Annotated in this window: 52 protein-coding genes and 1 pseudogene; 49 read left to right on the top strand and 4 right to left on the bottom strand. The window is 68.8% G+C overall.

The genetic code is table 11. The annotated features are described in order from the left end of the window. Positions 1-102, bottom strand: a pseudogene (locus AB0B85_RS30410) (DNA mismatch repair protein MutT); the annotation flags it as partial. 4 nt (positions 103-106) lie between these two features. Between AB0B85_RS30410 and AB0B85_RS30415 the strand changes: the two are divergent. From AB0B85_RS30415 to truA, 45 genes are all read left to right on the top strand, one after another. Then, positions 107-730, top strand: a complete 624-nt coding sequence (locus AB0B85_RS30415; RefSeq protein WP_357412677.1) for an ATP-binding cassette domain-containing protein — start codon at positions 107-109, stop codon at positions 728-730. Beyond that, positions 727-1416 (top strand): hypothetical protein, encoded by a 690-nt coding sequence (locus AB0B85_RS30420; RefSeq protein ID WP_357412679.1) that lies wholly within the window; start codon positions 727-729, stop codon positions 1414-1416. Before AB0B85_RS30415 ends, AB0B85_RS30420 begins: the two co-directional genes overlap by 4 nt. Positions 1417-1757: 341 nt before the next feature. Further along, positions 1758-2303 (top strand): 50S ribosomal protein L10, encoded by a 546-nt coding sequence (gene rplJ, locus AB0B85_RS30425; protein WP_282264458.1) that lies wholly within the window; start codon positions 1758-1760, stop codon positions 2301-2303. A gap of 54 nt (positions 2304-2357) precedes the next feature. Beyond that, positions 2358-2747 (top strand): 50S ribosomal protein L7/L12, encoded by a 390-nt coding sequence (rplL, locus tag AB0B85_RS30430; protein ID WP_357412681.1) that lies wholly within the window; start codon positions 2358-2360, stop codon positions 2745-2747. A gap of 569 nt (positions 2748-3316) precedes the next feature. After that, a complete protein-coding gene (locus tag AB0B85_RS30435; protein ID WP_357412683.1) occupies positions 3317-6748 on the top strand; it encodes a DNA-directed RNA polymerase subunit beta in 3432 nt (1143 codons plus the stop codon). A gap of 80 nt (positions 6749-6828) precedes the next feature. Next, positions 6829-10716 carry a DNA-directed RNA polymerase subunit beta' gene (locus AB0B85_RS30440; RefSeq protein ID WP_357412685.1) on the top strand — a complete coding sequence of 1296 codons (3888 nt, stop codon included), beginning with the start codon at positions 6829-6831 and terminating at the stop codon, positions 10714-10716. A 92-nt stretch (positions 10717-10808) separates the two neighbouring features. Then, positions 10809-11177 (top strand): hypothetical protein, encoded by a 369-nt coding sequence (locus tag AB0B85_RS30445; protein ID WP_357412687.1) that lies wholly within the window; start codon positions 10809-10811, stop codon positions 11175-11177. A 552-nt stretch (positions 11178-11729) separates the two neighbouring features. Then, positions 11730-12101, top strand: a complete 372-nt coding sequence (locus tag AB0B85_RS30450) for a hypothetical protein (protein WP_357412718.1) — start codon at positions 11730-11732, stop codon at positions 12099-12101. A 510-nt stretch (positions 12102-12611) separates the two neighbouring features. After that, a complete protein-coding gene (rpsL, locus tag AB0B85_RS30455) occupies positions 12612-12986 on the top strand; it encodes a 30S ribosomal protein S12 (protein ID WP_007465318.1) in 375 nt (124 codons plus the stop codon). A 1-nt stretch (position 12987) separates the two neighbouring features. Further along, positions 12988-13458, top strand: coding sequence for a 30S ribosomal protein S7 (gene rpsG, locus AB0B85_RS30460; protein ID WP_007465317.1), 471 nt, complete (start codon positions 12988-12990; stop codon positions 13456-13458). Between the two features lie 74 nt (positions 13459-13532). Beyond that, on the top strand, positions 13533-15629 hold the full coding sequence (gene fusA, locus AB0B85_RS30465; protein WP_357412689.1) for an elongation factor G: 2097 nt from the start codon (positions 13533-13535) through the stop codon (positions 15627-15629). A gap of 212 nt (positions 15630-15841) precedes the next feature. Continuing rightward, a complete protein-coding gene (gene tuf / locus AB0B85_RS30470) occupies positions 15842-17035 on the top strand; it encodes an elongation factor Tu (RefSeq protein WP_357412691.1) in 1194 nt (397 codons plus the stop codon). A gap of 350 nt (positions 17036-17385) precedes the next feature. Next, on the top strand, positions 17386-17694 hold the full coding sequence (gene rpsJ / locus AB0B85_RS30475) for a 30S ribosomal protein S10 (protein ID WP_007073037.1): 309 nt from the start codon (positions 17386-17388) through the stop codon (positions 17692-17694). An 11-nt stretch (positions 17695-17705) separates the two neighbouring features. Continuing rightward, complete coding sequence (gene rplC / locus AB0B85_RS30480) at positions 17706-18371, top strand: 50S ribosomal protein L3 (RefSeq protein WP_357412693.1); 666 nt, start codon at positions 17706-17708, stop codon at positions 18369-18371. Next, on the top strand, positions 18368-19018 hold the full coding sequence (gene rplD, locus AB0B85_RS30485) for a 50S ribosomal protein L4 (RefSeq protein WP_007465305.1): 651 nt from the start codon (positions 18368-18370) through the stop codon (positions 19016-19018). The genes rplC and rplD overlap by 4 nt, the downstream gene beginning before the upstream one ends. Then, positions 19015-19317 carry a 50S ribosomal protein L23 gene (rplW, locus tag AB0B85_RS30490; RefSeq protein ID WP_007465304.1) on the top strand — a complete coding sequence of 101 codons (303 nt, stop codon included), beginning with the start codon at positions 19015-19017 and terminating at the stop codon, positions 19315-19317. Before rplD ends, rplW begins: the two co-directional genes overlap by 4 nt. Positions 19318-19329: 12 nt before the next feature. Further along, entirely contained in the window at positions 19330-20169 is an 840-nt protein-coding gene (rplB, locus tag AB0B85_RS30495; RefSeq protein WP_110563095.1) for a 50S ribosomal protein L2, read from the top strand. Positions 20170-20181: 12 nt separating this feature from the next. Next, the gene (gene rpsS / locus AB0B85_RS30500; RefSeq protein ID WP_007465299.1) at positions 20182-20463 is read left to right on the top strand and encodes a 30S ribosomal protein S19; all 282 of its coding nucleotides are present in this window, start codon (positions 20182-20184) and stop codon (positions 20461-20463) included. Positions 20464-20505: 42 nt separating this feature from the next. Then, the gene (gene rplV / locus AB0B85_RS30505) at positions 20506-20964 is read left to right on the top strand and encodes a 50S ribosomal protein L22 (RefSeq protein WP_007465297.1); all 459 of its coding nucleotides are present in this window, start codon (positions 20506-20508) and stop codon (positions 20962-20964) included. Next, positions 20964-21833 (top strand): 30S ribosomal protein S3, encoded by an 870-nt coding sequence (gene rpsC / locus AB0B85_RS30510; protein ID WP_007465294.1) that lies wholly within the window; start codon positions 20964-20966, stop codon positions 21831-21833. Before rplV ends, rpsC begins: the two co-directional genes overlap by 1 nt. Positions 21834-21836: 3 nt before the next feature. Further along, entirely contained in the window at positions 21837-22262 is a 426-nt protein-coding gene (gene rplP / locus AB0B85_RS30515; protein WP_053653940.1) for a 50S ribosomal protein L16, read from the top strand. Continuing rightward, positions 22262-22498, top strand: coding sequence for a 50S ribosomal protein L29 (gene rpmC / locus AB0B85_RS30520; protein ID WP_007465283.1), 237 nt, complete (start codon positions 22262-22264; stop codon positions 22496-22498). Before rplP ends, rpmC begins: the two co-directional genes overlap by 1 nt. Next, positions 22495-22773 carry a 30S ribosomal protein S17 gene (gene rpsQ / locus AB0B85_RS30525; protein WP_030489590.1) on the top strand — a complete coding sequence of 93 codons (279 nt, stop codon included), beginning with the start codon at positions 22495-22497 and terminating at the stop codon, positions 22771-22773. The genes rpmC and rpsQ overlap by 4 nt, the downstream gene beginning before the upstream one ends. Before the next feature lie 97 nt (positions 22774-22870). Next, positions 22871-23239, top strand: a complete 369-nt coding sequence (gene rplN, locus AB0B85_RS30530; RefSeq protein ID WP_007073026.1) for a 50S ribosomal protein L14 — start codon at positions 22871-22873, stop codon at positions 23237-23239. After that, on the top strand, positions 23236-23556 hold the full coding sequence (gene rplX / locus AB0B85_RS30535; RefSeq protein ID WP_172899047.1) for a 50S ribosomal protein L24: 321 nt from the start codon (positions 23236-23238) through the stop codon (positions 23554-23556). Before rplN ends, rplX begins: the two co-directional genes overlap by 4 nt. Further along, positions 23556-24122, top strand: a complete 567-nt coding sequence (gene rplE / locus AB0B85_RS30540; protein ID WP_110563094.1) for a 50S ribosomal protein L5 — start codon at positions 23556-23558, stop codon at positions 24120-24122. The genes rplX and rplE overlap by 1 nt, the downstream gene beginning before the upstream one ends. 1 nt (position 24123) lies before the next feature. Further along, positions 24124-24309: a type Z 30S ribosomal protein S14 gene (locus AB0B85_RS30545; RefSeq protein ID WP_007465272.1), complete on the top strand. Its 186-nt coding sequence runs from the start codon at positions 24124-24126 to the stop codon at positions 24307-24309. 116 nt (positions 24310-24425) lie between these two features. Beyond that, positions 24426-24833 (top strand): 30S ribosomal protein S8, encoded by a 408-nt coding sequence (rpsH, locus tag AB0B85_RS30550; protein WP_007465270.1) that lies wholly within the window; start codon positions 24426-24428, stop codon positions 24831-24833. A 16-nt stretch (positions 24834-24849) separates the two neighbouring features. Continuing rightward, positions 24850-25392 (top strand): 50S ribosomal protein L6, encoded by a 543-nt coding sequence (gene rplF / locus AB0B85_RS30555; RefSeq protein WP_088950233.1) that lies wholly within the window; start codon positions 24850-24852, stop codon positions 25390-25392. Between the two features lie 8 nt (positions 25393-25400). Then, positions 25401-25778: a 50S ribosomal protein L18 gene (gene rplR / locus AB0B85_RS30560; RefSeq protein WP_357412720.1), complete on the top strand. Its 378-nt coding sequence runs from the start codon at positions 25401-25403 to the stop codon at positions 25776-25778. Between the two features lie 33 nt (positions 25779-25811). Continuing rightward, a complete protein-coding gene (rpsE, locus tag AB0B85_RS30565; protein ID WP_007465263.1) occupies positions 25812-26426 on the top strand; it encodes a 30S ribosomal protein S5 in 615 nt (204 codons plus the stop codon). Then, on the top strand, positions 26426-26608 hold the full coding sequence (rpmD, locus tag AB0B85_RS30570) for a 50S ribosomal protein L30 (protein ID WP_007465262.1): 183 nt from the start codon (positions 26426-26428) through the stop codon (positions 26606-26608). Before rpsE ends, rpmD begins: the two co-directional genes overlap by 1 nt. Continuing rightward, a complete protein-coding gene (gene rplO, locus AB0B85_RS30575) occupies positions 26608-27051 on the top strand; it encodes a 50S ribosomal protein L15 (protein ID WP_355032746.1) in 444 nt (147 codons plus the stop codon). Before rpmD ends, rplO begins: the two co-directional genes overlap by 1 nt. A gap of 235 nt (positions 27052-27286) precedes the next feature. Then, on the top strand, positions 27287-28615 hold the full coding sequence (secY, locus tag AB0B85_RS30580) for a preprotein translocase subunit SecY (RefSeq protein WP_357253566.1): 1329 nt from the start codon (positions 27287-27289) through the stop codon (positions 28613-28615). Further along, a complete protein-coding gene (locus tag AB0B85_RS30585; protein WP_357412696.1) occupies positions 28616-29269 on the top strand; it encodes an adenylate kinase in 654 nt (217 codons plus the stop codon). A gap of 87 nt (positions 29270-29356) precedes the next feature. Then, positions 29357-30208 (top strand): type I methionyl aminopeptidase, encoded by an 852-nt coding sequence (gene map / locus AB0B85_RS30590; protein WP_357412698.1) that lies wholly within the window; start codon positions 29357-29359, stop codon positions 30206-30208. 105 nt (positions 30209-30313) lie between these two features. Then, on the top strand, positions 30314-30850 hold the full coding sequence (locus AB0B85_RS30595; RefSeq protein ID WP_357412723.1) for a DUF1707 domain-containing protein: 537 nt from the start codon (positions 30314-30316) through the stop codon (positions 30848-30850). A gap of 331 nt (positions 30851-31181) precedes the next feature. Then, the gene (gene infA, locus AB0B85_RS30600) at positions 31182-31403 is read left to right on the top strand and encodes a translation initiation factor IF-1 (protein ID WP_007073013.1); all 222 of its coding nucleotides are present in this window, start codon (positions 31182-31184) and stop codon (positions 31401-31403) included. A 91-nt stretch (positions 31404-31494) separates the two neighbouring features. Continuing rightward, positions 31495-31608 carry a 50S ribosomal protein L36 gene (rpmJ, locus tag AB0B85_RS30605; RefSeq protein WP_043965539.1) on the top strand — a complete coding sequence of 38 codons (114 nt, stop codon included), beginning with the start codon at positions 31495-31497 and terminating at the stop codon, positions 31606-31608. A gap of 210 nt (positions 31609-31818) precedes the next feature. Further along, positions 31819-32199, top strand: coding sequence for a 30S ribosomal protein S13 (gene rpsM / locus AB0B85_RS30610; RefSeq protein ID WP_030329917.1), 381 nt, complete (start codon positions 31819-31821; stop codon positions 32197-32199). A gap of 89 nt (positions 32200-32288) precedes the next feature. After that, entirely contained in the window at positions 32289-32696 is a 408-nt protein-coding gene (gene rpsK / locus AB0B85_RS30615; protein ID WP_030329919.1) for a 30S ribosomal protein S11, read from the top strand. A gap of 13 nt (positions 32697-32709) precedes the next feature. Next, complete coding sequence (gene rpsD, locus AB0B85_RS30620) at positions 32710-33336, top strand: 30S ribosomal protein S4 (protein WP_030489600.1); 627 nt, start codon at positions 32710-32712, stop codon at positions 33334-33336. Between the two features lie 98 nt (positions 33337-33434). Beyond that, on the top strand, positions 33435-34457 hold the full coding sequence (locus AB0B85_RS30625) for a DNA-directed RNA polymerase subunit alpha (RefSeq protein WP_007465227.1): 1023 nt from the start codon (positions 33435-33437) through the stop codon (positions 34455-34457). Between the two features lie 34 nt (positions 34458-34491). Beyond that, positions 34492-35049, top strand: a complete 558-nt coding sequence (gene rplQ / locus AB0B85_RS30630; protein ID WP_357412702.1) for a 50S ribosomal protein L17 — start codon at positions 34492-34494, stop codon at positions 35047-35049. A 67-nt stretch (positions 35050-35116) separates the two neighbouring features. Next, entirely contained in the window at positions 35117-35947 is an 831-nt protein-coding gene (gene truA / locus AB0B85_RS30635; RefSeq protein WP_357412703.1) for a tRNA pseudouridine(38-40) synthase TruA, read from the top strand. 22 nt (positions 35948-35969) lie between these two features. On the opposite strand, the gene AB0B85_RS30640 is transcribed toward truA, so the two are convergent. Next, positions 35970-37040 carry a hypothetical protein gene (locus AB0B85_RS30640; RefSeq protein WP_357412705.1) on the bottom strand — a complete coding sequence of 357 codons (1071 nt, stop codon included), beginning with the start codon at positions 37038-37040 and terminating at the stop codon, positions 35970-35972. A gap of 103 nt (positions 37041-37143) precedes the next feature. Here AB0B85_RS30640 and AB0B85_RS30645 point away from each other — a divergent pair, with 103 nt between their 5' ends. From AB0B85_RS30645 to AB0B85_RS30660, 4 genes are read left to right on the top strand one after another with little or no spacing between them, the layout of a single operon-like run. Further along, on the top strand, positions 37144-37749 hold the full coding sequence (locus tag AB0B85_RS30645; protein WP_357412724.1) for a methyltransferase: 606 nt from the start codon (positions 37144-37146) through the stop codon (positions 37747-37749). 40 nt (positions 37750-37789) lie between these two features. Beyond that, positions 37790-39469, top strand: a complete 1680-nt coding sequence (locus AB0B85_RS30650; RefSeq protein ID WP_357412707.1) for an ATP-binding cassette domain-containing protein — start codon at positions 37790-37792, stop codon at positions 39467-39469. Next, a complete protein-coding gene (locus AB0B85_RS30655; protein ID WP_357412709.1) occupies positions 39466-40266 on the top strand; it encodes a nucleotidyltransferase domain-containing protein in 801 nt (266 codons plus the stop codon). Before AB0B85_RS30650 ends, AB0B85_RS30655 begins: the two co-directional genes overlap by 4 nt. Before the next feature lie 37 nt (positions 40267-40303). Beyond that, positions 40304-41266, top strand: a complete 963-nt coding sequence (locus AB0B85_RS30660) for an aldo/keto reductase (RefSeq protein WP_357412711.1) — start codon at positions 40304-40306, stop codon at positions 41264-41266. An 86-nt stretch (positions 41267-41352) separates the two neighbouring features. On the opposite strand, the gene AB0B85_RS30665 is transcribed toward AB0B85_RS30660, so the two are convergent. Both AB0B85_RS30665 and AB0B85_RS30670 read right to left on the bottom strand, forming a co-directional pair. Next, entirely contained in the window at positions 41353-41889 is a 537-nt protein-coding gene (locus tag AB0B85_RS30665; protein WP_357412714.1) for a hypothetical protein, read from the bottom strand. 66 nt (positions 41890-41955) lie between these two features. Then, positions 41956-42949, bottom strand: a 994-nt coding sequence (locus tag AB0B85_RS30670) for an Ig-like domain repeat protein (protein ID WP_357412716.1), incomplete at its 5' end; no start/stop codon positions are given.

A 42949-nucleotide genomic window follows, 5' to 3' on the forward strand; every position in this document is an offset into this window, starting at 1 on the left:
TTCGTCGGCCGTCAACCAGCGCAGCGCGGAGTGTTCCAGCGCCTGCGGTTGGTCGTCGTCGAGCAGGCGGGCCGCGTAGACCTTCAGCACCGACCAGCCGTTCACCGTGGCCCACTACCTGACCGGGATGGCCCGGATGGCGGGGTTGAGGGCGACGGCGGCCGACGACGCGGTCGCCTCCTGGATCGACCGGCTCGGGTTGTCCGCCTTCCACTCCGTGCGGCTGCCGGAGCTGTCCAAGGGCACCGCCCAGAAGGTGGGCCTTGCCCAGGCGATGCTGCGGACACCGGGCCTGCTGGTGCTCGACGAGCCGTGGGAGGGACTGGACGCCGCCACCCGCGAGCTGGTTCCCGAGCTGATCGCCGAGGTGCTCGCCGCCGACGGTGCCGTGCTGGTCAGTGACCACCGCGGGGAGACGGTCCGGCTGCCGACCGCCCGCCGCTGGTCGGTGGCCGACGGCGCGCTGACCGAGGAGACTCCGTCGGCCGAGGAGGCGTTCGCGGTGGTCGAGGTCGCGGTCCCGACCGCGCGGGTCGCCGACACCGTGGCCCGGTTGCGCGCCGAGGGCCACCACATTCTTCGGGTACGCGCCGACGCCCGCCCCACCGCACCGCCGGCCCACCCCGCATCGACCTCCCCGGCCCGGCCGGACGGTGAGCGGGCACCCGGACAGCCCGAGGCCGCCGAGGACGTGCACACCGTCGGCCAGGCAGCGGAGGAGGCCCGGTGAGCGCCCTGGTCCGGATGCGGCTGGCCGGTCTCCTGCGGACCGGTCGGGCACTGGCACCGCTGCTCGCCGGCCTCGTCGTGCTCGGCACGCTCTACGGCGGCGGACGGTCCCAACCGGCCGAGGCGTACGGCGTCTCGGCAGTGGTGCTCTTCCCGGTGCTCGCCTGGCAGACCAAGATCCTGCTCGACGTCGAGCCGGACGTTCAGCGTCGACTGGCCCAGGTGACCGTCGGGGCGGCCCGCGAGCGGCTCGCCGGGCTCCTCGCCGCGATAGTGGCGGCGTTGGCGACGGTGGCCGTCGCGCTGCTCTTTCCGTGGCTGGTCGGCGGGGTCACCGGCCCGGTGGAGCCGGGGGACCGGTCCATCCCGGTCGGGCTCGCACTGGGGTTGTGGGCGCACCTGCTCGCCGTACCCGCCGCGGTTGCCCTCGGCGCGCTGGCCAGCCGGGCGTCGGTGGGCGGTGCCGCGTACGGCGTCGCGGTGCTGGCCCTCGGCGGGGTCGGCGCGGTGGTGCTCGGCCTGAGCGGTTCGGTGGCGCCCTGGCTGGCACCGCCGATCATGGCCGCCGCCCGCACCGTCGGCGGTGACGCGGCGGCGCTCACCCTGCTGGGGCTGTCCGGGTGGGCGCTGGCCTGGAGCGCCGCGGTCGTCGGTGGCTACCTGTGGCGGCGGCGGGCCAACGCCTGAGCGACACCGGCGACTGTGGGGCGGCTCACCGGGGGCGATTTGGCGCTGGTGACGGGGGCGCGTAGTCTTCACACAGTCATCCGTGTTTCCATGGATGAGGAACCACCCAGAGACCGCTGGTCACCGTGCTTCGGCACGGTCGAAGGTCCCGCGACAACGGGCGACCCGCGTAGGGCGGCAAGCGTAACTCGGCAGTGAACATGGTCCGCCGACTGTGTTGATCTGCCGGCCCTCGCCCCGTGCGCCCTGCGCCGGGGCTTTTTCGTTGTCGTGCTGCCTCCGCCCCCGTTCCGGCTTCGGCTGTGACGGGGACCAGCCTCGAGTAACGAGAGAGGAGGGACATGGCGGACAAGCCGATCCGGGCCGACAAGGCCACGGCCGTCGCTGAGCTGACCGAGAGCTTCCGCAGCTCGGGCGCCACCGTGCTGACCGAGTACCGCGGTCTGACGGTTTCCCAGCTCACCCAGCTTCGGCGCTCGCTCGGCGCCGACACCAGCTACATGGTCGCGAAGAACACGCTCGCGAAGCGTGCTGCGACGGACGCGGGCATCACCGGCCTCGACGAGCTGTTCACCGGTCCTACCGCGCTGACTTTCGTTTCGGGCGACGTCGTCGAGGCGGCGAAGGGTCTTCGCGACTTCGCGAAGGCCAACCCGAAGCTCGTCATCAAGGGCGGTGTCTTCGAGGGCAAGGCCATTTCCGCGGCCGAGGTCACGAAGCTCGCCGACCTGGAGTCCCGCGAGGTGCTGCTGGCCAAGCTGGCCGGCGCGATGAAGGGCAACCTGAGCAAGGCCGCGGCCCTGTTCCAGGCCCCGCTGTCGAAGACCGCCCGTCTGGCGGCTGCACTGCAGGACAAGCGCGAGAAGGAGGGCGCCGAGGCGGCCTGAGGCCCCCACGGCGCACCAGTTCTTACTTATCAGCATTAGGAAAGGACGCCAGACATGGCGAAGCTCAGCACCGACGAGCTGCTCGACGCGTTCAAGGAGATGACGCTGATCGAGCTCTCCGAGTTCGTGAAGCAGTTCGAGACGACCTTCGAGGTCACCGCCGCGGCTCCGGTCGCGATCGCCCAGGGTGGCGGCGGCGGCGGCGCCGCTGCGGCCCCGGCCGAGGAGGAGAAGGACGAGTTCGACGTCATCCTCGAGGCTGACGGCGGCAAGAAGATCCAGGTCATCAAGGTCGTGCGTGAGCTGACCGGCCTGGGCCTCAAGGAGGCCAAGGACGCGGTCGAGTCCGCGCCGAAGGCCATCCTGGAGAAGGTCAACAAGGAGACCGCCGAGAAGGCGAAGGCCAAGCTCGAGGGTGAGGGCGCCAAGGTCACCCTCAAGTGACCTGAGCTCCACCAGCGCGTACCCGGCTCGTGAGTCGGGACACGATCGCGTCGCGGCGGGCGGTGATCCGACACGGATCACCGCCCGCCGTGTTCGTGGTTCCGGCGCCGATCTGCCCCTGAGCTGGGCGGGGAAGGTCGCGTCGGCCGATCCGAACGTGTTCGGCGGGTCGCCCTGCGGTGGGAAAGAAGGGCCGACCCGGATACCGGCCCTTGACGCGGCCCCGGACTGCCAGGCACGCTGGCACCAGCAAGACACCGCGCTTGCGACGGCCACGACGTGGGTATGACAGCGGCAGCACCATCAGCCGTGTCGACCTGAGCGGCCCAGTGGGGACGTTGCGTTCTGAGCGGCCCGGCAGACCCGGTTCACGGGGGCCGAGGCGCGTTCCGCAAACGACCTGCGGGGTGGGCTGGACAGCGGTTAGCCTCTCGGCTACACTGCTAGTTTGCGCTGCCTTCCGACTTGACCCCTGCTTGGAAATGTCCGTTTACGGATAGTTCTGGTGGGGTCATTGGAGTGCACGCGTACCAGCCGTTCTGCAGCACCGGTCCTCGGAAGGACGCATCTTGGCAGCTTCCCGCCCTGCGAAGACCAGTCGTACGTCGAGCGCATTCGCTCCCCGCCGAGTTTCATTCGGCAGGATCACCGAACACCTCGAGGTCCCCAACCTCCTTGCCATCCAGAACGAGTCCTTCGACTGGCTCGTGGGCAACGAGGCTTGGCAGGGCCGGTCGGCGGACGACCCGCACGCACGCTCGGGTCTCGCGGAGATCCTTGAAGAGATCAGTCCCATTGAGGACTTCTCCGGCACCATGTCGCTCTCCTTCTCGGCGCCGCGCTTCGACGAGGTCAAGGCCTCGATCGAGGAGTGCAAGGAGAAGGACCTGACCTACTGCGCTCCGCTCTTCGTGACCGCGGAGTTCACCAACAACACCACTGGCGAGATCAAGAGCCAGACGGTGTTCATGGGTGACTTCCCGATGATGACGCCCAAGGGCACCTTCGTCATCAACGGCACCGAGCGCGTCGTGGTCAGCCAGCTCGTCCGGTCCCCGGGCGTGTACTTCGACAAGCAGCCGGACAAGACCTCCGACCGCGACCTCTCCAGCGTCAAGGTCATCCCGAGTCGGGGTGCCTGGCTGGAGTTTGACATCGACAAGCGCGACACGGTCGGCGTACGCATCGACCGCAAGCGTCGGCAGGCCGTCACCGTCCTGCTCAAGGCCATCGGTTGGTCGGCCGAGCGGATCCGTGAGCGGTTCGGCTGGTCCGAGCTGCTGATGACCACGCTCGAGAAGGACCACATCGCCGGCCAGGACGAGGCCCTGCTAGACATCTACCGCAAGCTGCGCCCTGGCGAGCCGCCGACGCGCGAGAACGCCCAGACCCTGCTCGACAACCTCTTCTTCAACCCGAAGAGGTACGACGTCGCCAAGGTCGGGCGCTACAAGTTCAACAAGAAGCTCGAAGTCGACGTGCCGATCACCACCGGCACGCTGACCGAGGACGACATCGTCGCCACCGTGGAATACCTCTGCCGGCTGCACGCCGGTGAGGAGGGCTACGAGGCCGACGACATCGACCACTTCGGCAACCGGCGCCTGCGCACCGTGGGTGAGCTGATCCAGAACCAGGTTCGGGTCGGCCTCTCCCGCATGGAGCGGGTGGTCCGTGAGCGGATGACCACGCAGGACGTCGAGGCGATCACCCCGCAGACCCTGATCAACATCCGCCCGGTGGTGGCGGCGATCAAGGAGTTCTTCGGGACGTCGCAGCTGTCCCAGTTCATGGACCAGACCAACCCGCTGGCGGGCCTGACCCACCGGCGCCGGCTGAGCGCGCTCGGCCCGGGTGGTCTGTCCCGGGAGCGGGCCGGCTTCGAGGTCCGCGACGTGCACCCGTCCCACTACGGCCGGATGTGCCCGATCGAGACGCCGGAAGGCCCGAACATCGGCCTGATCGGCGCGCTGTCCACCTTCGCCCGGGTCAACCCGTTCGGCTTCATCGAGACGCCGTACCGGAAGGTCGTCGAGGGTCGGGTCACCGACCAGATCGACTACCTGACCGCGGACGAGGAGGACCGGTTCGTCAAGGCCCAGGCCAACGCGCGCCTGAAGGCTGACGGCACGTTCGCCGAGGACCGGGTGCTCTGCCGTCGTAAGGGTGGCGAGACCGAGGACGTCGTCCCCGGTGCCGTCGACTACATGGACGTCTCGCCCCGGCAGATGACCTCGGTCGCGACCGCCATGATCCCGTTCCTCGAGCACGACGACGCCAACCGGGCACTGATGGGCGCGAACATGCAGCGCCAGGCGGTGCCGCTGGTCAAGGCCGAGGCGCCGCTCGTGGGCACGGGCATGGAATACCGTGCCGCGGTCGACGCTGGCGACGTGGTGGTCGCCGAGGTCGGCGGTGTGATCGAGGATCTCTGCGCCGACTACGTAACCATCCACCAGGATGACGGCCACCGCCGGACGTACCTGCTGCACAAGTTCCGCCGCTCCAACGCTGGCTCCTGCGTCAACCAGAAGCCGGTGGTCTTCGAGGGCGACCGCGTCGAGGCCGGTCAGGTCATCGCCGACGGGCCGTGCACCGACGAGGGCGAGATGGCACTCGGGCGCAACCTGCTGGTGGCGTTCATGTGCTGGGAGGGCCACAACTACGAGGACGCGATCATCCTGTCGCAGCGCCTCGTGCAGCAGGACGTGCTCACCTCGATCCACATCGAGGAGCACGAGGTCGACGCCCGGGACACCAAGCTCGGTCCGGAGGAGATCACCCGCGACATCCCGAACGTCAGCGAGGAAATGCTCGCCGACCTCGACGAGCGCGGCATCATCCGGATCGGTGCCGAGGTCGTTCCCGGCGACATCCTGGTCGGCAAGGTCACGCCCAAGGGTGAGACCGAGCTGACCCCGGAGGAGCGCCTGCTCCGCGCGATCTTCGGTGAGAAGGCGCGTGAGGTTCGGGACACCTCGCTGAAGGTGCCGCACGGCGAGACCGGCACGGTCATCGGTGTGCGCACGTTCTCCCGCGAGGACGGCGACGAGCTGCCGCCGGGCGTCAACGAGCTGGTTCGGGTCTACGTCGCCCAGAAGCGCAAGATCCAGGACGGCGACAAGCTCGCCGGCCGGCACGGCAACAAGGGCGTCATCTCGAAGATCCTGCCGGTCGAGGACATGCCGTTCCTCGAGGACGGCACCCCGGTCGACATCGTGCTCAACCCGCTCGGCGTGCCGAGCCGGATGAACATCGGCCAGGTGCTGGAGACCCACCTCGGTTGGGTCGCCAAGACCGGTTGGAAGGTCGAGGGCGACGACGCCGAGTGGAAGCGCCAGCTCCGCTCGATCGACGCGCACGAGTCCGAGGGTGACACGAACGTGGCCACCCCGGTCTTCGACGGTGCCCGCGAAGAGGAGATCTCCGGTCTGCTCGAGTCGACCCTGCCCAACCGGGACGGCAAGCAGCTGATCGGGCGTACCGGCAAGGCGCAGCTGTTCGACGGTCGTTCCGGCGAGCCGCTGCCCGACCCGATCGCTGTCGGTTACGTCTACATCCTGAAGCTCAACCACCTGGTCGACGACAAGATCCACGCTCGTTCGACCGGCCCGTACTCGATGATCACGCAGCAGCCGCTTGGTGGTAAGGCGCAGTTCGGTGGTCAGCGTTTCGGTGAGATGGAGTGCTGGGCGATGCAGGCGTACGGCGCCGCGTACGCCCTGCAGGAGCTGCTCACGATCAAGTCCGACGACGTGCTCGGCCGGGTGAAGGTCTACGAGGCCATCGTCAAGGGCGAGAACATCCCGGAGCCGGGCATCCCGGAGTCGTTCAAGGTGCTGCTCAAGGAGCTGCAGTCGCTGTGCCTCAACGTTGAGGTGCTGTCCAGCGACGGTGTGGCCCTGGAAATGCGCGAGACCGACGACGAGGTGTTCCGGGCCGCTGAGGAGCTGGGCATCGACCTGTCCCGGCGCGAGCCGAGCTCGGTCGAAGAGGTCTGAGGTGAGCGGTCGGGGGCCGGTTCGCCGGCCCCCGACCCCGCCCGAGAATTAGCAGTACAGACGACGACATAGGGGACATAGTGCTCGACGTCAACTTCTTCGACGAGCTGCGCATTGGTCTCGCCACCGCCGACGACATCCGTCAGTGGTCGCACGGCGAGGTCAAGAAGCCTGAGACGATCAACTACCGCACCCTGAAGCCGGAAAAGGACGGGCTCTTCTGCGAGAAGATCTTCGGTCCGCAGCGGGACTGGGAGTGCTACTGCGGTAAGTACAAGCGCGTCCGGTTCAAGGGCATCATCTGTGAGCGCTGCGGCGTCGAGGTGACTCGCTCCAAGGTCCGTCGTGAGCGGATGGGGCACATCGAGCTCGCTGCTCCGGTGACCCACATCTGGTACTTCAAGGGCGTGCCGAGCCGGCTGGGCTACCTGCTGGACCTCGCCCCCAAGGACCTCGAGAAGATCATCTACTTCGCCTCGTACGTCGTGACGAGCGTGGACGCGGAGTCGCGTCACCGCGACCTCTCGACGATCGAGAACGAGATCCTGGCCGAGAAGCGGCAGTCCGAGAACAGCCGCGACTCGGAGATCGAGAAGCGGGCCGCCAAGCTCGAGGCCGACCTGGCCGAGCTGGAGGCCGAGGGTGCCAAGGCGGACGTCCGGCGCAAGGTCAAGGAGGGCGGAGAGCGCGAGATGCGCCAGATCCGCGACCGGGCCCAGCGCGAGATCGACCGCCTGGACGAGGTGCTTGACACCTTCCGCAAGCTGGAGCCGAAGCAGCTGGTCACCGACGAGCTGCTCTACCGCGAGCTGCGCGACCGGTTCGGTGAGTACTTCACCGGTTCCATGGGCGCGGAGGCGATCAAGGCGCTGGTCCAGAACATGGACCTCGACGCCGAGGCCGAGAGCCTGCGGGAGACCATCCGGTCCGGCAAGGGCCAGCGGAAGATCCGGGCGCTCAAGCGACTCAAGGTCGTCGCGGCGTTCCTGAACACCCGCAACTCGCCGCTCGGCATGGTGCTGGACTGCGTCCCGGTCATCCCGCCGGACCTGCGCCCGATGGTGCAGCTCGACGGTGGCCGCTTCGCGACCTCGGACCTGAACGACCTGTACCGCCGCGTGATCAACCGGAACAACCGCCTCAAGCGACTGATCGACCTCGGCGCACCCGAGATCATCGTCAACAACGAGAAGCGGATGCTCCAGGAGGCCGTCGACGCGCTGTTCGACAACGGCCGTCGTGGTCGGCCGGTCACCGGCCCGGGTAACCGCCCGCTCAAGTCGCTGTCCGACATGCTCAAGGGCAAGCAGGGCCGGTTCCGGCAGAACCTGCTCGGCAAGCGCGTCGACTACTCCGGCCGTTCGGTCATCGTGGTCGGCCCGAAGCTCAAGCTGCACCAGTGTGGCCTGCCCAAGCAGATGGCGCTGGAGCTGTTCAAGCCGTTCGTGATGAAGCGGCTCGTCGACCTCAACCACGCCCAGAACATCAAGTCCGCCAAGCGGATGGTCGAGCGTCAGCGCCCGGTCGTGTGGGACGTGCTGGAAGAGGTCATCGGCGAGCACCCGGTGCTGCTGAACCGCGCGCCGACCCTGCACCGTCTGGGCATCCAGGCCTTCGAGCCCCAGCTGGTCGAGGGCAAGGCGATCCAGATCCACCCGCTGGTCTGCACCGCGTTCAACGCCGACTTCGACGGTGACCAGATGGCGGTGCACGTGCCGCTGTCCGCCGAGGCGCAGGCCGAGGCGCGGATCCTGATGCTGTCGTCGAACAACATCCTCAAGCCGGCCGACGGTAAGCCGGTCACCATGCCCACCCAGGACATGGTCATCGGTCTGTACCACCTCACCCACCTCACCGCCGGTGAGAAGGGCGAGGGCCGGGCGTTCAGCTCGGACGCCGAGGCGCGGATGGCCTTCGACAACGGCGAGCTGCACCTGCAGGCCCCGGTGAAGATCCGCCTGCGGTCCGTGGTCGGTGTGGACAACGGTGCCGGCGCCGAGCCGTGGACCGCCCCGGAGGGCTGGGTCGAGGGTGACCCGCTGACCGTGGAGACCACCCTGGGTCGGGTGCTGTTCAACGAGACGCTGCCGCAGGGCTACCGCTTCGTGAACTACGAGATCCGCAAGGGTCAGCTCTCCGCGATCGTCAACGACCTCGCCGAGCGCTTCCCCAAGGTGGCCCTCGCGGCCACCCTGGACGGGCTCAAGGAGGCCGGTTTCCACTGGGCCACCTGGTCCGGCGTGACGATCGGCATGGAGGACGTCATCGCTCCGCCGCGCAAGGCGGAGATCCTGGCGAAGTACGAGAAGGAAGCCGACCAGATCGACAAGCAGTACCAGCGTGGTCTGATGACCGCCGAGGAGCGTCGCGGCGAGCTCATCACGATCTGGACCAAGGCGACCAACGAGGTCGCCAAGGAGATGGACACCGCTCTGCCGCAGGAGAACCCACTGTGGAAGATGATCAACTCGGGTGCCCGCGGTAACCTGCTCCAGCTCCGGCAGATCGCCGCGATCCGTGGTCTGGTGGCCAACCCGAAGGGCGAGATCATCCCGCGGCCGATCAAGGCCAGCTACCGGGAGGGTCTGTCCGTGCTGGAGTACTTCATCTCCACGCACGGTGCCCGTAAGGGTCTCGCCGACACCGCGCTGCGGACCGCCGACTCGGGTTACCTGACCCGTCGTCTGGTGGACGTCTCGCAGGACGTCATCATCCGTGAAGAGGACTGCGGCACCGACCGGGCGATCCCGATGCAGATCGGCGAGAAGCTCGACGGCAAGCTCGTCGTCCACACCCACGCCGAGACCAGCGTGCACGCCCGGACCCTGGCCGACGACATCAAGGGGCCGGACGGCACCGTGGTCGCCGAGCGCGGCCAGGACATCAACTCCATCGGGGTCGACAAGATCGTCGCCGCCGGCGTGGAGACGGTCCGGGTGCGCAGCGTGCTCACCTGCGAGTCGAAGCTGGGCGTCTGCGCGGCCTGCTACGGCCGGTCGCTGCCGACCGGCAAGTCTGTCGACATCGGCGAGGCGGTCGGCATCATCGCCGCCCAGTCCATCGGTGAGCCCGGTACGCAGCTGACGATGCGTACCTTCCACACCGGTGGTGTCGCGGGTGAGGACATCACCCAGGGTCTGCCGCGTGTGCAGGAGATCTTCGAGGCCCGGGTCCCGAAGGGTAAGGCGCCCATCGCCGACACCCCGGGTCGGATCCGGATCGAGGACGGCGAGCGCTCGCGGAAGATCATCGTGGTGCCGGACGACGGCAGCGAGGAGATCGTCTACGACAAGATCTCCAAGCGGGTCAAGCTCCGGACCCACGACGGCGGTCACGTCGCGGTCGGCGAGAAGCTGACCGAGGGCACCATCGACCCGCACGAGCTGCTGCGGATCATGGGTCCGCGGGCGGTCCAGGTCCACCTGACCAGTGAGGTCCAGGAGGTCTACCGCTCGCAGGGTGTGCTCATCCACGACAAGCACATCGAGATCATCATTCGCCAGATGCTCAAGCGGGTGACGGTCATCGACTCCGGCTCGACCGAGTTCCTGCCGGGTGTGCTTGTCGACCGGGCGCTGTTCGAGTCGGAGAACCGCCGGCTCGTCTCGGAAGGCGGCGAGCCCGCCGCCGGCCGTCCGGTGCTGATGGGTATCACCAAGGCCTCGCTGGCCACCGACTCCTGGCTCTCGGCGGCCTCCTTCCAGGAGACCACCCGGGTGCTGACCGACGCTGCGATCAACTCGCGCAGCGACTCGCTGGTCGGCCTCAAGGAGAACGTGATCATCGGAAAGCTCATCCCGGCCGGTACGGGCATCAGCAAGTACCGCAACGTCCGGGTCGAGCCGACCGAGGAGGCCAAGGCCAAGGTCTACTCGATGACCGGGTACCCGGAGACCGACTACGGCTTCGGACCGGCCAGCGGGCAGGCTGTGCCGCTTGACGACTTCGACTTCGGGTCGTACCGCTAAGACCAGGCACACGACGAGGCCCCCGGTACCCACCGGGGGCCTCGTCGTATCCGGACCCACCCACCCCGGTCCGAGTTCGGCATGATGGGGGGATGACGACCGCACCCGGGCAGGCGTCCGTCGCGCAGCAGGGGCTGCGCCACCCGTTGGACCCGGATCCGGCCCGAGCCACCAAGGCCCGGGCGGTTTTCGCGCTCGGACTGCTCGGCCTGCTGACCGGGTTGTTCATCGGCGGGGTGGTGCCGGCGACGGTGGCACTGCAACTGGCCCGGCAGGCTCGCCGGGAGGCGTACTCCTCGGGGGGCTTCCTGACCGGCGGCAGGTGGCTGCGGCGCGGAGAGCGGATGGCCTGGGCCGGCCTGGTGCTGGTCGCGGTCAGCGTGGTGACGGCGGTGGTGATCGGCGTGGTGCGGTTGGCCGGTACGCCGTTGGGCCACGACTATCCGGCGAACATGGACTGAGCCGCCGCGCCCGCCGACGGTGCCGGCACCCCCGGCGGTAGCCTGGCCGGTGTCCGCCGTGCGGCGATGGCGGCCTTTCGACAGGAGGACCACGTGACGGATCCGGCGCGGCCCCCTGCGGACGAGCCGGCCGGCCAGCCGGCTCCGTCCGAGCCGACTCCGTCCGAGCACACCGACTGGGCCCGACCGGGCCCGAGCAACGAGGCGCACCCACCCGCGTCCACGCCGAGTTGGGGCGCGCCGCACCCCGGCTGGGGTACGACGAGTCTCCCCGGCTCCGGCCAGGCGGACCCGGGCCCCGGAGTGCCGCCCCCGACACCGCCGAGCTGGGGTCCGCCGCAGTCCGGGCCGGCGGCTCCGCCCGGTTGGGGTCCGCCGGAGTCTGGGGCGGGTGTGCCGCCGGGTTGGGGTCCGCCGCAGTCCGGGGCGGGTGTGCCGCCCGGGTGGGGTCCGCCGGGGTCCGGTTCGGCACCCGGTTGGGCGGGCATGCCGGGCCATCCGGTTCCGCCACCCAGCGACGCCCAGCATCGGCCGCCGAAGCGGGTGGAGACGGTGCCGGGCACCCCGTTCGGGGTCGTGCACCTCGATGTGGCCCCGGTCACGTCGGGGTTGGCCATCGGGTCCCTGGTGGCCGGGATCGCGTCGGTCCTGGTGTCCTTGCTGGTGATCTGCTTCGGCGTGGCCTTCGTGGACGAGGGTGGGGCCTGGGCTTCCGGAGCGTTCGCCGCGCTCGGTTTGCTGGCCGGCGCCGGGGCGGTGGTCACCGGTCTGCTCGGCCGGCGGCAGATCCGTCGGCCGGCCGCGCCCCCTGCGGTCCGGTTCACCGGCCGAGGGCTCGCGGTGGCCGGCATCAGCTGCGGTGCGGCGGGGGGCCTGCTCAGCCTCCTCGGGCTCGGCGTCGCGCTGCTGCTCGCGCTGACCTGAGGTTGGTCACCGTCCGCTGCGGCACCCGACCCCGTTGGGCCCCGCCTGCCGCCGTCCGGCCCGGGGCCGATGGGTGGTCCTGCGGGGAAGCCGGTACACTTGTCTGCGTAGGTGCCCATCGCGGGCGACGGGGCAGGACGAGATTCGGCCGGCGGGCGTAGGACAGTCGCCGGGCCCTTCCGTTTTGACCTGGGCGGTTGTGGTAGGTACTCTTTCCCCTTGTGCCCGGGCATGCCCGGGCAACTCGTGCGTGCGCTGTTTCCGGATCCCGGGCGGCGGCACGACAAGCCAAGGATCCGGGGGCGGGGCGACCCGCGCGCCGGTGACACAAAACCCGATCGCACGCGTAAGCGTCCGCAACGGGACCGCGGAAAGGCGACACGCCCGACCGCGGGTGCCGGGGTCTCCGTGAGGTGGCCCCGGGTCGGAATGTAGGAGAGCCGGTCAGCAGGCCGGCTAACGAGCAGACGGCGCGGCCGCGAATGCGGCCGAAGGGAGCGGAGAAACCCGGTGCCCACGATCCAGCAGCTGGTCCGAAAGGGCCGCCAGGCGAAGACGACCAAGACCAAGACCCCGGCGCTGAAGGGTTCCCCTCAGCGGCGCGGCGTGTGCACCCGCGTGTACACCACCACCCCGAAGAAGCCGAACTCGGCGCTGCGCAAGGTCGCTCGCGTGAAGCTCAGCAGCCAGATCGAGGTGACCGCCTACATCCCGGGCGTCGGTCACAACCTCCAGGAGCACTCGATCGTGCTCGTGCGCGGTGGCCGGGTGAAGGACCTCCCCGGCGTGCGTTACAAGATCGTCCGCGGCTCGCTGGACACCCAGGGTGTCCGCAACCGCAAGCAGGCGCGCAGCCGTTACGGCGCGAAGAAGGAGAAGAGCTGACATGCCGCGTAAGGGACCCGCTCCGCGGCGGCCACTGGTCGCTGACCCGGTGTACAACTCGCCGCTGGTCACCCAGCTGGTGAACAAGATCCTGCTCCGCGGCAAGCGTCAGCTCGCCGAGTCGATCGTGTACGCGGCCCTCGAGGGCTGCCGCGAGAAGTCCGGCACCGACCCGGTCGTCACCCTCAAGCGGGCGATGGACAACGTCAAGCCGACCCTCGAGGTCCGCAGCCGTCGTGTCGGTGGCGCCACCTACCAGGTGCCGGTGGAGGTCCGCCCGACCCGGGCGACCACCCTGGGCCTGCGCTGGCTGGTCACCTACTCCCGCGCCCGTCGCGAGAAGACCATGGTCGAGCGGCTGATGAACGAGCTGCTGGACGCGAGCAACGGCCTCGGTGCCGCCGTCAAGCGGCGCGAGGACACGCACAAGATGGCCGAGTCGAACAAGGCCTTCGCGCACTACCGCTGGTAACACCCTGGTTCCGGCGCCTCCGGGCGCCGGAACCGCCACCAGTTGTGTCGAGACGACGATAAGTAGGGATTGAAGTGGCCGCCGCAGACGCGCTCGCCAACGTACGCAACATCGGCATCATGGCGCACATCGATGCTGGTAAGACCACGACCACCGAGCGGATCCTGTTCTACACCGGCATCACGTACAAGATCGGTGAGGTCCACGAGGGCGCTGCCGTCATGGACTGGATGGAGCAGGAGCAGGAGCGTGGTATCACCATCACCTCCGCTGCTACCAAGTGTGAGTGGAAGGGCCACACGATCCAGATCATCGACACGCCCGGCCACGTCGACTTCACGGTCGAGGTCGAGCGGTCGCTGCGGGTCCTGGATGGTGCGGTAGCGGTCTACGACGGTGTCGCCGGCGTGGAGCCGCAGACGGAGAACGTCTGGCGGCAGGCCGACAAGTACAACGTCCCGCGGATGTGCTTCGTCAACAAGCTCGACCGGACCGGCGCCGACTTCTTCCGCTGCGTGCAGATGATGATCGACCGGCTGAACGCCACCCCGCTGGTGCTCCAGATCCCGATCGGGCTCGAGGGCGACCACATCGGTGTCGTCGACCTGATCGGCATGCGCGCTCTCACCTGGCGTGGGGAGACCCAGAAGGGTGAGGACTACGCGGTTGAGGAGATCCCGGCCGACCTGGCCGACTCCGCTGCCGAGTGGCGCGAGAAGCTGATGGAGACCCTCGCCGACGTCGACGACTCGGTGATGGAGAAGTACCTGGAAGGCGAAGAGGTCTCCGTCGAGGAGATCAAGGCCGCCATCCGGCGTGCCACCATCGCCGGCAAGGCCAACCCGGTGCTGTGCGGCTCGGCGTTCAAGAACAAGGGCGTCCAGCCCATGCTCGACGCCGTTGTCGACTTCCTGCCGTCGCCGCTCGACGTCCCGGCGATCGAGGGTACGGCCCCCGACGGCGAGACCCCGCTGCTGCGTAAGCCGTCCAACTCGGAGCCGTTCTCCGGTCTGGCCTTCAAGATCCAGACGGACAAGCACCTGGGCAAGCTCACCTACGTGCGGGTCTACTCCGGCACGCTCGATTCCGGTTCCCAGGTGGTCAACTCCACCAAGGACCGCAAGGAGCGGATCGGCAAGATCTACCAGATGCACGCCAACAAGCGCGAAGAGCGTCCGTCGGCGCAGGCCGGTGACATCATCGCCGTGCAGGGTCTCAAGCAGACCACCACCGGCGACACGCTCTCCGACCCGGCGAACCCGGTGATCCTGGAGTCGATGACCTTCCCGGAGCCGGTCATCTCGGTGGCGATCGAGCCGAAGACCAAGTCCGACCAGGAGAAGCTGGGCACCGCCATCCAGCGGCTGGCCGAGGAGGACCCGACCTTCCGGGTCCAGCTCGACGAGGAGACCGGTCAGACGGTCATCTCCGGCATGGGTGAGCTGCACCTGGACATCCTGGTCGACCGGATGCGCCGCGAGTTCAACGTCGAGGCGAACGTCGGCAAGCCGCAGGTGGCGTACCGCGAGACCATCCGCCGCAAGGTGGAGAAGGTCGAGTACACCCACAAGAAGCAGACCGGTGGTTCCGGCCAGTACGCCCGCGTGATCGTGAGCGTCGAGCCGCTGCCGCTGGACAACGACTCGCCGACCTACGAGTTCGCGAACGCCGTCAGCGGCGGCCGGATCCCCCGGGAGTTCATCCCCTCGGTGGACGCCGGTGCGCAGGACGCGCTGCAGTACGGCATCCTGGCGGGCTTCCCGCTGGTCGGTGTCAAGCTGACGCTGCTCGACGGCCAGTACCACGAGGTCGACTCGTCGGAAATGGCATTCAAGATCGCCGGCTCGATGGTGATGAAGGACGCGGCCCGCAAGGCCGATCCCGCGTTGCTCGAGCCGATGATGGCCGTTGAAGTCACCACTCCTGAGGAGAACATGGGTGACGTCATCGGTGACCTCAACTCCCGCCGCGGCATCATCCAGGCGATGGAGGAGCGCAGTGGCGCCCGCATCGTCAGGGCTCTGGTGCCGTTGTCGGAGATGTTCGGCTACGTCGGCGACCTGCGGTCGAAGACCCAGGGCCGGGCTAGCTACAGCATGCAGTTCGACTCCTACGCCGAGGTTCCGCAGAGCGTCGCGAAGGAGATCATCGCCAAGGCAACGGGCGAGTAACGCCCTGAGCAGGTGATTCGTGGTTGGTCGCGGGAGGGTTCACCCGCCCGCGGCCACCACGATCGGATCGCGTGAGACCGGGCCTGTAGGCTTCATCGCCGCAGAACCCACAAAGGCTCTCCGACCGTCAGGTCGGAAAGGCTGTCGACAGAGTCCTAAGCGCCGACCGGCGCGCCGGGCGTACGAACCAAGAAGTCCACAGGAGGACACCAGTGGCGAAGGCTAAGTTCGAGCGGACTAAGCCGCACGTCAACATCGGCACCATTGGTCACATCGACCACGGTAAGACGACGCTGACGGCGGCCATCACCAAGGTCCTGCACGACCAGTACCCGGACCTGAACCCCTACACGCCGTTCGACGAGATCGACAAGGCGCCGGAGGAGAAGGCCCGCGGCATCACGATCTCGATCGCGCACGTCGAGTACCAGACCGAGGCGCGGCACTACGCGCACGTCGACTGCCCCGGCCACGCGGACTACATCAAGAACATGATCACCGGTGCCGCGCAGATGGACGGCGCGATCCTGGTGGTCGCGGCGACCGACGGCCCGATGCCGCAGACCCGCGAGCACGTGCTGCTGGCCCGTCAGGTTGGCGTGCCGTACATCGTCGTGGCGCTCAACAAGAGCGACATGGTCGATGACGAGGAGCTCCTGGAGCTCGTCGAGCTCGAGGTTCGTGAGCTGCTCTCCTCGCAGGAGTACCCGGGTGACGACCTGCCGGTCGTCCGGGTTTCGGCGCTGAAGGCCCTCGAGGGTGACCCCGAGTGGACCGGCAAGCTGCTGGACCTGATGTCTGCTGTCGACACCTCGATCCCGCAGCCGGAGCGCGAGGTCGACATGCCGTTCCTGATGCCGGTTGAGGACGTCTTCACGATCACCGGTCGTGGCACCGTCGTCACCGGTCGCGTGGAGCGCGGCGTTCTCCTGCCGAACGAGGATGTTGAGCTCGTCGGTATCAAGGAGAAGAGCTTCAAGACCAAGGTCACCGCGATCGAGATGTTCCGGAAGACCCTGGACGACGCCCGCGCAGGCGAGAACGTCGGCCTGCTGCTGCGTGGCACCAAGCGCGACGAGGTCGAGCGCGGCATGGTCGTCGTGAAGCCGGGCTCGAACACCCCGCACACGGAGTTCGAGGCGACGGTCTACATCCTCTCCAAGGAGGAGGGCGGCCGGCACACCCCGTTCTTCCAGAACTACCGCCCGCAGTTCTACTTCCGGACCACGGACGTCACCGGTGTCGTCACCCTCCCCGAGGGCACCGAGATGGTCATGCCGGGCGACAACACCTCCATGTCGGTGAAGCTGATCCAGCCCATCGCCATGGAGGAGAACCTCAAGTTCGCGATCCGCGAGGGTGGCCGCACCGTCGGCGCTGGGTTCGTCACCAAGATCATCAAGTGAACTAGGTAACCCCGATTAGACCCGCCGCCGGTCGTGCGGCATACTAGTCAGGTTGCGTAACGACAGTTCGTCGCCTGTGTTCGGCTTTCGCTGAACCTCCGGGTGGCGAGACAGTCGAGCGTGGGGTGGTTGGCGGCCCAGTCGCCAACCACCCTCGCACGGCGTTCAGGTCGCGGTAATGCGATCGGCGCCTTGACCCACCGCGCGGTCAGCACCACTCCGGAAGCACGGGGCGGAGCCTGGCCCGAGGGCGCGACACGCCCGACCGCGGGGGTCGGCGAAGTGGGCCTGTGCCAGCCGGCACAGGCGCCCGCAACACAGCGGCATCGAGAGAAGGAACAGAAGCCACCATGGCGGGACAGAAGATCCGCATCCGGCTCAAGGCCTATGACCACGAGGTCGTCGACTCCTCGGCTCGGAAGATCGTCGAGACGGTGACGCGCACCGGGGCGCAGGTCGCGGGCCCGGTGCCGCTGCCCACGGAGATCAACCGTTTCTGCGTTATCCGCTCGCCGCACAAGTACAAGGACTCGCGCGAGCACTTCGAGATGCGCACGCACAAGCGGCTGATCGACATCATCGACCCGACCCCGAAGACGGTCGACTCGCTCATGCGCCTCGACCTGCCGGCTGGCGTCGACATCGAGATCAAGCTGTAGGGACCGGACAAATGGACAGGCAAGTCAAGGGGATCCTGGGCGCCAAGCTCGGCATGACCCAGGTCTGGGACAACAACAAGGTTGTTCCCGTGACCGTGGTCGAGGCCGGCCCGTGCGTCATCAGCCAGGTTCGTAGCGCCGAGAAGGACGGTTACTCCGCGGTCCAGCTGGCCTACGGCACCATCGACCCGCGCAAGGTCAAGAAGCCGATCGGTGGGCACTACGCCAAGGCGGACGTGGCGCCGCGCCGGCACATCGTCGAGCTGCGCACCACTGACGCGGGGGAATACTCGCTCGGCCAGGAAGTAACCGTCGAGGAGTTCCCGGCCGGCGTCACCATCGACGTCACCGGCAAGACCAAGGGCAAGGGCTACGCCGGCCCGATGAAGCGGCACGGCTTCCACGGTCTGGGTGCCGGTCACGGTGTCGAGCGCAAGCACCGTTCGCCCGGTTCCATCGGCGCCTGCGCGACCCCCGGTCGCGTCTTCAAGGGCACTCGGATGGCCGGTCGGATGGGTGGCGTGCGGTACACCGTGCAGAACCTCACCGTCCAGGCGGTCGACACCGAGAACAACCTGCTGCTCGTCCGGGGTGCCATCCCCGGTCCGAAGGGCGCGCTGGTTCTGGTCCGTACCGCGGCCAAGATCAAGGTGAAGAAGGGCGGTGCGGCCAAGTGACCACCGTTGACGTGCGCACCGTCGAAGGCACCACCAGCAGCTCGGTCGAGCTGCCGGCGGACATCTTCGACGTGCAGGCCAACGTCGCGCTGATGCACCAGGTCGTGGTGGCCCAGCTCGCGGCGGCCCGACAGGGCACGCACAAGGCCAAGACCCGCGGCGAGGTCGCCGGTGGCGGCAAGAAGCCGTACAAGCAGAAGGGCACCGGTCGCGCCCGGCAGGGCTCGATCCGCGCGCCGCAGTTCGCCGGCGGTGGCGTCGTGCACGGTCCCGTGCCGCGCGACTACAGCCAGCGGACCCCGAAGAAGATGAAGGCCGCCGCGCTGCGGGGTGCCCTCTCCGACCGGGCCCGCGCCGGGCAGGTGCACGTCGTCGAGGCGTTCGTCTCGGGCGAGAAGCCGTCGACCAAGGCGGCCCTGGCCACGCTGACCAAGCTCACCGAGGCCCGTCGGGTCCTGGTCGTGCTGAGCAGCACCGACGAGCTGAACTGGGTGTCGCTGCGCAACGAGCCGCGCGTGCACCTGATCGAGTCCGGCCAGCTGAACACGTACGACGTGCTGGTGGCCGACGACGTGGTCTTCACCAAGGACGCCCTGGACGAGTTCCTGGGCGTGCCCGCCGAGACCACCGAGGAGGGTGGCAAGTGAGCACGATCGCCGACCCGCGCGACATCATCGTGGCGCCGGTCGTCTCGGAGAAGAGCTACAGCGAGCTGAACCGGAACTGGTACACCTTCCTGGTGCACCCGGACGCGAACAAGACCGAGATCAAGATCGCTATCCAGCAGATCTTCAACGTCCGCGTCCTGACGGTCAACACGCTCAACCGCCAGGGTAAGCGCAAGCGCACCAAGACCGGCTTCGGTCAGCGCAAGGCGACCAAGCGGGCGATCGTGAAGCTGGCTGACGGTGACCGCATCGAGGCCTTCGGCGGCCCGGTCAGCTGAGGGGTGTAGACAATGGCTATCCGTAAGTACAAGCCGACGACGCCGGGCCGACGTGGCTCGAGTGTCGCTGACTTCGCCGAGATCACCCGGTCCACGCCGGAGAAGTCGCTGCTGGTTCCGCTGCCGAAGAAGGGCGGGCGTAACGCCCACGGCCGGATCACGACGCGGCACCACGGCGGCGGTCACAAGCGCCAGTACCGTCTGATCGACTTCAAGCGGGTCGACAAGGACGGCGTGCCGGCGAAGGTCGCTCACATCGAGTACGACCCGAACCGCACGGCGCGCATCGCGCTGCTGCACTACGCCGACGGCGAGAAGCGGTACATCATCGCGCCGAAGGACCTGAAGCAGGGCGACCGCGTCGAGTCCGGGCCGGGCGCCGACATCAAGCCGGGTAACAACCTGCCGCTGCGCAACATCCCGGTCGGTACCACCATCCACAACGTGGAGCTGCGTCCGGGTGGCGGGGCCAAGCTGGCCCGGTCCGCCGGTGTCGGTATCCAGCTGCTCGGCCGCGAGGGGGCGTACGCGACCCTGCGTATGCCGTCCGGCGAGATCCGGCGGGTGGACGTCCGCTGCCGCGCCAGCGTCGGCGAGATCGGTAACGCCGACCAGTCGAACATCAACTGGGGCAAGGCCGGCCGGATGCGGTGGAAGGGCAAGCGCCCGACCGTCCGTGGTGTCGCCATGAACCCGGTCGACCACCCGCACGGTGGTGGTGAGGGTAAGACCTCCGGTGGTCGCCACCCGGTCAACCCGCAGGGTAAGCCCGAGGGCCGCACCCGCCGTAAGGGCCAGCCGAGTGACCGGCTGATCGTCCGCCGCCGCTACGCCACGCGTAAGCGCGGCTGAGGGAGATAAGACATGCCTCGCAGCCTGAAGAAGGGCCCGTTCGTCGACGACCACCTGCTCAAGAAGGTGGAAGTACAGAACGACAAGGGCTCCAAGAACGTGATCAAGACCTGGTCGCGGCGTTCGACGATCATCCCCGAGATGCTGGGGCACACGATCGCCGTTCACGACGGACGCAAGCACGTCCCGGTGTTCGTGACCGAGGCGATGGTCGGGCACAAGCTCGGCGAGTTCGCGCTGACCCGCACGTTCAAGGGTCACGAGAAGGACGACCGGAAGAGCCGTCGGCGCTGACGCCGCCAGGCATACGGATAGAGGGAACAAGGGGTTACAGCGATGCCAGGAAAGGGCGACGCTCCGGTGCTTCCGGGCGCGCGGGCGGTTGCGCGGCACGTGCGCATCTCGCCGATGAAGGCGCGCCGGGTGGTCAACCTCGTCCGCGGCCTGCCCGCGAAGGAGGCGCTCACGGTGCTGCAGTTCGCGCCGCAGGCTGCGAGCGAGCAGGTGTACAAGGTGCTCGCTAGCGCGATCGCCAACGCGGAGAACAACGAGCGGCTGGACCCCGACGCGCTGCTCGTCAGCGAGGCCTTCGTGGACGAGGGCCCGACGATGAAGCGGTTCCAGCCGCGGGCGCAGGGTCGGGCGTACCGAATCCGCAAGCGCACCTGCCACATCACCGTGGCGGTCGAAGCGGTCGCGCCGGCAGCGCCGAGGAAGGCCGCGGCGAAGAAGGCCGCCCCGGCCACGGAGGCCGCACCGGCCGAAGCGCAGAGCAAGACGGAGGACGCCGAGTAATGGGTCAGAAGGTTCACCCCACTGGGTTCCGGCTCGGCATCTCGACCGACTGGAAGTCCCGCTGGTTCGCAGACAAGCTCTACAAGGACTACATCGGCGAGGATGTCAAGATCCGCCGGATGATGTCCAAGGGCCTCGAGCGTGCCGGGATTTCCAAGGTCGACATCGAGCGCACCCGCGACCGGGTCCGGGTCGACATCCACACCGCCCGGCCGGGCATCGTCATCGGCCGTAAGGGTGCGGAGGCCGACCGGATCCGCGGCGAGCTGGAGAAGCTCACCGGCAAGCAGGTTCAGCTGAACATCATCGAGGTGAAGAACCCCGAGTCGGACGCTCAGCTGGTCGCGCAGGGCGTGGCCGAGCAGCTGTCCAGCCGGGTCAGCTTCCGTCGGGCGATGCGCAAGGCCATGCAGTCGGCGATGAAGAACCCGGTCTGCAAGGGCATCCGGGTTCAGGTCTCGGGCCGCCTCGGCGGCGCCGAGATGAGCCGGACCGAGTTCTACCGTGAGGGCCGGGTTCCGCTGCACACGCTGCGGGCCAACATCGAGTACGGCTTCTTCGAGGCCCGTACCACGTTCGGTCGGATCGGTGTGAAGGTCTGGATCTACAAGGGCGACGCCGTCCCGGGCCGGGAGGCTCCGGCCGAGGCCGGTCCGTCCCGCCCGCGTCGTGGTGAGCGTGGCGACCGTCCCGAGCGTCCGCGTCGTGGCCGGTCGGGTTCGTCCGGCACCACGGCCGGTGGCACCGAGGCCGGGCGGGCTGCTGCGACCACCATCGCGCAGCAGGCCGAGACGCCGAGCGGCGAGCCGGTGGACAGCGCAGCTGTCGCCGCCGCGGCTGCTCCGGCAGAAACGCAGCAGGAGGGCTGACAGATGCTGATGCCGCGCAAGCCCCCGAAGGGCTTCCGCAAGCCGCACCACCCGGACCGCAGTGGCGCGTCCAAGGGTGGTAACCGGGTGGTGTTCGGCGAGTTCGGGATCCAGGCTCTCGAGCCGGCGTACGTGACGAACCGGCAGATCGAGTCGGCACGTATCGCGATGACTCGCCACATCAAGCGTGGTGGCAAGGTCTGGATCACGATCTTCCCGGACCAGGCCCTCACCAAGAAGCCTGCCGAGACCCGGATGGGTTCCGGTAAGGGTTCGCCCGAGTGGTGGGTCGCCAACGTCAAGCCGGGGCGGGTTCTCTTCGAGATGTCCTTCCCCAACGAGCAGACCGCGCGAGAGGCCATGCGTCGCGCGATCCACAAGCTCCCGATGAAGTGCCGCATTGTTACGCGCGAAGTGGGTGAATCCTGATGGCAGCGGGCGTTAAGGCGACCGAGCTGCGTGAGCTCTCCGAAGAGGAGCTGGTCACGAAGCTGCGGGAGGCCAAGGCGGAGCTGTTCAACCTCCGCGTGCAGGCCGCAACCGGGCAGCTCGACAACAACCGGCGGTTGCAGGTCATCCGTCGGGAGATCGCCCGGATCTACACGATCATGCGTGAGCGCGAGCTGGGGCTCTCGGCCGCGCCGACTGAGGTGACTGCATCATGACCGAAGAGACCGCCACCGCCGCCGCGCGGTCGCGCCGCAAGGTCCGCGAGGGCCTGGTGATCAGCGACAAGATGGACAAGACCGTCGTGGTCGAGGTCGAGGACCGGGTTCGGCACGCGCTGTACGGCAAGATCATGCGCCGTACGGCCAAGCTGAAGGTGCACGACGAGCAGAACGCCGCTGGCACCGGTGACCGGGTTCTCATCATGGAGACCCGGCCGCTGAGCGCCACCAAGCGTTGGCGGATCGTGGAGATCCTGGAAAAGGCCAAGTAGCGAAGGCTCGAGCTCGCCCGGCGTTGCGTCGGGCGTAGGTTCCGCCAGGCTCCGGCCGCTACGGCGGCCGGAGAACCGGCAGACATAGGAGATAGACGTGATTCAGCAGGAGTCGCGACTGCGCGTCGCCGACAACACGGGTGCTCGGGAGATCCTGTGCATCCGGGTTCTCGGTGGCTCGGGTCGGCGCTACGCGAGCATCGGCGACGTCATCGTGGCCACGGTCAAGGACGCCATCCCGGGTGCCGGTGTGAAGAAGGGCGACGTCGTCAAGGCGGTCGTCGTTCGCACGGCCAAGGAGAAGCGTCGGCCGGATGGCTCGTACATCCGCTTCGACGAGAACGCCGCCGTCATCATCAAGGACGGCGGGGACCCGCGTGGTACCCGCATCTTCGGCCCGGTGGGTCGGGAGCTGCGGGACAAGCGGTTCATGAAGATTATTTCCCTCGCGCCGGAGGTGTTGTGACCGTGAAGGTCAAGAAGGGCGACACGGTCGTCGTCATCGCCGGCAAGGACAAGGGTGCCAAGGGCAAGGTCATTCAGGCCTACCCGCGGCAGGACAAGGTCCTGGTCGAGGGCGTGAACCGGGTCAAGAAGCACACCCGCATCAGCACCACCCAGCGTGGCGCCAAGACCGGCGGCATCGTCACTCAGGAGGCCCCGATCCACGTCTCGAACGTGCAGGTCCTGGACTCCGACGGCAAGCCGACCCGCGTCGGTTACCGGATCGACGACAACGGCCAGAAGGTCCGCATCGCGCGTAGCACCGGTAAGGACCTGTGATGACCACGGCTACCGAAAAGACCCTGCCGCGCCTCAAGGAGCGGTACCGCAACGAGATCGTGGCCCAGCTGCGTGAGCAGCGCAGCTACGGCAACCCCATGCAGGTGCCGCGGCTGGTCAAGATCGTCGTCAACATGGGTGTCGGCGAGGCTGCTCGCGACGCCAAGCTGATCGACGGCGCGGTCCGCGACCTCGCCACGATCACCGGCCAGAAGCCGCAGGTGCGGCGGGCGACCAAGTCCATCGCGCAGTTCAAGCTGCGCGAGGGCATGCCGATCGGTGCGAAGGTGACCCTTCGCGGCGACCGGATGTGGGAGTTCCTGGACCGGCTGCTGTCCATCTCGCTGCCGCGTATCCGCGACTTCCGCGGTCTGGACGGGCGCAAGCTGGACGGGCACGGCAACTACACGTTCGGTCTGACCGAGCAGTCGGTGTTCCACGAGATCGACCAGGACCGGATCGATCGCCAGCGGGGCATGGACATCACGGTGGTCACGACCGCCACGACCGACGACGAGGGCCGGGCGCTGCTCAAGCTCCTGGGCTTCCCGTTCAAGGAGAACTGAGATGGCCAAGAAGGCGCTGATCATCAAGGCGGCCGCGAAGCCGAAGTTCTCGGTTCGCGCGTACACCCGCTGCCAGCGGTGCGGGCGTCCGAAGGCGGTCTACCGCAAGTTCGGGCTCTGCCGGGTCTGCATCCGGGAGATGGCTCACCGCGGTGAGCTGCCGGGCGTGTCCAAGGCTTCCTGGTAAGGGCGACCGCGTCCCGGCCGTCGGCCGGGAACTCCTGCACCGATTAGGTATTGCTCTTCGCCGTAGGCCCGGGGCTGATGCCCCGGGAACCCCGGCGAGAAAGGCTGACGAAATCCATGACGATGACCGACCCGATCGCAGACATGCTCACGCGTCTGCGTAACGCCAACCAGGCGTACCACGACCAGGTGAAGATGCCCTACTCCAAGATCAAGGCGAACATCGCCGAGGTCCTGAAGGCCGAGGGATACATCGCCACCTGGTCGGTCGAGGAGCCCGAGGAGGGTGCCGTCGGCAAGCGACTGGTCGTCGAGCTGAAGTACGGCCAGAACCGCGAGCGGAGCCTGGCCGGCATCAAGCGCGTGTCCAAGCCCGGTCTCCGGGTGTACGCCAAGTCGGACGGGCTCCCGCGGGTGCTCGGTGGGCTGGGCGTGGCGATCATTTCGACGTCCCAGGGGCTGCTGACCGACCGGCAGGCCCGCAAGCGGAGTGTTGGCGGGGAAGTCCTCGCCTTCGTCTGGTAACGGGAGACTGGTAGAAATGTCGCGAATTGGACGTAAGTCGATCCCGGTACCAGCCGGCGTCGACATCACGATCGACGGGCAGACCGTCAAGGTCAAGGGCCCCAAGGGCCAGCTTGAGCACACCCTCGCCGAGCCGATCACGGTCGAGCGGGCCGAGGATGGGCAGCTGAGCGTCAACCGGCCCAACGACGAGCGCAAGGCCAAGGAGCTCCACGGCCTGAGCCGTACGCTGGTTGCCAACATGATCGTCGGGGTCACCGAGGGCTACCGCAAGAGCCTGGAGATCGCCGGCACCGGTTACCGGGTCACCGCCAAGGGTTCGGACCTCGAGTTCGCGCTCGGGTTCTCGCACCCGGTGGTCGTCCCCGCCCCGGCGGGCATCACCTTCACGGTGGAGCGGCCGACCCTGTTCCACGTTGCTGGCATCGACAAGCAGCAGGTCGGTGAGGTCGCCGCCAACATCCGGAAGATCCGCCCGCCGGAGCCCTACAAGGGCAAGGGCGTGAAGTACCAGGGCGAGGTCATCCGCCGCAAGGCCGGAAAGGCAGGTAAGAAGTGAGCGCCACGCTGCTCAAGCGCCGCCGCGGTGTCGCCGCCAAGCGCGCCGTCGGGCGTGCGCGTCGACACTTCCGCGTCCGCAAGAACGTCACAGGTACGGCCGAGCGTCCGCGCCTGGTCGTCACCCGTTCGCTGCGGCACATGGTCGCCCAGATCGTCGACGACACCAAGGGTCACACCCTGGCGTCGGCGTCGACCCTGGACACCTCGCTGCGCGGCACGGAGGGCGACAAGAGCGCCCTCGCCGGCAAGGTGGGCGCGCTGCTCGCCGAGCGGGCCAAGGCCGCCGGCGTCTCCAAGGTCGTCTTCGACCGCGGCGGCAACCGGTACGCGGGGCGAGTCGCCGCGCTTGCCGACGCCGCCCGCGAAGCCGGGCTCGAGTTCTAACAACCCCGTCACGAGAGATAAGGAAGGCTGCTGATGCCAGGTCAACAGCGCCGTGGCGGCGGGTCCGGTGGCAACGAGGGTGGTCGCCGCGACAACCGCCGTGAGGGCGGCCGCGGAAACGCGCCCGTCGAGAAGACCCCGCACCTTGAGCGGGTCGTCGCGATCAACCGCGTCGCCAAGGTCGTGAAGGGTGGTCGTCGCTTCAGCTTCACCGCCCTGGTGATCGTGGGCGACGGCGACGGCACGGTCGGCGTGGGCTACGGAAAGGCCAAGGAGGTGCCCGCGGCGATCGCCAAGGGTGTCGAGGAGGCCAAGAAGCACTTCTTCAAGGTGCCGCGGATCGGTCAGTCGATCCCGCACCCGGTGACGGGTGAGGACGCCGCTGGCGTCGTGCTGCTCAAGCCGGCCTCGGCCGGTACGGGTGTCATCGCCGGTGGTCCGGTGCGCGCCGTGCTGGAGTGCGCCGGGATCCACGACGTGCTCTCCAAGAGCCTCGGCTCGTCGAACCCGATCAACATCGTGCACGCCACCGTGGCGGCCCTGAAGGGGCTTGAGTCCCCCGAGCAGGTCGCGGCGCGTCGTGGTCTGCCGGTGGAGGACGTCGCGCCGGCCGCCATGCTGGCGTCGCGTGCGGGGGTGGCGCGCTGATGGCACGTCTGAAGGTCACCCAGCTCCGGTCCGGTATCGGGACCAAGCACAACCAGCGTGAGTCGCTGCGTTCGCTCGGTCTCAAGCGGATCAACGACGTGGTGGTCAAGGAGGACCGGCCCGAGATCCGCGGCATGATCTTCACTGTGAGCCACCTCGTGAAGGTCGAGGAGGTCGAGTAATGACGATCAAGGTGCATCACCTGCGCCCGGCGCCCGGTTCCAAGACCGCGAAGACCCGCGTGGGTCGCGGTGAGGGTTCCAAGGGCAAGACCGCTGGTCGCGGTACCAAGGGTTCCAAGGCCCGCAAGAACATCTCGGCGGCGTTCGAGGGTGGGCAGATGCCCATCCACATGCGCCTGCCGAAGATGAAGGGCTTCAAGAACAGGTTCAAGGTCGTCTTCCAGGTGGTCAACCTGGACCGGCTCGCTGAGCTGTTCCCGAATGGTGGTCAGGTCGGCCCGCTGGAGCTCGTCGAGTCCGGCGCGGTTCGCAAGGGTCACCCGGTCAAGGTCCTCGGCACCGGGGACCTCGGCGGTGTGGCGCTCCAGGTCTCCGCGCACGCGTTCAGCGCGTCGGCCAAGGAGAAGATCGCTGCCGCCGGTGGCTCCGCCACCGAGCTGTAAGGCGTACCAACCCATGGCGCCCGTCCAGTTGTGAGCAACTGGCGGGCGCCATGGTCTGCCTGGGCCTTCGGCGGCCCGGTAACATCGGAATCGATTTATGTAGTCGGGCGCATCTGCCCGGACCGGGGTCGGACTGTTAGAGTCCCATCCCAGCCATGGATTGCGGGCACTCGCCCGTGATCCACCCCCACCCGCCAGGGATCACCGGCGGCCCGCCTCGCGCAGGAGGAAGAAGTTGCTGTCCGCCTTTCTCAGTGCGTTCCGTACGCCTGACCTGCGCAAGAAGCTGCTGTTCACAGTAGGCATCATCGCGGTCTACCGGCTGGGTGCGACGCTCCCCAGCCCGGGCGTCTCGTACGGCAACGTGCAGAAGTGCCTCGACTCCATCTCGGGTGACACGACGGGGCCGCTGAATCTGCTCAACCTCTTCTCCGGCGGAGCGCTGCTACAGCTCTCGGTCTTCGCGCTGGGCATCATGCCCTACATCACCGCGTCGATCATCCTGCAGCTGCTGACCGTCGTGATCCCGCGGCTGGAGCAGCTCCGTAAGGAGGGCCAGGCCGGCCAGGCGAAGATCACGCAGTACACCCGCTACCTGACCCTCGGTCTCGGTGTGCTGCAGGCTTCGGCGTTCGTGGCGCTGGCCCGCTCCGGCCAGCTGTTCCAGAACCGCTGCGACCAGTTCCCGATCATCCCGACCGGCACCGGCATCCCGGACTGGCTGACCCTGACCATCCTGGTGATCACCATGACCGCCGGCACCGGCATGGTCATGTGGCTCGGTGAGCTGATCACCGACCGGGGCGTCGGCAACGGCATGTCCGTTCTGATCTTCACCTCGATCGCGGCCCGGTTGCCCGGCGAGGGTTGGCAGATCAAGACCAGCCAGGGTTGGGGCAAGTTCGCCCTGGTCATCGCGCTGGTTCTGGTGGTCATCACAGCTGTCACCTTCATCGAGCAGGCGCAGCGCCGGATCCCGGTGCAGTACGCCAAGCGGATGATCGGCCGGCGGATGTACGGCGGCACCTCGACCTACATCCCGCTGAAGGTCAACCAGGCCGGTGTGATCCCGGTCATCTTCGGCTCGTCGCTGCTCTACCTGCCACAGTTGGCCCTGCAGTTCTTCGACCAGAACGATCCGGGCAAGGTCCAGGCGTGGATCCAGAACAACCTGGTCGCGCCGAACAGCCCGATCTACATCTCGGTCTACTTCCTGCTGATCATCTTCTTCACGTACTTCTACGTCTCGATCACGTTCAATCCGACCGAGGTCGCGGACAACATGAAGAAGTACGGCGGGTTCGTGCCGGGTATCCGGCCGGGCAAGCCGACTGCCGACTACCTCGACTTCATCCTCAGCCGGATCACCCTGCCGGGTGCGCTCTACCTCGGCATCATCTCGATCCTGCCGAACTTCTTCTTCATCTGGCTGGACAGTCAGCAGTACCAGAACTTCCCGTTCGGTGGCACCGCTGTGCTCATCATGGTCGGCGTCGGTCTGGAGACCGTGAAGCAGATCGAGAGCCAACTCATGCAGCGGAACTACGAAGGGTTCCTGCGGTAGATGAGACTCGTTCTGGTTGGCCCGCCGGGTGCGGGTAAGGGCACGCAGGCGGAGTTCGTCGCCGCGCACCTGTCGGTACCCAAGATCTCGACCGGAGACATCTTCCGCTCGAACGTCACCCAGGGCACGCCGCTCGGCGTCGAGGCCAAGCGATACATGGACGCAGGCGAGCTGGTTCCGGACGAGGTCACCATCAACATGGTCCGGGACCGGCTGGCCGAGCCCGATGCCAGCGAGGGCTTCCTGCTCGACGGCTTCCCGCGGACCACTCCGCAGGCGGCCGCCCTGGACAAGCTCCTCGCCGACCTGGGCACCGCGCTGGATCTGGTCCTGGAGCTGGTGGTCGACGACGACGAGGTGATCAGGCGGCTCTCCGGTAGGCGTACCTGCCGGGGCTGCGGCAAGATCTGGCACGTCGAGTTCGACGCCACCTCCCGGCCGGGCATCTGCGACAGGTGCGGCGCCGAGTTGTTCCAGCGCGATGACGACAAGCCGGAGACGATCGCCACCCGCCTGCGGGAGTACAGCGAGAAGACCGCGCCCCTTGTCGACTACTACGGCGCTCAGGGCAAGCTGGTAGGGATCGACGCCACCGGTCCGGTGGAGGACGTCACCACCCGGGCCATCGACGCACTGCGGTCGTACGGCGGCTGAGATCTCGCCGGACCACGGCGGATAGAGTGCGAACAGCGGGGTACGCGTGACGTGCCCCGCTGAACGGCCACGAAAGGTAATCGCTCCATGCGTCGTCCCCAGCTGGACATCCAGCTGAAGACCCCTGACCAGATCGAGAAGATGCGGGCCGCCGGTCTGGTGGTCGCCGAGGCGCTTCGCCGGATGCGCGAGGCTGTCGCCCCCGGTGTGAGCACCGCCGATCTGGACGCCATCGCCGAGTCGACCATCCGCGAGGCGGGTGGCGTGCCGTCGTTCAAGGGCTACCACGGTTTCCCGGCGTCGATCTGCTCGTCGGTCAACGAGCAGATCGTGCACGCGATCCCGTCGCCGGAGCAGGTGCTTCAGGCCGGTGATCTGATCTCGATCGACTGCGGTGCGGTGCTTGACGGATGGCACGGCGACTCCGCCATCACCGTCGGGGTCGGCGATGTCGACCCGGCACTGCTGAAGATGGCAGAGGTCGCCGAGGATGCCATGTGGGCCGGCATCGCCGCCGCCGCCCGCGGCGCGGCGAGCGGTAAGGGCCGGCTCACCGACATCTCGCACGCGGTGGAGAGCGCGGTCCGTAAGGGCGGCCGGTACGGCATCGTGGACGGCTACGGTGGGCACGGCATCGGCACCGAGATGCACCAGGACCCGCACGTGCTCAACCTGGGCCGGCCGGGCAAGGGCCCGCGTCTGGTGCCCGGCATGGCGTTGGCCATCGAGCCGATGATCACGATGGCGTCCCCGCGTACCGTCGAATTGGCCGACGGCTGGACGGTGGTCACCCGGGACGGCTCCATCGCGGCGCACGTCGAGCACTCGATGGCGCTGTTGCCCGACGGCGTCTGGGTGCTCACGGCCTTCGACGGGGGTCGCGCCCGCCTGGGCGACCTGGTGACCGCCCGCCAACCCGCGGCCTCGACAACCCCCTAGCACCCCGGCCGGTGCCGTGGCCGGCTTCATGATCGACCGAGCCCTGGGGTACGGCGTGGCTGGCGTGCCGGTGGCATGCTTGCCGGCATGGACGGGCGCGACAGGATGCGAGCGGCGGACGCGGACCGCGAGGCGGTGGCCGAACGGCTGCGGGCCGCCCTCAACGAGGGTCGTCTGGACCTGCACGAGTACGACGAGCGGTTGCAACGGGCCTACGCCGCGCGCACGTACGCCGAGCTGGACACGCTGCTGGTCGACCTGCCACCGGTGCCGCCCCCGTCGCAGCCGGCGCTGCGGTCGGCCAGCCCGACGGCCCAGCCGTCCACCGGTCGGCTCGCCTCGTTCGCGCTCGGCGACACAAGTCGTTGGCTGGGCGAGGTGTGGTGGCCGTACCTGAGGGTGCTCGCCATCGTGGTGACCGTCTGGGGCGTGACCTCGCTGCTGAGTTGGGAACTGCTCTACTTCTGGCCGATCTGGGTGGCCGGGCCGTGGGGGGCGGTACTGCTGCTCCGGACCGTCGGCGGGCTGGCCGGGGGAGAGCCCAGGCGCCAGGCGATCGAGCGGGAGCGCAAGCGGGTGAAGCGGGAGCGCAAACGCGAACTCCGCGCCAACGAACCAGACAACCCACCCCCCGCCACCTGATCCACCCACCCACCCACCCACCCACCCCCACCCCGCGCGTCCCGCCGCACCGCGCGTTGATCATGGAGTTAGCGTCACCTCGGGCGGCGTGTCGTGACAATAACTTCATGATCAACGGGAGGGTGCGGGTTGGGGTGGGTGGCCGGTTTGGCGTGCGCGTGCAGGCCGGCGTACACTTTCAGATCGGCGCACAGCGTCCACTCCGGCATGCCCACCCTGCGCTTCGGTGGGACCTGGAGCCGCGGCTGGCGCGGTCTTCTGATTCTGGTCAGATTTCCGTGTAAGACGTTGTGGGCCGCCCGGAGTAATCGACGTCAGGACAGCGGAGGACATGCCGAAAAAAGACGGAGCCATTGAGATCGAGGGTCGGGTCATCGAGCCCCTGCCGAACGCCATGTTCCGGGTAGAGCTCGCGAACGGCCACAAGGTGTTGGCTCACATCAGCGGCAAGATGCGGCAGCACTACATCCGCATTCTTCCGGAGGACCGGGTCGTCGTCGAACTTTCGCCGTACGACCTGACCCGCGGGCGCATCGTCTACCGCTACAAGTAGTCCTGACGACGGCCGGGAAGTCCCGTGTCCGTCTTCGACGTCCGGCGTCGCGCATCGCGCGTCCCCGGGCCAGATGGGAAGTAAGGCAACCGTGAAGGTCAAGCCGAGCGTCAAGAGGATCTGCAACAAGTGCCGGGTAATCCGCCGGCACGGCCGGGTCATGGTCATCTGCAGCGACCCGCGCCACAAGCAGCGCCAGGGCTGACTCAGCCCACATCACACATGCTCGTCCCAGCCGCGAGCGGTACGCGAGTCGTACTCCTTCGTGGCTGACCCCCGGTCGGAGGCCGGGGCCCGCTCGGGCAGCGACCGATCCCGGTCGCCGGCGCTCACCGCGTCGGAAAGACGGGACGGCCGGTAGCGGGATGGGACGGGTCCACACCTCCGCCACACATCACGAGGAGTACGCCCGCACATGGCACGTCTAGTCGGCGTGGATCTCCCCCGCGAAAAGCGGTTGGAGATCGCGCTCACCTACATCTTCGGGGTCGGTCGCACCCGCGCCCTGGAGACACTCGCCGCTACCGGCATCTCGCCGGACAAGCGCGCTCGGGACCTCACGGACGAGGAGCTCGTGCAGCTCCGCGACCACATCGAGGGCAACTACAAGGTTGAAGGCGACCTGCGCCGCGAGGTCGCCGCTGACATCCGCCGCAAGGTTGAGATCGGCTGCTACGCCGGCATCCGGCACCGCCGGGGCCTGCCCGTGCGTGGCCAGCGGACCAAGACCAATGCCCGGACCCGCAAGGGCCCGAAGCGGACCGTCGCCGGCAAGAAGAAGCCCGGCAAGAAGTAGTTCTTGACCGGAATTCGGGTCGATGTCGGGTCTAGGAAGACCGGACCGTCCGGCCCGATCCGGAAAGTCAACTAGGAGCGCACAGACTTATGCCACCGAAGGCTCGTGCCGGAGCCGCTGTAAAGAAGGTCCGGCGCAAGGAACGCAAGAACGTCGCCCACGGGCAGGCGCACATCAAGAGCACGTTCAACAACACCATCGTGTCCATCACGGACCCGACCGGTGCGGTCATCTCCTGGGCCTCCGCTGGCCAGGTGGGCTTCAAGGGCTCCCGCAAGTCGACTCCGTTCGCCGCGCAGCTGGCCGCCGAGGCTGCCGCGCGTCGCGCCATGGAGCACGGCATGCGCAAGGTCGACGTGTTCGTCAAGGGCCCCGGCTCCGGCCGGGAGACCGCCATCCGTTCGCTGCAGGCCGTGGGCCTCGAGGTCGGGCAGATCGCCGACGTCACCCCGCAGCCGCACAACGGATGCCGTCCGCCGAAGCGTCGCCGGGTCTGAGAGGTAGAGAGAGATGGCTCGTTACACCGGTGCAGACTGCCGCCGTTGCCGGCGGGAGAAGATGAAGCTGTTCCTCAAGGGCAGCAAGTGCGATGGTCCGAAGTGCCCGTTCGAGTCCCGGCCGTTCCCGCCCGGGCAGCACGGCCGCGGCCGCACCAAGGAGACGGAGTACCTGCTCCAGCTCCGCGAGAAGCAGAAGGCCCGCCGGGTTTACGGCGTGCTGGAGAAGCAGTTCCGCGGTTACTACGAGGAAGCCGTTGGCAAGCAGGCCAAGACCGGTGAGGTCCTCCTGCAGATCCTCGAGTCGCGGCTGGACAACGTCGTTTACCGGGCCGGCTACGCCCACTCGCGGGACATGGCCCGCCAGCTGGTCAAGCACGGTCACTTCACGGTGAACGGCAAGAAGGTCGACATCCCGTCGTACCGCGTCAAGGAGCACGACATCATCGAGGTTCGGGGCAAGAGCAAGGAGCTCACCCCGTTCATCGTCGCGCAGGCCCAGGCCGGCTCGAAGACGGTTCCGGCGTGGCTTGAGGCCATCCCGAGCCAGATGAAGGTGCTCGTGCACTCCCTCCCGGCCCGGCAGGTCATCGACACGCAGGTCCAGGAGCAGTTGATCGTCGAGCTCTACTCCAAGTAGTCCGAGCTCGTTCGGTGGCCCGCCCTTCGGGGCGGGCCACCGGAACAGTTTGTGTCGTGGGCGTCAAATAGCGGGCGCCCCGGAAGAGAAGAGAAAAGATGCTCATCAGCCAGCGACCCTCCCTCTCCGAGGAGTCGATCAACGAGACCCGGTCGCGGTTCGCCATCGAGCCGCTCGAGCCGGGCTTCGGCTACACCCTGGGTAACTCGCTGCGGCGTACGCTGCTGTCGTCGATCCCGGGCGCGGCCGTCACCTCGATCAAGATCGACGGTGTGCTGCACGAGTTCACCACGATCCCCGGTGTCAAGGAGGACGTGGTCGAGCTCGTCATGAACATCAAGGAGCTGTGCGTCAGCTCCGAGCACGACGAGCCGGTCAGCATGTACCTGCGCAAGCAGGGCCCGGGCGACGTGACCGCGGGCGACATCCAGCCGCCGGCCGGCGTCTCGGTGCACAACCCGGATCTCAAGCTCGCCACCCTGAACGGCAAGGGCCGGCTCGACATGGAGCTGACCGTCGAGCGGGGCCGGGGCTACGTGACGGCTGCACAGAACAAGCAGTCCGGCGCGGAGATCGGCCGGATCCCGGTCGACTCGATCTACTCGCCGGTGCTGAAGGTGACCTACCGCGTCGAGGCGACCCGTGTCGAGCAGCGCACCGACTTCGACCGGCTGATCATCGACGTCGAGACCAAGCCGTCGATGGGTCCGCGTACCGCGCTGGCCTCCGCCGGTTCGACGCTCGTGGAGCTGTTCGGGCTGGCCCGGGAGCTGGACGAGACCGCCGAGGGCATCGACATCGGGCCGTCCCCGCAGGACGCCCAGCTGGCGGCGGACCTCGCTCTGCCGATCGAGGAGCTGGACCTCACCGTCCGCTCCTACAACTGCCTCAAGCGCGAGGGCATCAACTCCGTTGGTGAGCTCATCGGGCGTACCGAGGCCGACCTCCTCGACATCCGCAACTTCGGGCAGAAGTCGATCGACGAGGTCAAGATGAAGCTCGCCGGGATGGGTCTCGGGCTGAAGGACTCGGCTCCGAACTTCGACCCGGCGCACGTCGTGGACACCTTCGGCGAGGCCGACTACGACACCGACGACTACCGCGAGACCGAGCAGCTCTAGTCCGCGCTGCCGCCACAACTGAGGAGCACCAACAATGCCCACGCCCACCAAGGGCCCCCGCCTCGGCGGCAGCCCCTCGCACGAGCGGCTGATGCTCGCCAACCTGGCGACCGCGCTGTTCCAGCACGGCAAGATCCAGACCACCGAGACGAAGGCCCGCCGGTTGCGTCCGCTGGCCGAGCAGCTCATCACCAAGGCCAAGCGCGGTGACCTCGCCTCGCGGCGGCGGGTGCTGGGTGTCGTCAAGGACAAGGACGTGGTCTACGCCCTGTTCGACCAGATCGCGCCCCGGTACTCCAACCGCCCCGGCGGTTACACCCGGATCGTGAAGACCGGTCCGCGCAAGGGTGACAACGCGCCGATGGCGATCATCGAGCTGGTGGAAGAGCTTCAGGTCGCCGAGCCCAAGGTGAACAAGAAGACCGCCGCCCGCAAGGCCGCGCAGCAGGACAAGGTCGAGGCGCTCGCCCCGGCCGACGAGACCCCGCAGTCGGCCTCGGCCGACCAGGACTCCGAGGCGCCGGTGTCGGCGTCCGGTGACACCGCCGCCGCCCGCGAGGACAGCGACGAGGCCACCGAGAACAAGGCCTGATCCAGGGCATTGTCGGGCCCGGCACCCCATCGGGGTGCCGGGCCCGATCCGTAACAGGAGGTACGAGGTGGACGAGCGGATCCGGCTGCGGCTGGACGTCTCGTACGACGGCACTGACTTCTCCGGCTGGGCCGCGCAGCCGACCCGCCGCACCGTCGCCGGGGTGCTCGTCGAGACCCTGGACCTGGTCCTCGGCGCCGGCACGGTCACCGGGCTGACGGTGGCCGGCCGCACCGACGCGGGCGTGCATGCCACCGGGCAGGTGTGCCACCTGGACCTGCCTGCCGACGTGTGGCGGGAGCACGAGGGGCGGCTGCTCCGGCGCCTGGCCCGGCTGCTCCCCACCGACGTGCGGGTACGCGCGATGACCGGGGTGCCGGCCGACTTCGACGCCCGGTTCTCGGCCACCTTCCGGCGCTACGAGTACCGGGTCACCGATGCGCCCTTCGGCGCGGAGCCGCTGCGCCGGCACGAGGTGCTGGCCTGGCCGAAGCCGCTGGACCTGGCCGCGTTGAATGCCGCCGCGGCCGGGCTGGTCGGTGAGCACGACTTTGCCGCGTACTGCCGGCGCAAGGAGAACGCGACAACGTGGCGCGAGGTGACCCGGCTGGACTGGCGTCGCGACCCGGACGGGATCCTGGTCGCCACGGTGCAGGCCGACGCGTTCTGCCAGGCGATGGTGCGCAGCCTGGTGGGGGCGATGCTGGTGGCCGGGGACGGCCGCCGCCCGGTCGAGTGGCCGGGCAGCCTACTGGCCCGACAGGAGCGCTCAAGCGAGGTGACTGTGGCGCCCGCGCACGGGCTGACCCTGGTCGCGGTCGGCTACCCCGACGATCCGTCCGAGTACGCCCGCCGGGCCGACCTCACCCGTCGACTCCGGGCCCCGGTCGAGGGCTGAACGCCGACGGTGTGGCGAGTGCTCACTCGCCGGGCAGATCCTCGTCGGCGCTGCTGGCGGAGGGCTCCGGCGTCGGCTGGGCGGCAGTGCCGCCGTCGGCCCGCTGTTGCAGGACGCCCCGGCTGAGGTGCAGCTCGATCATGTCGAACAGGATCTCGCGGACCGTGGTGTCACCCGCCTTGATCGCCGCCCCGTCCCCGCGGACCACCAGGGCGTACGCCAGGTAGTGACCGCGTACCTGCCAGCCGACCCGGGCGGGCGCGCTGGCCAGTACGTCGGTGCCGTCACCGTCCTCGGCGGTGAGGCCACGGAAGCGGCCCTGCCGCTCGTCCAGCAGGGGGCGGATCCGGTCCCGGGCCCGTTCCGCGCTTACCTTGTCGGTGAGGTTGAACAACCCGGCGGTGACCAGGTGGGCGCCGTCGGGCGTCCGCAGGGTGGCCCGGACGACCTGGTTGCAGCCGAGGAGGGTCAGCAGGTCGGCGACCTCGCCGGTGGTGGCGACTGCGCAGCTGCCGCTGGACTGGGTCTTGAGTACCTGGTAGCTCGGTTGGCCGGCGGTGACGTTCAGTTCCTTGCCGGGAAAGAGTTCCTTGGCGGTGAGCGGGGCCTGGTCGGATTCTCGGGAGTCGAGGGCCAGCCGTTCCGCTGCGGCGGACGTCGGCGCGGCGTTCGGCTGGTACGTCGGGTCGGCCGTCGGTTGCCCGTTGCGCTCGTCGAGCAGCGCGGCGGCACCGAGGCCGCAGAGCGCGAGCAGCACCAGGACTGCCGCGCCGCCGATCAGCACCTGCCACAGCCGGCCACCAGCGCGCCGGTCTCTGGGGTGCGCCGCGACGGCGGAGGTGTAGACCTGGCTGCGGGGCGGGGCGGGCGGGATCTCGGTACGAGCCGGCGCGGGCGGAACCTGGGCGCGGGCCGGCGCGGGCTGCGTCGACGGCAGCGCGAGCTGGTTCGGCCGGGGCAGCGACGGCGTGGGGAAGCGGGACGGAGACGGTCCCGCCGGTGGGGGCGGACCGGCGCCGAACACCGACAGGTCGGACCCGGGCTCCGGGTACTCCGCGAAAGCGTCCTCATCGGACTCGTACCGATACACCATGACGCCCAGAGTAAGAGTGATTGTCCCTTTAGGGGGTAATATTAGGGAAATGTGCGCGTGGGTCGCGTCCTGGTCGGCCCGGGCCGGTGCGAGAATTGCCGGCGTGACCGGCGACCACTACTTCACCGCTCAGCCCGCAAGCGACGCTCCGTCGCGGGAGGTCGAGTTCTCCGTCGCCGACCGCGACTACCGACTCGTCTCGGCCGGCGGCGTCTTTTCCGCCAGCCGCCTCGACCCCGGCACGGCCGTACTCCTGCGAAAGGCCGAGCTGCCCGCCACCGACACCGCCGGTGACCTGCTCGACCTCGGCTGCGGGTTCGGCCCGATCGCCTGCGTACTTGCCGACCTGGCACCGGCGAGCACGGTCTGGGCGGTCGACGTCAACGCCCGCGCCCGCGAACTGACCGCCGCCAACGCGGCAAGGGTCGACGCCGCCGACCGCGTCCGGGTGCGCGCCCCGGACGACGTGCCGGCGGATATCCGGTTCGCCCAGATCTGGTCCAACCCACCCATCCGGATCGGCAAGGACGAGCTGCACGAGCTGCTGCTGCGCTGGCTGCCCCGACTCGCCCCGGACGGCGTCGGCTGGCTGGTCGTCGCCCGGCACCTCGGTGGCGACTCACTGCAACGCTGGCTCACCGAGCAGAGCCTGCAGGTCGAGCGGTACGCCAGCCAGAAGGGCTTCCGGGTGCTGCGGGTCACCCGGTAATTGGATGTCCCTGCCGCCCGCGCTGGGGCAGGATCCCGGCGTGGGATACGTGGATGTGGCAGCGGTCGGGCACGTCCTGCCCGACGGCCGGGAACTCTTCGCCGACGTGTCGTTCCGGGTGGGTGAGGGCAGCAAGGTCGCCCTGGTCGGGCCGAACGGCGCCGGAAAGACGACACTGCTGCGGATGGTCGCCGGTGACCTCCCGGTGGCGACCGGGGCCGTCGCCCGGTCCGGCGGTCTCGGCGTGATGCGGCAGTTCATCGGCATGATCGGTGACGAGTCGACGCTCGCCGACCTGGCATTGTCACTGGCCCCGCCGGCACTGCGCGCCGCCGGTCGCCGGCTCGCCGAGACCGAGGCGGCCATGCGGGCGGCCGAGGCCCGCGGCAAGTTCAGCAACGCCGCGGGCAAGGCCCAGCTGGCGTACGCCGATGCGCTCGGCGCCTGGGGAGAGGCCGGCGGGTACGACGCCGAGGTGCTCTTCGACACCGTCGCGACGATAGTGCTCGGCCAGCCCTGGGACGCCGTCCGGGACCGGCCGGTGCGCACCCTCTCCGGGGGGCAGCAGAAGCGCTTCGCGTTGGAGTTGCTGCTGCGCGGCCCGGACGAGGTGCTGCTGCTCGACGAACCTGACAACTTCCTCGACGTGCCCGGCAAACGCTGGCTGGAAGCGCGACTGCGCGAGTCGACGAAGTCGGTGCTGTACGTCTCGCACGACCGGGAGTTGCTGGCCCAGAGCGCCGACCGGGTGGTGGCCGTCGAGGGTGGCAGCGCCTGGGTGCACCCGGGCGGCTTCGCCAGCTGGTACGACGCCCGCGTAGCCCGGCACGCCCGCCTCGACGAGCTGCGCCGGCGCTGGGACGAGGAGCACCAGAAGCTGCGCGAGCTGATGCTGATGTACAAGCAGAAAGCCGCGTACAACGACGGGTTGGCCTCGCGCTACCAGGCCGCGCAGACCCGGTTGCGCAAGTTCGAGGAGGCCGGGCCGCCGCCCGTACCCCCGAAGGACCAGGACATCCGGATGCGGCTGAGCGGCGGGCGGACCGGCAAGCGCGCGGTCGTCTGCGAGCAGCTTGAGCTCGACGGCCTGACCTACCCCTTCGACCTGGAGATCTGGTACGGCGACCGGGTGGCTGTGCTCGGTGCCAACGGCACCGGCAAGTCGCACTTCCTGCGGCTGCTGGCCCGCGGTGGCACCGACCCCGACCCGGCCAACGGGCCGGTCGACGGGGCGGGCGCGCTCGCACCGGTGGCGCACGACGGTACGGCCCGCCTCGGCGCGCGGGTCCGCCCGGGGCACTTCTCCCAGACCCACGACCGGCCGGAGCTGATGTCGAAGACGCTCGTCGAGATCCTCTGGCGCGGCGACGAGCACCGCACCGGGATGGACCGCCACGCGGCGATGGGGGTGCTCAGCCGCTACGAGTTGGCCGCCCAGGGCGACCAGCGGTTCGGCACGCTCTCCGGCGGTCAGCAGGCCCGTTTCCTGGTGCTGCTGCTGGAGTTGTCCGGGGCGACGCTGCTGCTGCTCGACGAGCCCACCGACAACCTCGACCTGGCCAGCGCGGAGGCCCTGGAGGCGGGCCTGAACGCCTTCGAGGGGACGGTGATCGCGGTCACCCACGACCGCTGGTTCACCCGATCCTTCGACAGGTTCGTGCTGTTCCGGGGCGACAGCGAGGTGGTGGAGACCCCGGAACCGGTCTGGGACGTCAAGTGATCCCGGCCGACCTGCCCGACCGGCTGTGCGCCGTCGCGGGGGTGGTCGCCGTGGCGCTCGGTGGTAGCCGGGCGCGCGGCGAGCACCGACCCGACTCCGATTGGGACCTGGGCGTGTACTACCAGGGTGAGCTGGACGTACCGGGGTTGCGGGCGCTGGCCGCGACGGTCGCCGATGATCCCGACGTGGTGCTCACCGCCCCGGGTGGTTGGGGTCCCTGGGTCGACGGCGGCGGTTGGCTGCGGATCGGCGGGGCCGCAGTGGACTGGATCTACCGGGACCTCGACCGGGTGCACCGCGTCTGGGCGGACTGCCAGGCCGGCCGGTACGAGGTCGGTGTGCAGGCCGGGCACCCACTCGGGTTCTACTCGTCGGCCTACGTCGGCGAGGTGGCGCTGTGCCAGGTGCTGGCGGACCCGACCGGACAGCTGACCCGGCTGCAGGGGCAGGCCCGGGACTATCCGCCCGCGCTGGCCGACGCGCTGGTGGCCGGCGGCTGGGAAGCCGGGTTCCTGCTGGACGGGGCGGCCAAGGCCGCCGTCGGCGGGGACAGCGCGTACGTCGCCGGCTGCCTGTTCCGGGTGGTCGGGGTGCTCGCTCAGGTGCTGCACGCGAGAGAACGCCGGTGGCTGGTCAACGAGAAGGGAATGATCGCCTCAGCAGGGCTGCTGTCGGGGGCACCTCCGCAGTTCGCGCGGCGGGCGCAGGCGTTGCTCGGTGGCGTCGGCAGCAGTCCGACCGAGCTGGCCGCGACCATCGACGCCGCCCGTGAGCTGGTCACCGAGGTGGTCGGCTGAGCCGCAACCGAGGTGGCCCGCACCGGGTCGGCATAGGGTGGATCTCGTGACTGAGATGACCTATCGCCGGTTGGGCGACTCCGGGCTCGTGGTTTCCGTGGTCGGCATCGGCTGCAACAACTTCGGCCGCAAGCTCGACCTCGACGGCACCCGCGCGGTGGTGGACGCCGCTCTGGACGCTGGGATCAACCTGTTCGACACCGCCGACATCTACGGCGAACCGCAGGGTGGCTCGGAGGAACTGCTCGGGCAGGCCCTCAAGGGCCGCCGGGACGACGTGGTGGTGGCCACCAAGTTCGGCATGGACATGAACGGCCTCAACGGCCCGGACTTCGGCGCCCGGGGCGCGCGGCGCTACATCGCCCGCGCCGTCGAGGCGTCGCTGCGCCGGCTCGGCACCGACCACATCGACCTGTACCAGATGCACGAGCCCGACCCGGGCACCCCGATCGACGAGACCCTTGCCGCCCTGGACGACCTGGTCCGCGACGGCAAGGTGCGCTACCTGGGCAACTCCAACTTCGCCGGCTGGCAGATCGCCGACGCGGACTGGGTCGCCTCGTCGAACGGGCGGGCCCGCTTCATCAGCGCGCAGAACCACTACAGCCTGCTGGAGCGGTCGGTGGAGACCGAGATCATCCCGGCCTGTGAGCGGTTCGGCCTCGGCATGCTGCCGTTCTTCCCGCTCGCCAACGGGCTGCTCACCGGCAAGTACAAGCGCGAGGCTCAGCCGCCGGCCGGCAGTCGGCTCTCCGGCGGTGGCCGGTACGCGGAGCGGCTCGCCGCCGCCGACTGGGACACCATCGAGGCGATTGAGGCGTACGCGAACGAGCGAGGCGTGACGATGCTCCAGGTGGCGATCGGTGGGCTGGCCGCCCGGCCGGCGGTGACCTCGGTGATCGCCGGTGCCACCACGCCGGAGCAGGTGCGCGCCAACGCCGCCGCCGGCACCTGGGAGCCCAGCGACGAGGACCTGGCTGCGCTGCGTGCCATCCTCTGAGCGGCGCCACACTGTAAATCGGGGTGAACGGCAACCGGGCCGGGCCGCTCGTCGCGGCCCGGCCCGGTTGGTGAAACGCCTGTCGATCAGGTGGTGGTGCGGCGGCGGCCGAACAGCATGGCCACCCCCATCGCCGCGGCGACGAGGACCAGGCCGGCCGCCGCGAACGGCCACCAGCCAGCACCTGCCCCGCTGCCGCCGTCCGCCGGCTCGTTCACCGCTACCGGCTTGGGTGCCGGCGGCGACTGTGCGGCCCGGGCCTGCACCGTTGCGCTGGCCTTGGCCGTCAGGGGAGCAGGGGAGTTCACAGTCACCTTCCACGTGCCGGTGGTGAGCACCGGCCCGCTGCTGTAGAAGCCCTGCCCCTCCGGCTGCGGCTCCAGCTGCACCGGCCCGACCTTCTGCCCGTCCGGCCCGGTGGCGGTGAGCACCAGTCGTACCACCCGGTCCAGCCGTCGGCCATCGGTGTAGCTGGCCTGGATGGTGACCCCCTGAGCCCCGTCGCCGGCCACCGTCAGCTTGAGTTTGTCGGCCCGCGCCGCCGCCGGGGCAGCGGAGAGCAGGGTCAGGGCCAGTCCGGCGAACACGGCGGCCAACACCTTGCGGATAACCGTCACGGACATCTCCTCGCCTACGAAAGGGGGAGGCCCCTCCCCGACGCCGTGGCGTCGGGGAGGGGCCTCGTCGGATCAGAGCTGGCGACCGGGTGCCAGCCGGGTGGCATCGCCACCGAGCCGCCCGGTGCCCTTGACCGGTTCGCCGTCGTTCGCCTTGACGCCGGCCTTGCTGGCCGTGCCGCCGAGCCGAACGATCATCGCGTCAGCGTCCCGGGTGAGGGTGTCCCGGATCTCGGCCTCGGCCACCAGGGTGGCGTCGGTGGCGAGATCCCGGAACTGGGTCAGCTGCTTGATCGCCTTGTTGTCGTTGCCCGCCGCCTCGGCCTGCCGGGCCGCGTCGAGCTTGGCCGTCAGCTGCTTGTGCGCCTTGGCCGAGAGCCGACCCGTCGCCTTGAACCGGTCCAGCAGGTTCTGCATGTCCCGGAACGAGGTGGTGACGAAGAACCGGACCGCAGAGGTGGTCGCGTTGCCCGCCTTGTCGGTCGCGGTCACTGTCAACTCGTGCAGGCCGAGCGGCAGCTCGTACATGGCCTGCAGGGTGCCGCTGGTGTACGCCTGGCCGTCCAACGTGCCGACCACAGTGGCGATGCCCGAGGTCGGGTCGACGGCCTGCCAGGACACCCGAACGTCCTGGCTGTCCCCGTAGAGCTGGCCGTCGGCGATGCCGGACACGAGCAGCGTCGGCTTGGTGCCGTCGATCTTCAGGATCGCCGACTTCAGCGTCTCGACGTTGCCGGCCTTGTCGGTGGCGCGGTACAGCAGCTCGTGCTGCCCGTCACCGGTCACCGCGACCGGCTCCGTGTACGGCGTCCACGCGCCACCGTCGAGCGACCACTCCACCGTCTTGACGCCGGACCCGGCGTCGGTCGAGGTCAGCACTACCGGGATCGTCCCGTTGTGCCAGCCGGCGTCGTTCGCCGGAGCGAACGTCGCAGTGGTCACCGGCGCGGTGGCGTCGATCTTGGCGGAGACGGTCTTCGTCTCCTCCACGTTGCCGGCCTTGTCGGTCGAGCGGAACCGCAGCTCGTGCTCGCCGTCGCCGGTGATGGCCACCGGTGCGGTGTAC

This window comes from Micromonospora sp. NPDC049044 (assembly GCF_040649215.1).
GTDB lineage: Bacteria > Actinomycetota > Actinomycetes > Mycobacteriales > Micromonosporaceae > Micromonospora.

Bases quoted from the DNA above. Each gene is read 5' to 3' on its own strand.
- AB0B85_RS30665 (WP_357412714.1), bottom strand. From the start codon at position 41,889: ATGTCCGTGACGGTTATCCGCAAGGTGTTGGCCGCCGTGTTCGCCGGA.
- AB0B85_RS30595 (WP_357412723.1), top strand. From the start codon at position 30,314: ATGCGAGCGGCGGACGCGGACCGCGAGGCGGTGGCCGAACGGCTGCGG.
- AB0B85_RS30445 (WP_357412687.1), top strand. From the start codon at position 10,809: ATGACGACCGCACCCGGGCAGGCGTCCGTCGCGCAGCAGGGGCTGCGC.
- rpsH (WP_007465270.1), top strand. From the start codon at position 24,426: ATGACGATGACCGACCCGATCGCAGACATGCTCACGCGTCTGCGTAAC.
- AB0B85_RS30545 (WP_007465272.1), top strand. From the start codon at position 24,124: ATGGCCAAGAAGGCGCTGATCATCAAGGCGGCCGCGAAGCCGAAGTTC.
- AB0B85_RS30640 (WP_357412705.1), bottom strand. From the start codon at position 37,040: ATGGTGTATCGGTACGAGTCCGATGAGGACGCTTTCGCGGAGTACCCG.
- AB0B85_RS30625 (WP_007465227.1), top strand. From the start codon at position 33,435: ATGCTCATCAGCCAGCGACCCTCCCTCTCCGAGGAGTCGATCAACGAG.
- rplB (WP_110563095.1), top strand. From the start codon at position 19,330: ATGGCTATCCGTAAGTACAAGCCGACGACGCCGGGCCGACGTGGCTCG.
- rplV (WP_007465297.1), top strand. From the start codon at position 20,506: ATGCCAGGAAAGGGCGACGCTCCGGTGCTTCCGGGCGCGCGGGCGGTT.
- rpsS (WP_007465299.1), top strand. From the start codon at position 20,182: ATGCCTCGCAGCCTGAAGAAGGGCCCGTTCGTCGACGACCACCTGCTC.
- rpmC (WP_007465283.1), top strand. From the start codon at position 22,262: ATGGCAGCGGGCGTTAAGGCGACCGAGCTGCGTGAGCTCTCCGAAGAG.
- AB0B85_RS30585 (WP_357412696.1), top strand. From the start codon at position 28,616: ATGAGACTCGTTCTGGTTGGCCCGCCGGGTGCGGGTAAGGGCACGCAG.
- rpsQ (WP_030489590.1), top strand. From the start codon at position 22,495: ATGACCGAAGAGACCGCCACCGCCGCCGCGCGGTCGCGCCGCAAGGTC.
- rplF (WP_088950233.1), top strand. From the start codon at position 24,850: ATGTCGCGAATTGGACGTAAGTCGATCCCGGTACCAGCCGGCGTCGAC.
- rplC (WP_357412693.1), top strand. From the start codon at position 17,706: ATGGACAGGCAAGTCAAGGGGATCCTGGGCGCCAAGCTCGGCATGACC.
- rpsE (WP_007465263.1), top strand. From the start codon at position 25,812: ATGCCAGGTCAACAGCGCCGTGGCGGCGGGTCCGGTGGCAACGAGGGT.
- rplP (WP_053653940.1), top strand. From the start codon at position 21,837: ATGCTGATGCCGCGCAAGCCCCCGAAGGGCTTCCGCAAGCCGCACCAC.
- infA (WP_007073013.1), top strand. From the start codon at position 31,182: ATGCCGAAAAAAGACGGAGCCATTGAGATCGAGGGTCGGGTCATCGAG.
- rplJ (WP_282264458.1), top strand. From the start codon at position 1,758: ATGGCGGACAAGCCGATCCGGGCCGACAAGGCCACGGCCGTCGCTGAG.
- rplQ (WP_357412702.1), top strand. From the start codon at position 34,492: ATGCCCACGCCCACCAAGGGCCCCCGCCTCGGCGGCAGCCCCTCGCAC.
- rplO (WP_355032746.1), top strand. From the start codon at position 26,608: ATGACGATCAAGGTGCATCACCTGCGCCCGGCGCCCGGTTCCAAGACC.
- map (WP_357412698.1), top strand. From the start codon at position 29,357: ATGCGTCGTCCCCAGCTGGACATCCAGCTGAAGACCCCTGACCAGATC.
- rpsM (WP_030329917.1), top strand. From the start codon at position 31,819: ATGGCACGTCTAGTCGGCGTGGATCTCCCCCGCGAAAAGCGGTTGGAG.
- rplL (WP_357412681.1), top strand. From the start codon at position 2,358: ATGGCGAAGCTCAGCACCGACGAGCTGCTCGACGCGTTCAAGGAGATG.
- rplE (WP_110563094.1), top strand. From the start codon at position 23,556: ATGACCACGGCTACCGAAAAGACCCTGCCGCGCCTCAAGGAGCGGTAC.
- rpsC (WP_007465294.1), top strand. From the start codon at position 20,964: ATGGGTCAGAAGGTTCACCCCACTGGGTTCCGGCTCGGCATCTCGACC.
- rpsK (WP_030329919.1), top strand. From the start codon at position 32,289: ATGCCACCGAAGGCTCGTGCCGGAGCCGCTGTAAAGAAGGTCCGGCGC.
- rpsD (WP_030489600.1), top strand. From the start codon at position 32,710: ATGGCTCGTTACACCGGTGCAGACTGCCGCCGTTGCCGGCGGGAGAAG.
- rpsG (WP_007465317.1), top strand. From the start codon at position 12,988: ATGCCGCGTAAGGGACCCGCTCCGCGGCGGCCACTGGTCGCTGACCCG.
- rpsJ (WP_007073037.1), top strand. From the start codon at position 17,386: ATGGCGGGACAGAAGATCCGCATCCGGCTCAAGGCCTATGACCACGAG.
- rpmD (WP_007465262.1), top strand. From the start codon at position 26,426: ATGGCACGTCTGAAGGTCACCCAGCTCCGGTCCGGTATCGGGACCAAG.